We start from the raw sequence: 57671 nt of genomic DNA, 5'->3' as shown, positions 1-57671 counted from the left end.
GAAGCAATCACAAAGACACCACTTATTATTGTGGTGACATCTGCGATTGTCGATGGAGATGATGGTGCAACAAAAGATAATACATTTGCAGTCAGCAGTGCGATAATGTCGATGTGGTTAATGGCCGAACAGCTTGGTTTAGGGCTGGTATGGCGTACACGTGGTGTTGGTTTAGTGCATGATACACCGTTGCATGATTTTATTGGTGCATTAGATCAAGAGCAATTAGTAGGAACGTTATGCATCGGTTATCCTGCAGAAGAAATTACTTCCGCAAAAAAGCGTACTCCATTCGCTGAAAAAACAACTTGGCTATAAGGAGGTTTATACATGGCACAGGGGATGCTGTTAGTTTATACAGGCGAAGGCAAAGGAAAAACAACCGCTTCACTGGGTGTCGCATTACGCGCAATTGGCCGCGGCATGAAGGTGAAATACTTTCAATTTATTAAATCACCTGACCGTACATATGGTGAACAAATTGCCCTGCGAAAACTTGGGGTTGAAACAGTTCAATTAGGTGTCGGTTTTACTTGGACCAAAACACCGGAGGAGCATCGCGAAGCACTTGCGAAAGCCTGGCAGATTGTAAAAGAAGAGCTAAAAGACGAAACAACAGACCTATTAGTACTGGATGAACTGAATAATGCATTAGCCATCACACGTTTTCCTATCGACGATGTATTGCCATTACCAGAGGTGTTAGAGGCCATACAAAACCGTCCCCAAACGATGCACTTGGTCATTACAGGCCGCTCTGCACATCCATCTCTTCTCGCTTTAGCCGATTTAGTGTCAACCATTGATGCAACAAAACATTATTATGCTGATCAGGATGTCAAAGCGATGAAGGGTCTTGAGTTTTAAGCAGCCTGGACGGATGAATCCCATTTTACCTGAAATTATAGGGGGTAGGGTATCGGATTTGGTTTAACATGGTAAACACTATGCAAAAAGATCCTGTGTCTCGTCGTGAACAGAGTTTTGAGCAAGTAATGCCCGAAGTGGGTAAATGTTGTCGAAATTGAGGAGAAAATTCAATGATAAAAGAATCACCTTTGCAACTTGATTTTGAAAAGCTCTGGAAGGAAGGCATGTTGGATTGGCATGGCAAAATGCCGGAACGAATGGTTGATGATGATCTAGAAGAAGCATTTTGGGCGCAGTCCATGAAGAAAAAGACATACAAACAGACAGATGACTACGCGAAAGAAATTTACGAAAAAGTGAAACAGCATATCCCGCGAAATTCAAGCTGTATCGAAATTGGGCCGGGATGGGGCAACTATACATTCCCACTTAGCAAAGATGTCAGAAGTTTAACGTTAGTGGATGGTTCAGAAAGTGTGCTTGCATATTTACAACAATACTTTGAAAACGATGCACCTGTGCAGTTCGTTCATAGTAAATGGGAAGAAGCACAAATTGAGCCACATGATGTTGTAATTGGCGTGAACTGCTTTTATCGTTTGTATGAAATGAATGAAGCGCTGAAGAAAATGAATGCATTAGCCAAAAAGCGTGTCATTATCGGGTTAACCACAGGGCCCATTCAGCCGCATTACGTCATTTTGGATGAGCAGTTTGGCTATGAAATTAAATATCCGCGCCGAGATTATATTATGATCGTCAATATCCTGTATCAGTTAGGGATTTATGCAGATTGTGAAATGCTCAAACTAGAGCGGATATATCGTTATGATACATTAGAACAACTATATACAGCACAAAGTAAAAAAATCTTATCTCCACAGATTGAAATTGCCCATTTGAAAACATCGCTCGAACGCTTTATTACAATGGAGGATGGCAAGTACGTGTACCGTCATCCATTCTATGCTGCGATCATTAGCTGGGAGCCTCGGAAGTTACATGACTAAGTTTTGGGGGAGGTTATTTTATGACAACTTGGAATTTAACGCAAATGCAACGTCACTTACTCATTTGCAATGGGGCAACCTGTATGGGAGCAGGAGCTGAAGACGTCACTCAGCAAATCCGGGATGAGATCCGTAAAAACCGTTTAGATGAACATATTCATACATCGCGTACACGCTGTAACGGCCGCTGTAAAGATAAATGCGTCGTAATTGATTACCCAAAAGGGACATGGTATTCAGTTCAACATGAAGAAACCGCACGTGATATTGTTCATGAAGCAGTTGAAGAAGATGCGATCATTTATTCAATGGAGCATGGTGAGAGGAAACGCTCCGAAAACCGCATTAAAGGAATTGATAAATACAAGAAAGGTAAAGGACCGATGAAAAAAGCTGTATTATTTGTTGGACATGGCAGCAGGCTGGAGGCAGGGAATACAGAAGTTCTCGAATTTGTTGCGCAAATGAAAGAATACATCGATCCAGCCCTTTTAGTAGAAACCTGTTTTTTAGAATTTGCATCACCAAATATTGAAGATGGGATTCAGCTGTGTATTGAAAAAGGTGCAGATGAAATCCATGTAATTCCCATCATATTATTACATGCAGGACACTCAAAACTGCACATTCCTGCAGAAATCGAACATGCTAAAGAGCATTTCCCAGATGTCCAATTTACCTATGGCCAAACGATAGGTGTTCATGAGGAAGTTTTGGAAATTTTAAAAACAAGACTTGCTGAAACTGGTTTTGATGTGAATCAAAAGCATGAGGATACGGCTATTTTATTAATTGGACGAGGTGGCAGCGATCCATATGCTAATGGTGATTTTTATAAAATCAGCAGATTATTATGGGAAAAATTAAATGTATCAATAGTTGAAAGTGCCTTTATGGGGGTAACGACGCCAACTGTACAGGACGGGATGGAACGCTGTATTAAATTAGGTGCAAAAAAAATCATTATGCTGCCGTATTTTTTATTTACGGGAATTTTAATGGAAAGAATGAATACAATGGCGGAACAGTTTAAGGAGTCTTATCCGCATGTATCCATTGATATTGCAGAATATTTTGGCTATCATCCAAAGTTAAGAACGGTCCTGTTAGAACGTATGAATCAGGCATTAAACGGTACTTCGACTGGAATGCAAGATTTAGAAAATTTCCGTAAATATGCGGTAGAACATGGGTATGAACATCACCATCATCATTAAAGGACAACAGGTTTTGGTTTTATAGCCCGGTTTTACTTTATGGTCTTTTGGCAATCATGGATCACATACGAGATTGATGAATTAGTAAGTATTGGTGTTACTCATTATTTAATCACAGTATATATTCTGGCTAAACAAGTCACCCATCCATACTTAAACATACCATGCAGTCGACTATGGCTGCATGGTATGTTTTTTCTGTTCTGATAGGAGGTATAACTTTTGTATTTTTTTGCAAACGGGTTGACCCATCAACCCGATTTGTATATAATTAAAATGTTAGAAAATTTACAAAATTCAGACCGATAACCCGGGAAAATAACAACATTTGAAATAATAACTGAAGAAGCCACCTTGTAGAAAGCATGGGCACTACAATGAAAAAGATAACAAAGTACTAGACTGGTAAAGACAATACATTACTTATCATTCATCTTCCATCCTTCCTCAAACCCATATTCCATTTCATTAATAGATTTTACGTTATCTGCCAGTATACCAAATATCATTTCACATTCAAAAAACCAAAAATTAAGATCTTGAAAGCTCTTACTCCATTACGCTTATATATTTAAAACTATAAATATATAAAAAAAACCGAAGGGATGGTGAAGTTTTTTTGCAAGTCAAAAAACGATAAATTTTCGTAAACCATAATTACATTCGGAGGTGGAATATGCTTAGACGTCAATCGAGGTTAAAAAAACTAGTAAGCTTGTGCTTATTAGCGGGAATGTTACTTTCGATGCTTCCAACATCATCTGCTGCTGCAACTGAAAACGGTTCCTCAATAAACAATGTTTCGACTAATCAAACCTATAAAACTATTGGTAAAGTAATTAAGCTTACGAAAGAGGAAAATAACGTTTACTTGGACTTAGAAACAGGAGAAAAAATAAAAATTACCTTTCTCAAAAACAATGTTTTTCGATTGCATTTGGACCCAAAGGGTGTTTTTGAAGAATATCCAACCCCCAACAAACCTGAGCATGAGACGAAAATTATCGACAAAAATGTTAGCGATTACAAAAAGCAATATGGAGCAATTAACATTGAGGTCGATGAAAGAGATAACAATTTCTATAAAATATCTACTAATGCTTTAGAGTTAAGAGTAGATAAAGCTACTTCAAAGATGAGCCTGTACGATAAAAAAAGAGCAAAGATTCTTTGGAGTGAAAGTGAACCGCTAAAACATTCGAGCGGAAGTACTGTTCAAACCCTTGAAACAAAAGAAAGTGAATATTTTTATGGTGGAGGTCAACAGAATGGATTTTATGCCCATAAGAATAATTCCATAAATATTGCAGTCGGGGGAGGTTGGGATGCAGGAGCTGCATCAAGCCCAGTCCCTTTCTATATAAGCACTGAAGGCTACGGAGTCATGCGAAATACTTTTAAGCCGGGTGTTTATGATTTTACCAAAACGTCTACCTTTACTCACGATGAAGACAGATTTGACGCTTATTATTATGTAAATGATTCCATTCCAAACATCATTAACGAATATACAGAATTAACCGGGAAACCGGCCCTTATGCCAAAATCTGGTTTCTATTTAGGGCATGCTGATTGTTTTAATGGAACTCATAATGGTCATAAGGACCAACGAACACTCCTAACTAATGGATTAAATACAATAGATCAATACGCAGAGAACGATATGCCTCTAGGATGGATTTTACCAAATGATGGCTATGGATGCGGGTATGGCGGATTGGATAATTTGGAGCAATTTGTTGATAAAGCAAATGACCATAAAGTAGAGGTAGGTTTATGGACACAAAGTAATCTTTATCCAGATCCTAATTTACCTGAAGATAGCCCTTTACGCAGAGACCTTGACGGTGAAGTTAAAGCTGGTGTAAGAGCAATAAAGACGGATGTTGCATGGGTTTGGCAAGGATATTCCATGGCATTAAATGCCACACGCCAAGCAGCAGAAGGAATTCAAAAAGGTGATAATTCAAGTGGTGCACGTCCATTTGTAATTTCGCTAGATGGGTGGGCTGGTACTCAGCGTTATGCAACATTATGGTCAGGTGACCAATATGGCGGTAATTGGGAGTACATAAGAATGCATATCCCTACTTACATTGGCGCAGGCTTATCAGGAAATCCAAACGTTGGCTCAGATATGGATGGTATATTTGGCGGAGATCCAAAAGTACAGACACGTGATTTCCAATGGAAGGCATTTACGCCTATCCAAATCGATATGGACGGCTGGGCATCAGGAGGCAATGATTACAGTAAGTCTAAAAATCCATGGAATTATGGTGAACCTTATACATCGATTAATAGGATGTATTTAAAATTAAAGTCACAAATGATGCCTTATAACTACACGATTGCTGAGGAATCTACATCAAAATCCATGCCAATGGTTAGAGGAATGATGTTAGAATATCCAAATGATCCATATACGTACGGGACTCAAACACAATATCAATATATGTGGGGGCCCAATCTATTAGTAGCACCAATATATGATGGAAACTCCAATGTAGCTGAAGTAAGGAACGATATTTATCTTCCAGATAAAAATCAAATTTGGATTGACTATTTTACAGGTGAGCAATATCAGGGAGGTTCGGTTCTTCATAATTTTAGCGCTCCACTATGGAAAACCCCTGTATTTGTTAAGGATGGTGCAATTATTCCGATGGCACCAGAAAATAATTCTATTAATGAATTAAATGGTTCTGAAAATAGAATATTTGATGTTTATCCATCGGGAAAAACAGAGTTTACTCTATATGAAGATGATGGTAAAACTGTTGAGTATAAGGAAAAGAAAAATACAACAACGAAGGTCACTTCAAAGGTAATCAAGGAAAAAGCTGTGATAACTGTTGATACCGCAAAAGGAAAAGGCTATAAAGGTATGGTTAAAGACAGGGCCACAGAAGTGATTGTTAATACACGTGTAAATCCAAGGGATATAACGGTTAAGGTTGGAAATAAAGATGTTCCATTAAGAAAAGTTACGAATGAAGAGGAATATAAAAACTCAGAAAACGTGTATTTTTATAATGAACATCCAAACCTGAACAAATATTCTACAAAAGGGTCACCATTTGAAAAGACTGACATTATTACATCACCAAAGCTTTATATTAAGGTAGAGAAAACAGATATCACGAAAAATAAAGTAACTTTTACAGTAGATGGATTCGATAATACTCAAACGAAGGATGTAATAGATAAAGAAGTACCAACGATTCCATCAGGGCTAATAGCTGATGACGCCAACATTACAGATCGAGATATTAAATTAAATTGGGATAAGGTTGATGGTTCGAATTCAACATTTGATTTAATGATTGATGGTATTGTTCATACAAATGTGTTTAAGGCAAGTGATAGTCAACAAGCACCATTCTATCTCCATACAGGTTTAACATCTGATATAGAATATTCTTATCGAATAAGAGCAACGAATACAAAAGGATCATCAGGCTGGAGTGATGAGATCAAAATAAGAACGAAGGTTGACCGATACAGAAATGTCCCTAAGGATATGACGGCAAAAGCAGATAGTGAACAACCAGGGGAAGAAGCATCTCTAGCTGTCGATGGAAAGGATGGAACAATGTGGCATACCAAATGGGGAGAGGAGGGTAATAAACTACCACATACTTTTGAGATTGATATGAAATTAGCTTATGAATTAGATAAGCTTGAGTATATTCCAAGACCAAATGCAGGGAATGGTACGATATTAAAATACAATTTAGACGTAAGTTTAGATGGGAAAACTTATAAAAATGTCATCACTGATGGAACATTTGAGAGAAATGACGAAACGAAAGTCATTGATTTTCAGGAAAATATTACAGCAAGGTATATTAAGTTGACCATTACAAACTCTGTAGGTGGCTTTGGAAGTGCAATGGAATTCAGACCATTCAAAAAGGATAAAACTGAAGGAATGGTTGTTGGTGAGAATATACCGAACGGAGTCATTGATGAAGATGACCTGCTCTTCTTTGCCAGCTATATGGGTGTCGATCAAACTGAAGCTTGGGAACAGGTTTCAAAGGTGGATATTAATTTCAATGGTGTAATAGACGCATACGATTTAATGTACGTAGCATCACAATTGGGTCAAAACCCACTTCAAGCAACAGGCAAACCGGTTGTCGGATTATTGGATATTAGACCTAGTAAGCAGGAGTTAAATGCAGGGGATGAATTTTTAGTAGAAATAATCGGGGCAGGTTTAAAGGATATTAATGCATTCAACTTAGAATTAAAGCTAGACCCTAACAAATATGAATTAGTAAAAGAGTGTAAGCCTGACGGAACTTGCGGTGAAAATATTGTTTCAGCTTCCAATGAAACTGCTAATATGTTGAATTATTCTTTACTTGCGGGTATTGGAAAACCTGAACAAAGAATTATGGCTGCATTTTCCAATAAGGGAACACAAAATACATTAGAAGGTACGAAGACATTAGCTACGATTAAGTTAAAGGCTAGGAAAGATCTTCAATTTGATATGCCGATAACTAGGTCCTTACTGATTAATACAGCCTTTGACACTATTGATAAAATAGGAGAGGTTTTAAAGCCTGGCCAAGAACCTGGAGAGGTAGAACAGCCACAAGAGCCTAAGGAACTACAATTATCGGATAAAGATATGACGGTTACTGGTGAAGGGGAAAAGATGCAGGATGGTGCAGCAGCTTTTGCCAAGCTGATTGACGGTGAGATAAGTGAAAGTTCATTGGCGGAATTGAAATGGAGTCTCACTGGAAATGAAGGGATTTCACTACCGTTACCCGTTGATTTTAATTTTACTAAACCACAAGAATTGACTAAATTTATCGTTTATAATCGCCCGCAATATACGAACGGCAAAATTAAAATACTAAGTGCCAAAGTATATACTGAATCTGGGAAAGAGTATGATTTAGGTGCAAAAAGTGTTAAATTTGACGATAAATCAGTAGCTTTCGATCTAGCAGAGGCTGCTATACCGATTGGAACTAAAGTTACAAAATTATCGATTAACTTTGAGGAATCACACAGTGGGCCGCTTATGTTGTCTGTTGCAGAGGTAGAAGTTTTTGCAAAGAATCCTGCTTATATAGCTAAATAAAGAAATAGGAAAAAGATGCATTCGATGTTCTTATCTACTGCCCCAGTGGTGAGCCTTACACTCCCATTTGGCAGTAACTTAAGTTCAAAATACTTTCCCAGAATGTCATCGATAGTGCGGGCTTAGAAACTGTAGTAGCAAAGGGTTCACTTAGAGAAAAGAAATCTTTTAGAGAATGATTTCTTTTCTCTTTTTAAATGTTCCGTTGACCCATCAACCCGTGTGATATATATTGAAATTGTAAGAATAATCAGCATTTTATTTAAAAGAGGGGGAAATGAAGTGGGAAAAAAGATTTGCAGTGTGATTTCAATCCTGTTGGTGGCTGTTTTATTACTTTCAGCTTGTAGCAGTAAAACTTCTTCAGGCAAAACCACAATCAAGTACTGGTCTATGTGGAACAAAGGGGAACCGCAACAGGTTGTCATCCAAAAGATCATTGATGAATTTGAGGATGCAAATCCAAATGTCGAAGTGGATGTACAATGGATGGGCCGTGAAGTCATGTCGAAGGTAAGAAATGCGGCGTTAAGTGGAGATGCTCCAGACCTTACAGAGCAATCAGGGGCAGAGGTGGAAGGAGCATTAATTAATAACAAGTTAGTAGAACCTTTAAATGACTTACTCTCTAAGAAAATTCCAAATGAAGGAACCGCCTTTCAAGATGTATTTATAGATAACATTCTTCCATTCTATCAAAAGGATGGCAATACTTACTTTATTCCATATGAAATTATCAGCTCCGGCTTTCACTACAATGAAACCCTTTTCAATAAATATGGAGTTGAACCCCCGGGCACTTGGGAAGAGTTTGTTGAGCTAAATAAGAAGTTCCAGAGTGAAGGTTTAGCCCCACTTGCCCAGGATGGCAATATCGATTTTTACAATGCTTATTATTATTACTGGTTAGTAGAACGTTTGATGGGCCCGGGTGCTCTACTAAAGGCTGCTGGGGATAAGACAGGTGAAACGTGGTCCCAGCCAGAATATTTGGAAGCAGCGAAAAAGGTACAAGAGCTTGTTGACAACAAATTCTTTGCAGACGGTTATAAAGGAAGTCAGTACCCTGCAGCACAAACTGCTTGGGCAAGTGGCAAATCTGCGATGATTTTAGTAGGAAGCTGGCTGTCAAGTGAAACGGCTGAATATTCATCCAAGGATTTCAAATACAAAGCGTTTCCTTTTCCTAAAGTTGAAGGTGGAAAAGGCGGTACCGACCAAGCAGAACTTTATTTAATCGGATGGGTTGCACCTAAGGGGGCCGACAAAAAAGCCGTTCAAGACTTCTTAGCCTTTGCCATGCAGAAAAATTACCAAGAAGGCATTGTAAAAGATACAAAAAATATTAGTACAAGAAAAGATTTAGAAGCACCTGAATCACTTGCTAATTTTAGAGACATTGTTGTCAACGCCTCATCCTACCATAAGGAATACGATGGTTTGCAGGCTGAATATCCGGACTGGTGGAAAACTGTATTCTTACCCCTTGATGATAAATTAATTTTCGGTGAATTGGATGCTGAAGAATTTGTTCAGCAGCTGCAAGAGCAAACAAAGGATTACTGGAGTAAAAAATAAATTTTTAAGAAAGCAGGAGGAGTAAATATTCTCCTGCTTTCTTAAAATAGCTAGTTTTGAAGAGGAGGGGAAATATGAAACCAGGGATGAAAAAACTGACATTACCTTACCTGCTGCCAGCAATGAGCTTATATCTCATCTTTTTTATAGGTCCTGCCATCTACGGAGTCTGGATCAGCTTTCATGAGTGGAGCGGCTTTACTGAGAATATGAAATTTGTGGGATTGAAAAACTATGGGAATATAGTGGTTGACCCCATATATTGGCAGTCATTTTTAAATATGATCCTTATTTTATTTGTTGGGGGCTTATTTGTTTTTCTGATTGGATTTATTTTTACCTCACTGATGAGCCAAGGGGTAACAGCAAAAAAGGCCATCCGTGCTATCATCTTTTTTCCGCAAATCATTGCACCTATTGCATTAGCGGTCGTTTGGAATTATTTATACCGCTATGATATTGGTTTTTTCAATTCCATTTTAACTTCTATTGGACTTGAGCCGGTTAACTGGACCGGACCGAACAACATTATGATGTCAGCAGTAATCGCCATTATTTGGTATAGCACTGGTTTTTACGCCATCATTCTTTTAGCCGGAGTAGATAAAATTCCGAACACCATTTTTGAATCGGCTAGAGTGGAGGGTGCATCCACGCTTACTATTTTCATGAAAATTACGCTTCCATTAATATGGGATGTTATGTCCATTGCGATTATCCTATGGGGAATCAATGCCATTCGATTATTTGACTTCTTGTTTGCCTTTGGAGGTGCGGAGCCTCCATCAAGGATGTGGAATACTGCCATGTATCAATTCATTCTTGGATTCGGGCAGCGAACGCCTATTTATCAACTAGGGTATTCAAGTGCCATTGCTGTGACTATGATTTTTGTTGTCTTATTGTTTGTTATTACTGGAAGAAAGTTATTTAAACGTGAAGTTTATGAGTTATAGAGTTGTTACGGCTCAACGGAAAGGGGCAAAACAAATTGAATTTAAACGGACATAGTGTGTGGTCAGCACTTGGAAAAACATTTTTATATGTATGGACGTTATTTATTTTATTTATTGTAGGTTGGATTGTATTAGCTTCCCTTAAAACAAATCGTGAACTATTTGAAGGTTTTTGGAGCCTCCCTGACTCATTTCAATGGAGCAATTATTATACTGCTTGGGTACAGTCTGATCTTGCCTCATATTTTTTTAATAGTTTAATAGTAGTGACCATTAGTGTCCTTGGTATCGTTTTGGTGAGTGCGCCAGCCGCTTACGTTCTGTCAAGATATCACTTTATTGGCAGAGAGTTTCTAACAAATGCCTTTGTTATTGGTATTGGGATCCCTTATCAGGCTGTATTGATTCCGATTTATTTATTGTTAATTAAAATTGGGTTACTTAATTCATTTATTGGCCTAATCATTGTTTATATTGCCTTGTCTCTTCCATTTACAATATTTATCCTAACCGGATTTTTTCAAAGTTTGCCTTCAGATGTCGAGGAAGCAGCGATAATTGATGGGGCGAGTGAAAATACGATTTTTTGGAAGGTTATGCTTCCTATGGCCCGTCCTGGATTAGTCACCGTTACGATTTTAAATGCCGTGGGATTATGGAATGAGTTTTTACTCGCAAAAGCATATATGAATGTCAATGAGAAATATACATTGTCTGTTGGTTTATACCAGTTTTATCAATCGATGCAATATAATTCCGATTGGGTAAGTCTATTTGCGGGAGTCGTGATTATCATCTTTCCAATCCTTATTTTCTATTTATGGTTGTCAGATAAGATTATCGCAGGAATGACGGCTGGAAGCGGAAAATAGGATGTGGCGAATTATTTTTTAAAAATGTATGAAGGGGATTGCCATGAAAAAGTTAGATTCAACTAGTTTCGTAACACTTTATTACCAATTAAACGAGTTCATCATTGGAAAGATAGCCAATAATGTTTGGACACCCGGTGATAAAATCCCCTCTGAACACCAATTAAGCGAACAATTTACATACCAGAATTTTTGAAGTATATAGAGTTGCATAGATTAATAGTCTGAAACTAAAAACCCAAGGTTGATTACAGAGCATTTATTAAAGAATTATAGAAAAAGGCAACAAACTCGTCAGGAGATGTTGCCTTTTTCTTTTCTTGTATCTAATGATAAATATAGTTTATAAATATTTTGTATTAAATTATCGACGTAATCATACTTTAAGGCTGTTATATTAATAATCTCAGTTATCATATAATGGGGTACTTCTCTAGAAAGATATCCTATATTAACAATAAAATTGGTAAATGGTGGTGATATTAATGAAAGTAAAGAAAATAATTATCATGATCATATCGTTTACTATCGTTATTGTAATTGCCTATTTATTTAAAGGATTTTATGGAAATCCCATTGACAAAAAGAATGCTAAAAAAGAGGTTTTAACTTATTTCGAAGATAAATACAAAAAGGAGTTCATCGTTTATTCCGCAGACTATAATTTTTTAATTCCAGATTATAACATCAGGTTGGGGCCAAAGGGCGATAAAGATGCTATCATTGAAACCTCTAAATATGAACTAACCATGTACGATGCATATGGTGCCTATTTAGCATCAAAGGAATTAGAATCTAAAATGCATAACATTATTAAAAAAGATTATCCAGGGCTCAAATTTACAGTGGTGGCCGAGGAGGAGCATCATATAGAAGTTGCAGGTGTTCAGTTTGATTTTTTCACTACAGATCCTATGACAAGATTAGAAAAAAATTATTTCATGGCAACTGTAACATGGAAAGATACTGGACTCTCTAATGATGAAACGATTAGACTGATGGATGAAATGGCTCTAAAAATAAACGAAGGACTAAGAGGTACACCACAACAACTCTCCTTGGATATACTTGTGAAAAATAAAAATGGCGATAATGATATCAATTACAGATTTTATGTAAATGGGAAAGTTATTTTGAAAAACTGATAGTTTTCACTACAGATGGTGTTCGCAACATACAATATGAGAAATGTGAAATGATTATCAGGGATGGCTTCCATATTAGGGAAGAGGTTTATGGGGATGGAGGGGAATAGGTAGTCATACTACTAAAATATTTTTCTGTTATGAAAAATCAGCCATTGTGCTAGACACAGTGCCTGATTTTTTTAGTTTGGTTCTACTTAGTATGTTTCGAAAATCGCCCATAATTATTTAAAATTATATTCTAGACGGTGTTAAAGATTATCTATAAAGATCTTTAGTTATTATTGGATTTTTAATACTAATCTGGTAAACCTAAATAGGTATTCGGATTCTTATTTACCCATGAACACTAACAAATGGACATGCATACACTGGCAAAAAGGGGTTTATGGGATGAGTATTACTACATTTATTCTATCTGTAATTATTGTCCTGGTACTTGGGTTTGTAGCTGAAAAGTTAACACCTTTTAGTATGCCAGGAAGCTGGGCTGGATCTATATTAGCCGGTTTTGTTGGGACTTGGATTGGTCCAATGCTATTTGGGACATGGGGTCCCGTAGTCGTTGGCTACGCGTTAATTCCTTCACTTATTGGTGCAATTATTGTTGTCATAGTTGTAGGAATTCTAGCCAAAATCGTTGATTAACTTTGTGGTTATTACCTGAAGTTTCTTATTGGTTTAATATAAAAAGGTCATATTCTACTAGAATTATTCATTCAAACATAGTAGAATATGACTTTTTTAATTAATCATTAATTGTCCTTATCACATTTGAATTTTCCAGGAAATAAAAACAGATAATTCAGAAAAATAGTTTCTATTCATCCTTACTTATTTGTGCGACCTCTTGGTTAAATTCCTTTTTCTGTAAAATCTGCATTGGAATATACGTAATGATAAACACAATGATTGCGACGATTTCAAGATTAATATAATACATAATCCCGTTTCCGAAAAAAGATAAAATGGTTTTGGCTTCGGTTGGACTCGCTAAGTAAAAAAAATTCGTCCCAAGCAGCTTGTTTAGGATGAAAATAGGCACGGCAATTATATTCAAAGTTAAATAACTAGTTAACACGGCTTTCCTAGGAACTCTATAGCCTTCGAAGATAATAAAATATAAAACGGAAAGTGGGATAGCTGAATGATGAAGGAAATATTTAATAAATCGATAATGAGGGAATTGGTAAGCAATTTCAGGAGTGACCATGCTTAAAATGGCTGGAATGAGTCCAATGAAAAATAACAAATTGAATACTTTATTACTGTTTTTCAGGAATAAGAATAATGCTAAAAACGTGCTAAGTGAACAAAGCTGGAGAGGAAGATCATTAACTTCCCAAACGCCGTTTAAAATTACCCAAATTTGATGGGTAATCTCACAAGCAAGTAAAATACTAAACAGTGTCCATTTAATGATAGACTGATACGGTTTAAGTTTTTTTCTGTAATACACGAAAAAGAAACAAGCTGTTAAAAATATAATGAAAGTAAGGATATGGGTCATTGAAAACATTTCGAAGTCACGCATTTCTGTAACAGAAAACATAATGTCATCCACCACCCTGATGAAATGTGCTGTTCTGTACCATTGTATTCGTTAAAAAAATTTCTAACACGTATTTATCAGGAGTAAGTGCATTAGAGAGGTAATATGAGTATTAAAAGGAATGCCATAAACAGACCAATAAACATGTATATTGAGGGGAATGAGTAAATGAAGAAATATGGTAAACGAATATTAGCTTTTGTTTTCATTTTGCTCCTTATAATCACCCTTTATTTAGCTATTTTTCCCGTTCCAATAAACCCAGTTAAATGGAATGCTCCACAATCAGCGGGATACGTTGGTTCCCATACAGAGAATACTAGGTTAGCAGGAATGAAGTATATTAAAATTGGTAATTACCAGGAACCTGAGCACATTGTTTACCGTTCGAATTGGCTTTATGCCGCAATGAGAAATGGAGAGATAATACGTGTTCGCCCTGATGGTTCAGAGCTTGAAGTAATAGTTAATACACAAGGCCGTCCTCTTGGATTTGATTTTGATTCAGAAGGAGCATTGATTGTTGCAGATCCGATGTATGGTGAGCATGGTGGATTGCTGAGGGTAACTGATTTCGAAGATAAAGCCCATTTTGAATTATTAACAGATTCGGTGGATGGGATTCCTATTCTATTTGCAGATGCTGTAGTAGTTGCACAAAATGGTTTGATATATTTTACAGATGCCTCCGAGCGATTGAACGTAAATGAAATTGGTGATGTGGGTAAGGCTGGAGAATTAGACATATTAGGAAATAGCTGTACTGGGAGACTATTGAAATATAATCCAACTACCAACGAAACCAGTGTAGTTATGCAAGATTTATGCTTTGCAAACGGAATTACACTTAGTGAAGATGAACAGTACTTATTCCTTAATGAAACAGGAAAATATCGAGTGTGGAAGATTGATTTATCTGTGGAAAATATAAGGGCAAATCAATCGAATGACTATGCACAGGTAATAATCGATAATTTACCAGGTTTACCAGATAATTTGATGAGAGGACAAGACGGTCGTATTTGGATTGGATTAGTTCATCCTCGAAACGATTTCTTAGATTTTAGTTCAGACAAACCATGGATGCGTTCATTAGCCATGAGACTACCTAATTTTCTTTTGCCTAAAGGAGAAGGATATTCTCATGCTGTAGCATTTGATGAGTCTGGAAATATTTTAGCTGACTTACAAGATCCCAATGGATTTTATACTGACATTACTGGTGTAACCGAAACAGACGGTAAACTATACTTCCACCATTTAAATAAGACTAATTCAATAGGATGGATTAGTAAGAATAATCTAGGTTTTTGATTCTAATCTTATTTGATCTATTCATAAGTAGCTGCATGCCTATGTAAATAATAAACTTTTAAACCAGCAAGGCACAGGGACGTGCCTTGCTTTTTCATTCTCATAGTTTTATTGTTAAAAACAATGATAGTGAATTTAAGAAGGTGTTATCGAATGTATGACATAATAATTATTGGCTCAGGGGTAAGTAGCATTTTTTTAGCTTATACATTAGCTCAAAGAAACCATAAGGTATTGATTCTTGAAAAAGGAAAATCGTTAGAAGATAGAAATTGCCCATTAGATCAAGGGGAAACTTGCAATTGTCATGTATGCGGGAAATACTTTGGTTTTGCAGGTTTAGGTAAATCCGAAGGGAAATTTAATTATTCTAGTGACTTTGGCGGTGAATTAGAACAAAAGATTGGTAGAGAACATCTTCAACAATTAATGGATGAGGTTGATGATATATTATGTCGTTACGGGGGAGCCACTGTTTCAAAATATTCTACGGAAAATACAGAACTAGTGAGGAAAGCACAATCCTGCAATCTACAGATGTTAACTACCGAGGTCAGGCACCTAGGTACTTCACTTTCAACAAAGATTTTCCAACGTATTTATGAAGAGTTGTCTAGTAAAATCGATATTAAATTCGAGGTCGATGTGCAGGAAATAATAAAAGATGAAAATGCTTTTACTGTCCATACAAATCAGGCGAATTATCAATCTCATAATGTGGTATTTGCTACAGGTCGTTCCGGTAATGAGTGGTTAAAAATACAGTGTTCTAGACTTGGAGTTAAACAGGGCAAAACCCGATTGGATCTGGGTATTCGGGTAGAAATGAAAGAGCAACAGCTACGTTCCATCTTGCAGGACACCTTTGAAACTAAGCTTTCTTATGCGCATGAAGATATTATTTCCACTACATATTGCATGAATCCTCAAGGAAGAATTATTCGTAAATATCAAGAGGGGTTAGTCATGCCAGATGGTCAAAATTTTCGAGAACGGGAAAATGAAACCTCAAACTTGAATTTCACTTTGTTCACACCAGCTTATTTTTCTACTCTTAAAGAAGCAAATATGTATGCAAGTAATGTCATTGGAAAAATCAATCAAGGTACTGACCGAATAGTAGTACAACGTTTAGGGGATTTAAAAAGGAGAGAGCCTACAACCAAAGAAAAAATGATGAAGAATCGTGTTCAACCTACATTAGAAGCCGATTATGGCGAGCTCACTAAGGAAATCCCAAAATTATATATTCAAATATTACTAGAATTTTTGAATCACTTGGAGGAGTTTATCGGGGAAGCCATTGATGAAGATACACTTCTATATGGAATGGATGGAAAATTTTATTCACCTATCATAGAAACGGACGATTATTTTCAAACCAGTATACCAGGTTTATATGTAATTGGAGATTGTTCTGGGGTCACACATTCATTATCACAGGCTGCGGCCAGTGGTGTTTATTTAGGGGATTATTTATCAAATACGAAATAATAAAAAATCAGGTACCTAGTAGGGACATTTGTCCTTCCTCGGTACCTGATTTTATTTATTATATTTTTGTGATTTCCTCACTTGTTAGAAGGCTGCTTTTCGGAAAGGCTACTTTATCCTAAGATGGCTTTTATCATTGAGTACATTTTCATAGTTTCACAAACAAGAATCAAAACTAAACATAAGGAAAATGCATTCCTTTTTCCCTTGAATTTGCCAAATACATCCGACTTATTCTGTGTTTTTGTGAATAGGAACGAAAAATTAATGTTTTGGTAGTATAATATGTAAATAGAAATTTCTATTTACAAGTAGGAGGAATTAGAATATATGGGTTGGACTTTAACAGGGTTGTTTTTAATATCTGCAACATTGCTGACTATTTCACTTTTGAAGTCTTTTCAGGCGTCAAAAGAAAACCAAAAGGAAATCGATATGGTACATATTTCTATTATGAAAGAAATCAATTCCTTACAGGAATCAATTCGAAATATTGATCTTGATATGGAAGTAATGATGAAAGAAACGGGGATTCAACTTTCTTCTGATGAAAAACTTTTCATGCGTGAAATACTAGATTTATATAAACGCAATTATTCTATCGAAAGCATCGCAGCAAAAAAACAGGTATCAGAGAGTGAAATTGCACGCTTGCTTTCTCCATTCCAGAATATGAAGGATGAAAGGAGACTAGTTGCAAATGCGAATTAACTTATTGACCAGCTTTGCATCAGGACTTCTTATTGCTACAACTATTAATGCCGTTGCTTATTTCTCAGAAAAAAACGATGTAGAAGCATCTACTAAAACATCTGATGACAACAAAACAGAACAGGTACAGCTTTCTGATAAAGAAATGAAGAATAAACTTGAATCTTCAGGCTATGTCGTATTAACAAAAGCAGAATATGACAAAAAGGTCAAAGAAACAAAGGCCTCTAAAGAAAATGCAACTGCTTCAAAAGAAAAACAAGGTTCTTCAAAAGAAGAGTCGAAGCCAGTAACAAAAGTCATCGTTAATGTATCTTTGGGGATGACGAGTATCGATGTAGGTAAAATCCTAGTGGATGCTAAACTGGTCCCGGATGCATTTAAGTTCTCTAAAGATGTAGAGAAAAGAAAGTTAGAAAAAGAATTGCGTCCTGGAAAATTTGAAGTAAATAGTAGTATGTCGTACGATCAAATCATCTCTACGATCTTCGTTAAAAAATAAATTTGACTTCCATTAAAGAATCCCCCAATTATTTATTGGGGGATTCTTATTTATAGATTTTCATTCTGTTGTCTAATTTCTTCTCCAGCCAAAATAATATTTCCTGTTTCTAATGCACGATGTTCGTTGACTGAATCACCTGGCTCTAGGTTGTTTAAGTTGGCTTCGATGGTCATTTGCTCTTCACTTACAAGCGGCTTCTTTTTATTGTCCATGATTGGTACCTCCATTTTTGTTATTTAGGTAGAAAGTGGAAAATGTTGTTTACAGTGGTTAGTCTTTAACTAATATACAATCTTCATTCAGATTTTTTATCCCTCAGAGAAAAACGATAGCATCTCGTTTTTCCAACCTTATCATCGTCCTAGGTTCCACATTCCAGCTTCAATCAAGGAACTTTTACTTAGGAAAGCAATTAAAATGTACAAATTTTATTCGTTAGAATAAATAGGGTTCCTAGGGGAAATTAAAATATCCACTTTTAATCACGTTTATCCTTCACTTATACCTAGATATCCTTCACTTTTGATGATATTACCTTTCACTTTTGAAAATTTAACCTTCACTTTTTAAGAGATCTTCAAAAATATCCTTCACAAGACCAACGTTATCCACGTTCCAATCTATTTATCCGACATATCGCATGTTTTATCCTTCACTTTTTTCTTTTATCGTTCAATTTCCACTGGGTTTCCTTCACTCTATATCCTTTATCGATTACTAAATGCCAGAGTCAAAATTACAAAAAAAAAGAGTCAGGTACCATGGATAGACATCATTGTCTAATCACGGCACCAGACTCTTATTCTTTTTCCTTTGTTTACTCATCAATCCATAAAAATTTTTGAAATTCGGGCTGCTTTCTCGTAGTGATTGATCTCCATGTAATGAGTTTTGGACAATTAAAGAAGCTGGATGTTCCTACATTTCTTAGTGGTGACATAAACGAAGACAATGTTATTGATATCATGGATGCAGTGTCAATTCAGACTGCATGAGTAACAAATAACCGAGAAGCTGACATCAACTTTGACAGAACAGTTGATGTTAAAGATTTGACATTTGTGAAGAAGAATTATTTAAAACAAAACCCTTATGAAGATTCGGCACCAAAACCAAAAGAATAATACTTGGGTAATTACATAGAAAATATTAAAAATCAATTAGGATTACATTTAAGCAAGTGAAGCAGGAAATCCATTTCGCTGCTTCACTAAACAGCCTGTCTCTTTGATTGAGAGACAGGCTAGCAAGTGAAGCAGGAAATCCATTTCGCTGCTTCACTAAACAGCCTGTCTCTTTGATTGAGAGACAGGCTGTTTTTAATATAGATAGACCGACAATCATCATATGAGTGATGCCCTTTTTCGGTACAGGACATCAATTCAATTAAAATTTCATTTAAATTATACTTTTAAACTTAAATAATTACCCCAAATCATATATTGATTTTTCCTGCTTAATACCTAAAATAATCTATTTTTTACAAAGTATTATTAAAAATTAATAGAAATTAATCCCAAAAGTCCCGAGAAATTAACCCAATAGCTTACACCATGACAAAGCGACTATGATAGAAGTACATAACTTAAATTTTCAGAAAAGAATGAATTCAACATTTAACGGCTGAAAAAATGAGGTTTGTATTTTATTAAAGGAAGAGGGATTTTATGAAACTATCAAAAAAGGATTGGCTAGGGAGAGTTGTAAAAGGCTCAGCAGTAGCCGTTATTGCTTTAGGGGTGCTATTTCCTCCCTTTCAAAGTGGTCATGTATCCGCTAAGTCTGTAACGAATAAATCAGAGCAAATCTTGGCCTCTTTGACAAATGAGCAACTGAACGCATTGAATAAACTGCAAGCAGCAGAAAGCTTTGGTTTACACGGCTTTAAGGGAACAGACCTAAAAAGCGATGAAGAAATATCGGTTATCTTAGAGTTCAAGTCCATGCCTGAAAAAGCCGCGGTACTGGACGCTGTCGCAAAAGGAAAGAACCTGTCATCCAAAGAAGCAAAGGACAAGGTCGACCGAGAACACTCTACTTTTAAGGATGATTTAAAACGAATCTCTCAAGGAAAAAGCAGAAATGCTTCGTATAAAGTGACTCGTTCTTTTAAGACAGCATACAACGGGGTTGCTATGAATCTTCCTGCAAATGAAGTAGAATCACTGCTTCAATCTGATGCTGTAAAGGCAGTTTATAAAAATGCTACTTTTACAATCGAACCGTCTCCACAATCAGATACAGATGCAGAACAAGAATCTACTAAAAGAATTGAGAGTATACCTTTTCTAGGTGTAGACAAGCTGCATAAAGAAGGTATTACTGGAAAAGGCGTTAAGGTCGGCGTAATCGACACAGGTATCGATTACACTCATCCTGATTTGAAGGATGCTTTTAAAGGAGGATATGATCTGGTCGATAACGATGCCGATCCAATGGAAACTACCTATGACGATTGGAAGAAGTCTGGGAGACCTGAGGTAGATCAAAATCTATCACCCTATTATACTTCCCACGGTACCCATGTTTCCGGAACAATTTCTGGGCAAGCGAAAAACACGGGAGGTGTAGCGGTAAAAGGAATTGCTCCTGATGCGGAGTTATATGGATATCGTGTATTAGGACCTTATGGTACCGGTGAGTTGCAGGATATTCTTGCTGGTATAGACAAAGCAGTTACGGATGGAATGGATGTTATTAATCTATCATTAGGGATCAATATTAATGATCCACTGTACCCTACAAGTACCGCTGTGAACTACGCTGTTCTAAATGGAGTAACCGCCGTTGTTTCAGCTGGTAACAATGGATCTAATTCGTATACACTTGGGTCCCCAGGTTCTGCTGCATTGGCATTGACGGTTGGAGCGAGTAGTGCGCCGATACCAGTAGCGAAATACACAGGTGTTTTAACTGGTTCAGAGACTGATTATGCATTAAGCAATTTGTACAGTGACTTTGTTAGTGACTTGAGTGTTTTTAACAATCAAACGTTAGAGGTTGTGGATTTAGGAGTTGGTAGAGAAACGGATTACCTGAATAAGGATGTTACAGGTAAAGTAGTATTCGTGAATACAGGTGAAATTGGTACACAATCGAAAACGGTTTATGCAAAAAACCATGGAGCACGTGCCATCATTGCGTATAGTAACCAACCAAATAAAGGTCCGACTCCTTTCGTAAAAGAGGACCAGAATTTCATCCCTGCCTTTTCCATGAGTTATGAGCAAGGTTTGGAACTTAAAGCACAATTGGCAGTAGGTCATACTGCATTGACCTTTAAAAATTATAAAGAAGAACTAACTGAAGGAGATAAGTTGGCAACATTCAGCTCTAGAGGACCTTCTCGCAGTAATTATGATATTAAACCGGAATTTACTGCTCCTGGTGTAAGTGTGTTATCAAGTGTACCTGCATATTCGATTTATAAAAATGATCCATCCAATTATCAATACGCTTATACACGTATGTCCGGCACATCGATGGCAGCTCCACATGTTGCGGGGATTTCTGCACTGCTGCTTCAGGTAAATCCTGATCTTCAACCAAGTGATATTAAATCAATTTTGATGAATACAGCTAAACCGTTGACTGAAGATTATAGTGTATTTGAAGTCGGAGCAGGACGAGTCGATCCTTATCGTGCGGTCCATACTGGAATGAAGCTGCAAGTGCAAGATGAAACTCAGAATGAAAACAGCATTTCCATTAAAGAGGAAACGGGCGGCCTCAGCTTCGGAAATCATTATACCGGTGAAGAATTATTCATCGAAAAAACCGTAAACATGACAAATTTAGAAGATAAAAAGAAAAAATTCGAGGTAGCCGTTGAATTTCAAACTGATGTAAAAGGTTCTATGGATGCTAAAGCTAATGATGTTAAAGTAGATGTAGCTCAAGTCATTCCAGTTCAGTCTTTCAAAACAAAAAAAGTCCCTGTCTCAATCACAGTTCCAGCCAATGCCAAAGCTGGTATTTATGAAGGCTATTTGATGCTGACAAACCAAGAAGACGAATACGAACAATACCGTATTCCTTTTAGTATTCGAACAACTGAAGATGGATTTAATTTGACAAAGCTTTCTTACGATGCAATATCACCACCTTATTTACATGTTAAAAGAAACTATGGTGCTTCAGCTTCAGCTGAATTTATTGCTAATTTTAAAGCACCTATGAAGAGGCTAGAATTTGTTCTTGTAGACGGAAAATCCGGAGAGGATATCGGCTATTTAGGTTGGATGGATACAGTTGCCGCCTATGATGGCCTGACATATAATTTTGGGACTGTGTTTGATGGTACTTATTTTCCATTCACCGGAAATGAAGAGGAGTCGATTTCTTTTAAAAAGAGTTATGCAAAGCCTGGACTCTACAAGATTAAAGTAATTGGTACGAGTGAACGAGATCGAATGTTCACCAATGAAATTGACCTCTTTATTGATCATAACAGCCCGACGATGACGACTTCACTTGATGAAAATGAATCACCAGTGATTGAATATCAGCCTGGACAAACAACAGTTCCTCTTCAAGTCAAATTGACGGATGATGAAGCCGTCCAAATGAAAGAAGCTGGGATGAATGTAACCCAACCTTATAGCCTGAATTATTCGATTAACGGAAACTTTAACCCAGTTCTACCTATAGGTGAAGATGGAACGATCAGTCTGAATGTTCCTATGAATGAATCAAACCCGTTCTTACGTTATACAGTGAATGGACTGGATGCGGCGAAGAACACAACAGATAAGAGAAATTACTATTTTGTTAAGGCTGGGACACCATACGGATACATGAAAACGGACAACATGAAAGTGAAGATGGGAGATACCGTTTCAGCAGCACTCGTATTAAATAACATAGATAAATTAAAAACCGCTGAGTGGACACTGAGCAACATCGGCCAAAGCTTTGAAATAGTAGAAGTTAAGGCGGATGATAAACTCTCTGAATTCGGTGCTTCACAGGTGACTGTGGAAACGACAGGAAATACTTCAAAAGTGAAGTTGACGATGGAAGGAACAGTGAGTGGGGACATTCCGGCTATCCAACTTACATTGAAAGTGAAGGATAGTGTATTTGCTTCAAGTGCTGCAGTTAATCCGACGGTCTTATATACTAATGAGCTAGGCAACCGTATATCACTTTCGTCTGCGGGCATGGAATGGATGATACAGCCTACCTTCTCTGAAGTGTATGGCACATTAAGAGCAGAGGCTATTGCATATAATGCCGATTGGAGAAAGCTTGGTGCCTCTATCCAATTGATTGATGAAAATGGTACTAAATATGATGGTTCGTCTAGCGTTGCCATCTTTGGAGATTATCGTATCTCTAAACTTCCAATCACTGACAAGCCGTTTGTATGGGAACTATCAGTGCCAGGGCATTTTAAGATGACCCGTGAGCTTCCGGTAGGGGTCGAAAAGAAGGGTGTCCTTTGGGGCCAATTGCTACAATACTTTAACTTTAATGAAAGATCGGTTGCAGGAGATGTGAATCAGGATGATGTCATTGATATAAAAGACGCACAAGCCATTCAACAGGCTTGGAACTCAAATGACAGAGCAGCAGATATTAACTATGACGGTAAAGTCGACGCAAAAGATATGGAATACGTAGTGAAAAACTACTTAAAGCAAAACCTTGATTCAGACAATCCACCAGTACCAGTAGAGCAGGTCGATGGCAAGTCGCTGCAAGATATATTAATAGAATTACAAATTAATAGCTAAAATATCAAGGACTGGTGATATCATCACCAGTCCTTGATTGCTTTTTATTAATAGGTCATTGATTCACCGGGCTGTTTAACTTCCTTACGTTGTTCCTTGATAAGTACGACACCAATTAGTCCAACCATTGAGAATATTACCGGAATGATAAAACCATAGTGATATCCAACACTGCTATTAGCATCCATCTGAAAATGATCTAATACTTTCCCAAAAATACTCGGTAATAGGACAGCACTTAAAAATCCTCCAGTATTAGCAAATCCTGAAACAACGCCGACCTCTTTCATATCAAAGGATTGGCGAACCACTGCAAAGGTTAAGGCACTTGCTCCATTTCCATAACCAATGATGAAGAAAAGTATAATCAACATAAAGTATGGTGGTTTTCCGCTATATAAGACAAATGCACCCCAACTGATAAAAATAATGATATGAACCAAAAAATAAGGACGTTTTAATGTACCAAGCTTACTTGCAATCCAACTGGTTAGTGGGGCTCCAATGATCGCTCCAATCAGGCCAATCATAATAAGCTGGCTTGCATCTGAACGGCTCAATCCATAAACATGCATCCCGTAAGGAACTGCCCAAGATCCAATGAATCCAACATAAGTGCCGACAACACCAAAATGGCAAAGGAATGTTGCCCATGCCTGTCGATTTGAAAATAGTCGCTTCAGGATAGTTATGGTTTTTTCACGTTTTGGTTCCGATTGTAGAGGATTTTTTGTATCTTTAAACATTCTGGATGGAATTTTTACCAGAACAAAATAAAGAAGTAATCCGTAAAGAGTTAAAATCAAACCTGTTGTGAAAAAAGGTGATCTCCAGCCTGAAAAGTCTATCCAAGCTGAAAAAGGAACAGTAGCCATCAAAAATCCAAGGCTTCCTCCCATGGCTGCAAACCCAAGTAAACCTACAAATTCCTTCGCCTTAAACCATTGACTTAATATAAGTATCAAATTGACCCAAATGGTAGCATCGCCTATTCCTACTAATAATCTAGCAGAAAGCAAGACGATTTCGTTCGGTGCAAAACTGTAAATTAACGTACCCATTCCATTAAGGATTGTACCTACAATTAGAAAAAAATTAGGGCCAAATCGGTCGGACAATATCCCAATCGGGACTTGCAAACTAGCATAGGCAAAAAATTGAATACTAGTCAGTAATCCAATGGTTGTTGCAGTAACCTTAAATTCATCCATCAATTGATCCGAAACAAGTCCAGGTGCCGTTCTCTGAGTTACGATTAATAAATATGCCAACAATACGGTCGCGAAAACGATCCATCTATACCTGCTATTTTGTTTATCCAATTTTCTCTCTCCAATTGTATATTCTCTATCTACTGCATATATGGATTTTAGTCCTGTATTTATGAAATTTCAACTATTGTTGCTTTTACCTAATTGACTGTCATATTTTAATTTTGTTGAAAATAAAGAATCCACTAAACGCAAGAGGGGATTCTTTTTATTTAATTTCTTCACCTTCAAAAGTGATTACTTGGTTCTCCCTATACAGAATCACCAGGCTCCATGGTGTTTTGGAAAGGTCATTTGTTCATATTAAAGAAGGGTGCGTTTGGAGGATCATTGAAACATTTAGTAGGTTTCATCGACTACAAAAGGGGAGCAATATATCCACTTTTAACTTCATTTTCCCTTCACTGATACCTAAATACCCTTCACTTTTGGGTACTTTACCTTTCACTTTTGAAAAATTATCCTACACTTTTTTTGAAACCTTGAAAAATATCCATCACAAGACTGACTTTATCCACGTTCCACCTTATTTATCTGTCACTCAGTCTGTTTTATCCTTCATTAATTTCATTTATCCTTCACTTCCCACAGGATTTCCTTCACTCTACATGCTTTATCTAGGACTTAATTCCATTGCAGCCACCGCGTGTACGGACAGCCCCTGATGAATATGATGGCCCCAGGAAAAAGGTAGGAAGTTTCCAGATTCCCTGAAATAAATAAAATAAAAAACAAGGACAGATGATATGATCTCCAGTCCTTTAGTGCTTTTAAAGGGCTAACCTTTAAGCAGAAAATACAAAGTGGATGGTTAATTTTTTAGTTAAGTGGATGGTCATAAAAATTGATATGTATTTTATACTGGAATAGTTAAGTGGGAAAGTCGTTTTACAGAAAAAAATTTATTTCTTTTATACTTCCCGATCGAATCTATACCGGATATATATACATGTTAATTTCCTTAAATAAACTTTTTTAGAGGTGAATAATGAAGGTATTGTTTGCTTTAGTGCCTATTATTGGAATTATATCTATAATTTTAACACTATTAGTTGCAGGGAAAGGCGATGAGAATTATAGGGGTTCTACAAAACGTAACACACTAAATTTAACGTTAATTTATGCAGTCATTATTTTCCTGTCTTTAATTGGTCTTGGAGTATATATTAAGTTTTATGCTTAGTTAATATGGCTGTCATTGAACCTATTGTGAATGGACACGATAGGTTTTTTTATTAGAATTGATTAGGTGTGACGGTGTAAAATTAAGTATAAGTAAAATAATAGTGACTAAAAGGGAATGTAATAGATGGATTGGAAACCTGATCGAAATGCAAAAAAAGCTATATATAAACAACTAGCCGATTATATCGAAAAAGGAATAGCGGATGGTACTTTGCCGCCTGATAAACCATTGCCTTCTGAAAGGTACTTAGCGAAGGAGCTTAACATTAACAGAAGCACAGTGGTTGCTGCATATGACGAATTGGAATCGAATGGACTCATTCAAAGGAATAGAGGAAGCGGAACTACGGTAAGCAAGGATATATGGGGGATTACGAAGAAACGTATCCCAAGCTGGAGTAGATATATTGAGGCAGGATCGTTTTTGCCTAATTTACCTGTAACCCAAAGAATACGTAAAGAAATGGTAGAACATAAACTCATTAATTTAGCCAGTGGAGAATTATCTGAGGACCTTTTCCCAATGGAATCATTAAGAGAGATCACGTCGACTAGATCGTTCATCGGGAGCTTAGGCTATGATCATCCTCAAGGAAATGCAATATTAAGGGATACCATAACAAAGCATGTTAAGCAATATCGAAGAATTGAAACGAATCCTTCCTCGATATTAATAACATCTGGGGCACAGCAAGCCTTACACCTAGTCGTTCAATGTCTTTTAAAGCCTGGAGATGCAGTGGTTATAGAAGACCCATCTTATCATTATAATCTTCCCATTTTTAAATCAGCTGGAGTTAAAACCTATTTTCTATCGACTGATCAGGATGGAATAAACCCAGATGAATTATTGGCGTTACATAAAAAACATCGAATCAGGATGATCTTTTTAAATCCGGCATTTCAAAATCCAACTGGGGCTTTACTTGATAATAACCGGCGAAAATCCATCTTGGAAATTTCATCTGAATATGGGATTCCAGTGGTTGAAGACGACCCTTATAGTTTAACTTCTTTTACGGGAGAAGAGGTCTCAACGTTAAAATCTATGGATGTTAATGGAAACGTTTTATATATTAGTTCATTATCGAAAATCGTTGCTTCCGGGTTACGGATTGGATGGATCATTGGCCCAAAGCCGGTCATTGAACGGTTATCCGATGCGAAGCAACAAATAGATTTTGGGCATGCTAGCTTTACTCAATGGATTGCAAATGATTTTTTAGATTCAAAAGAATTCCATTTTCATATCATAAATTTAGTGAACCAGTTACAGAAACGAAGAGACCAAATAGTCACGAGCCTAAAATACCATTTAGAGGAACAAGTCGATTTTATGATACCTCAGGGTGGAATCCATATTTGGTGCAAGATAAATAAGGAAGTTAATGAAGTGCAGTTGCTAGAAGAATCCATCAAAAGAGGGGTTATATATGTTCCTGGATCCACAATGGGATCAAAAAAGGGATATGTCCGGTTTACTTTTTCGAGGGAGAATGAAGAATTCATAAATGAAGGAATTAAAAGGTTTGCTGAAGCGCTTAATAATCTATGATTCAAAGAAAAAAAGGTCAGGAACCTATACCAAGATTCCTGACCTTTTTGTGTTTAATCTTCTAATTTGTAGTTTTCAATATTGGAACTGCTGCCAGTCTTTTGCAACACCTTCAATCCCGTGCCCATGTCAGATGCTAAAACATAGTTACGATCGACGAATACACCCCAGATGTTTGATTTGCTTGGGATATAAACACCAGTTTCAACTGGTTTTGAAGGGTTTGTGATATCGACAGTTCGAACTCCTCCAGAGTAGTGGGATAGATAAAGCGTATTGCCTTGGACTTTAGGGTCATGGACTGTTGCTCCACTAGGGATTTTTTCTGTGAAATCAGTTTTGAATGTGCTTAGAAGCTTAGGATTGGTTTTGTCTTTAATATCGTAAATCATCGTATAGCCATAAGCGGATTCAAAGCCTTCACGAACAGGCCCGAATACTTCTCTTGTTTCAATTAGGACATTACCGCCTTTTGCAAGCGTTGAAGAGTGGGCTGCTCCTTGTACAGTATCAGCAAAATCAGTTCTGCCAAGGTATTTCGGATTCTTAGCATCACTGATATCCAGGATGATGGTTCCAAGATCCCAATAGGAGAGGTAGGCAGTTGTACCGTTTCCATCCGTCTTGACACTGTGAGCGAACGCAGAACGCTTGATGCCTTTTTCATCCGTCCAGTTGTAACCATCATAATTTTCATTCGTTACATCTTTGATATAATTACGTGGATTGAATTCATAGATTGTTTGTGGGTTTGCAGGGTTTGTAACGTCAACAAAGGAAACATCCATTTTCTTACCATGAGAATAGTAGTCTGCATAGCAATCAGCCGTCAAGACATATACATTGTTCCCTTGAACCGTTAAATAAAGTTCATGGGTTCCACGAGCACCAGAAGTGGATTCCCAGAATCCTAACTGCTTCGGTTTATAAGGGTTTGTAACGTCATATAAAACAAATCCTCCTTTAGTATTGGGATTTGTTCGATCTAGCTTTTGAACACTGACTACCGCAAGATCGCCTTTAAAATTTTCCGTATTTACTGATTTAACGATGACTTTTTCCTGCCATGTACCTTCAATTTGAGCAAAAGCGGACACTTCAACTGGGTTAGAAGGGTCCTTCATATCGAATACCCGTACACCACCGGCACCACCATTTTTACTATGTGTCCCTAAATAAGCAAATCCTTTATGAGCGTAAACATCACCAGTCGAGTTTTGGATTCCTTGACGTAATTCTTTAAGCGGAACTGCGGCCACTTCTTTAAGGTTCCCTACATTTTTACTGGCTTCAAGAAGGGGTACTGACAATTCAACTCCCGCTAGATTTTCGCCTTTTTCTGCTCCGCCACCTATCTCATCATGTGCGAAAGCTAAAGAGGGGATAGCCGAGATAGTAAGTGCTCCTGCTAAGACAGTATGTACCAAAAGTTTCTTTTTCATTGATCATCCTCCTAAAATTTATAGGACTTTAAAAGTCTTATAGAGGAATTTTACAGAAAATTATGTCAATTACATATCCGTCAAAATTCTCCTATTTGCTAATATTTACTAGTTATTTTAATGAGCCCTTTTGACTCTAGTTTCGACAAAAACTAATAGAATGTACTTATTTCCAATAATTTTCTAAACATGAAATAATTCCTATTATTCTTATCCAATTCTTAATAAATCAGGCACTACCAGATTACTGGAATAATAGAGCCTATCATACAATTCCCTATGCCAGTAATAGATAACAACAAAAACAAACATATCTAAATGAAGGAAATAGAATTTCTATCAGTTTAGGATTTTGGAGGAAACTTATTAATCGGTTTTCGTTAAGTTACTGTTTCTAAAGACAGTAAAAATAGGATAGATTTTTTTGAAGAAAAGCTGGTTCTTGTGAACACTTTTACACCAACAGAGGAATTTAGTGGGGAAGTCTTTGAAGCAGATGGGTTTAGTGTGATAAATCTATAAAACCATCATAAGAATATACAATGGATTTCATATATAGGGGAGGGTTTCCGTGGAATCTATGTTAGCTCTTCAAAGTGGGTGGAATACTCCTTTGTTAGTATTCATTGCTTGCTTAGGAGTTTTATATTTCATATTGATTAAGGATCATTCGTTTCCCCGTAGGCACGCACTCCTTTTTTATCTCGGGTTAATTTTGACATCGATAGTCTTTGGTAGTCCAATCTATATCCTCGGCCATTTATCCTTCAGTTTGCATATGCTTCAAATGAGCATTTTATATTTTGTTATTCCGCCGATGCTACTACTCGGAATCCCAACACTATTGATCCAAAAGGTGCAGATATCTCGAACCCGCTCGTATTTTCATTCTCCCACTACAGCTCTTGTCCTGTTTTCTGGTCTGTTCTTGATTTATCATTTGCCACTTACTTTAACTTTCTTTTCTATAAATCCACTCTTTCATGAATTATTCCGTATTGTTTTATTGCTCTCTCCTTTAATATGTGGTGGCCACTTGCAGGAATTGTGCTCAGTCAAAAGATAGATAAGGAGGTTGAGAGAAGATATGCATTAAAGAGTAGCATACTACTAATGCCAGCCTGTTTAATTTTAATTTTCATGGCTATCATGGGTCAGGTGAAGAATCCTTTTTTTACTGAGTTGATTCATCAATTATGTATTCCTGCTGGATTATCTCCAAATGAATTACTTCCATTCAATCCGTTTCTTGACCAATTATCCTCAGGCATCCTTATGCTTCTTATTCATAAGCTAGCAATGATGCTGACAATGAGATTAAGATCCCATTTAAGGATTCAGAGTGTGAAAGAGATGGATGTTTACCATTTTAAAGACGTAAAATAGAAGATAAACAGTATTTTATTATTTTGGGAGTATTATTAAAAAATGACACATGGTATGAGACTTCGTTTCCCAATTCTGAACCAGTAAGTTTAATCTCAAAGATGAACAATAGCTCAAGCTAATAATAGAGGGATCATTATTAAGATTTTTGTTGAGGTTGTTCATAAATTATATCAGCGAATTTTTGGGTATATCAGCGGAATATAAATTATAACAGCGAAATGATGTTTATATCATCGAAAAATAAAATATATCAGCGAATAAATGGATTTAATAGCGAATTAAATCGGTGTCATGATTCCTTTACCAAATTAATAGAAAAGGCACCTCAGCTAAAACAGAAGGGTGCTTTTTTTGTTCTCTTATTCTATTTATTATCACGGAATCCATCCTACAATTTCCAATATCGTTAGGATGATTTCAAACAGAATCAAAATTACAATGATCCATTCAACAAAAAGCCCCCGGATGGAATGGCTGATGGTCGAGAAGCCCTCCATGATGTTATACAGTATATCTGTTTTGCTTTTCAAAATTATATATCGATCATTCAACTCAAAAAACTCGCTCATTTTGTCATAAAATTCTCCGGCTGTACTACTCGTCCAGGTAACGTCAGGTTTGTCGAGAATCATAATGTATGCAAGCGTGTTATATTCGTGGCGTACGATTTTTGCAGTCGTTCTTGCCAGCTCCTTGTTCCCGATTCTAAGATTTCCTTTTTCGAGACGATCGATCATGGTTTCGAGTTTGTCGTGGATTTTTCCGAGCTGTTCTTCGGTTTTCTCGAGGGCAACCGATTTAGCGAGGACCATGGAGATTAATTCTGGATAGATGCTTTCAAATTCAGGCACAACCACATGTTCGTCTGTTAACTGGATAGTTTCGGATTCGTTAATGTGAAGGCTGTAATCATCGGTATATTTGTGGGTGTTCTTCAAATCAATATCCGGTTCAAAGGAATGAATGAATTTTAAAAAGCGCCTAATCTCATAGGAATGAGAATAGTTTATGAAGACTATGCTACCAAACGAAAAAACCAAGACCATTTGTGACTCGACAACATCCTGCTTTAAGATGGTTTTTAGAATATCACCTTTCAGGATCAAAGGCTGTTCCCAGGTGAATTTCTTGGGTATGCCAGCATGGATGGCAATTTTATTTAAATCAATTTCATTCGTGATGGCAAATGCTTTAAAGGTAATGGCCTTCATTTTCATCACTCATTTCAGAGAATTAGATCCTATAACATATTAGGCTTGTTTACTCATAGTGCTTATTTATGAATATGCTGTCTCACTTCATCCTAATACAGGTAAAAGGATCCATGGCTCTGACAATAGTACATTTGATAAATTTTGTCATTTGGACCAATAATGCTAAACTTAAACACGTCAATACTAATTAAAAAATATTGGAGGAATACATATGTACACAACTATTCAAGAATTCATTAACGATTGGAATCAAGAAGCTGCATCAACCCAAAAAGTTTTGGATGCTTTGACAGACGAATCTCTTGCTCAAAAGGTATCGCCTGAGGATCGTACTTTAGCACAAATTGCATGGCATATTGTAACAAGTACACCTGAAATGCTGATTGAATTTGGTATTACTGTTAAAGCAGTTGAAGACTCGACTACCATTCCATCAGCTAGAGAAATTGCTGAAACTTTTCGAAGAGTCAGCGCAGAAACGAGTGAAGCTGTGCAGCAACAGTGGACGGACTCATCCCTACAAGAAATGAAAAATGTGTTTGGAATGGATATGCCGAAAAAGGTAACACTTAACCTGCTTATCAAGCATATCATTCATCATCGTGGGCAAATGACAGTCTTGATGCGCCAAGCAGGGCTGAAGGTTCCGGGAGTATATGGTCCTTCAAGGGAAGAATGGAGTCAAATGGGCATGGAGGCTCCAATTTTATAGAAGGAAGTGACCAATCGAATGATCGATAGGTTTTTTTGAAATTTATGTGTAAAAAATTGCAATTTAAACCCATAAATGGTAATAGTTATAATAACCAATTGTAACAACACACGAAAAAACCGTACCTTCCCATGGGTGCGGTTCTTTCGTTTAATTGCTGTACTTATTGGCCTTTCTTGATTTCTGAGTAAAAAGTTATCTGAGACCATAGACGAATTAAGATACTTGAAATTAGGAGACTAAAGCCCCACAATAAAACTAATGTTTTTTTAAATCTTTTACATAGTAGTGAAGTGAAGTGGGAGGAGTACAAATGGAAATTGGAGTGAGCACATTTGTAGAAACAACACCGGACGTCAATACCGGTGAAGTGATAAGTCATGCACAGCGTTTACGGGAAGTGGTAGAGGAAATTATACTTGCTGATGAGGTAGGATTGGATGTATTTGGTGTGGGTGAGCATCATCGCCAGGACTTTGCAGCTTCTTCTCCAGCCATGGTATTGGCCGCTGCTGCCCCCCAGACGAAGCGAATTCGGTTGACTAGTGCAGTCACAGTCCTATCGTCTGCCGATCCGGTAAGGGTATTTCAGGATTTTGCTACACTTGATGGGATCTCAAATGGTAGAGCAGAGATTATGGCAGGTCGCGGATCATTTATCGAATCCTTTCCACTATTCGGAAATGATTTAAAGGATTATGACGAGTTGTTCGATGAAAAACTGGACCTGTTGTTAAAGATACGTGAATCAGAGAAAGTGACCTGGCAAGGGAAGCATCGGCCAGCGATAAACAATCGAGGTGTATATCCACGTCCGGTTCAGGATCCATTACCTGTGTGGATTGGTAGTGGTGGGAATACGCAATCGGTCATTCGGGCTGGAGTGTTGGGTCTGCCGCTAGTTCTTGCCATTATTGGAGGGAGCCCCATTCAATTTGCGCCGCTTGTACAACTTTATAAAAAAGTTGCTGCCCAGGCAGGGCATGATGTATCGAAGCTTCCGGTAGCATCGCATTCACATGGCTTCGTTGCGGAGGATACTGAGACAGCAGCTGATAAGTTTTTCCCTCCTACCCAGCAGGTCATGAACGTTCTAGGACGGGAGCGTGGTTGGGGACATTACGACCGTACCAGCTTCGATGCTGCACGTAGCTTTGATGGAGCCTTGTATGTAGGTGATTCAGAAACTGTGGCCAAGAAGATTATCCACCTTCGCAAAAACGTGGGTATTACCCGCTTTATGCTGCATGTACCAGTCGGCTCGATGCCTCATGAAGATGTGATGAAAGCAATTGAACTGTTGGGTACACAAGTTGCACCCATCGTACGTGAGGAAATCGCACGATGGGAAGAAACGATCTAAAAGAAATGGCACTATCCAAATAGGGGATAGTGCCATTCTTTTATGACGGTTAAATAAGGACCTTTTTTTCTCTTTCGATTTCCAAAGCTGAAACAATATAGGCAAAGCCATTCATTAAGAAATAAATGACATTTGATTGAACACGTTCTGTTTCACCTAGGTACGTATTGAAAATAATAAACACAGAATATAAAACAACAAAAAATAAGGCAATTTTATTAAAAATGGTCATTCCATCAGCTCCTTCAAATAGAATTCCTCTTGTTATCATATTTTCGATAAGCAAGGTTTATGCAAGCTATAAAAGGCAAAGTAGGGACCTCTCTAATCATATTCCTTGAAAATGTTGTTGGATAAGTGAGTTCATTTAGTAAGAAAAAATGAATCAGGCCACTCAGAAAAGAGCTTTGTCGTCTTGCAATTTATAGCATCAAAATCTCCCGGATATCCTCTTCAGTCAAAGTACTCGAAATCTTCTCACCAGGATCAATGATTTCTTCCACGAGATGCCTCTTTTTCTCTTGCAAATCATTCATCTTCTCTTCAATCGTTCCTCGAGAGACGAGCTTGATGACTTGTACCGTATTGGTCTGACCGAAGCGATGGGCACGGTCTGTTGCTTGCTCTTCCACTGCTGGATTCCACCATATGTCATATAGCACGACTGTATCTGCACCCGTAAGGTTCAATCCAGTACCTCCAGCCTTTAAGGAGATGAGGAATAAATCACGCTCGCCCTCGTTAAATCGAGTGCAAAGTTCAACACGTTCCTCTGAAGGGGTTTGACCATCGAGGTAGAAATGAGTTAAGCCTTGCTCGTTTAATTCCTTTCCGATCAGAGCCAGCATTTTAGTAAACTGGGAGAAAATCAGTACTCTTTTACCTGAAAGCCTTGATTCCTCGATAATCTGAATAAGATGTTCAAATTTTGCTGAGCTTCCTTTATAACCTTCGACAAATAGTCCCGGGTGACAACAAATTTGTCTTAATCTCGTGATACCTGCAAGTATTTTTATCCGATTCTTCTGAAGTGTATCTTTATCTAGATGCTTCAAAGTGTCATGGCGAAGTTTTGCCAAGTAGGCGGCATAAAGCTTCTTTTGATCTGGTAGCAATTCTACTGTTTCCACTGACTCGATTTTTTCAGGTAGCTCTCTGAGCACGTCCTCTTTTAATCTACGAAGCAGGAATGGCCTGATTCTACGGGCAACTTTCTCCCTTGTGAGAAGACTGAATTCCTTTAAACCTAAGAAAAGGTCAGGGAAAACGACGTAAAAAATGGACCATAGTTCCTCTATGGAATTTTCTATTGGTGTACCAGTTAGGGCGAAGCGATGGTCTGCTTGAATCCTTTTCACGGCCCGAGCCGTTTGGGTCAAAGGGTTTTTAAAAGCTTGCGCTTCATCATAAAACACGGTGTGAAAGACTTGTTGTTCAAACCAATGGATGTCCCTGCGTAACAGGGGATATGAGGTAATCAACACATCTATATTGTGAACTTCCTTTTGAAGCTTGAGCCTTTCCTCCTTAGAACCATCCACCACAATAGCCTGTATATCTGGAGCGAATTTCATGAGTTCATTCAGCCAGTTATAGGTTAAAGAGGCTGGACACACAATTAAAACGGGCTGTTTCCTTTTTCGAATAGTAGGAATCTCCGAGACTATGAAGGTAATGCTCTGAATGGTTTTTCCAAGTCCCATGTCATCTGCTAAAATGCCACCGAATCCAAATCCTGCCAAGGCTTTCAACCATTTGTAGCCTCGAACTTGATAGTCTCGTAATATCCCCGCTAGATTGCCTGGCACATCGTATGCCAACTGATCTGGATTTGAAAAACTTTCTAAAAATCCGCGAAACGATTCTTCGAAATGGAAGGTATGCTCGCTATCAACGGTATCGAGAAGCTGAATTCCCTTGACAAAGGGGACATTCAAGCCATTTTCCAAGTCCTCATGTTGGACCGGAACACCATGAAGGAAGCGTTGAATTTCCTCAAATTCTTTCGTCTCTAACGACAGTAACGATCCGTCCTGTAAACGAAAATATTTTCGTTTTTCTTCTAATGCTACAAGGAGTTCCCTGATCTGCTTGTCGGGAATTCCGTCCATCTCAAACTTGAATTCAAGCCAATTGGTTCTTTCTTTATTCACCTTCACCCGAATTTTTGGAGGTGCATTTTCCCTGAAAATCCGATTTCTCACGGCAGAAGTAGCATAAATTTGAACAAGCTTTTGCAGTTTCGGAAGGGTATGATACAGGAATTCGTATTCCAATTCTTCATTATGCAAAAAATAGCCGCCATCTGTCTTAGCAAACAAGCTGTCTTCCATTAACTGCAGAATTTCAACTTCTTTTTCCTCATCTCTTAGGATGAGGCTTCTTGAAGGTTGGTCCCGATCTTCCAATGGATGGATTACCAAATTCTCATATTGAAACTCTAATCCAGCAAGCAACCGATTTTTGACTCGATCTAAATAAAGCTTTGCCTTTAAAGGAGTCTTATTGAACCTCCTAGTGATAGATTCTGCAATCTGGACATGACCCAGTTTTTTTAAACCAGGGATCACTTTTTTTAAGAATAATTCAACTTGCTCTACAGGTATTGGAATTTGGTCGGTCCGTGAGGCCTTCAGCATCCGCTTTAATTCAAAGAGCCGTTCACAGTCCTCACGTTCAACTGAGTATAATTTTCCTTTATATAAAACCACACCATAATTGGGGAATACGATTGCTGAATCTAGTCCTTTAACCCTTAAATGGTACTCTGTATCATTTGTTTCTCTAATTTCAATCATAAGGGGGAGCAATTGATCTGAAAAATGAAATGGATTATTGGTATTTTCAGCATACTTTAGCTTTACCATTGGTGATGTTGTAAGAAGAGATGCAAGACGGTCCCATGAAGATGGCGGGATAAGGAGGAGGTGAGGGAAGGATTCGGTAGAATTAACCTCCTCATACATCCTTTCATCTTTGAATATCTTTATTAGGTGTTGAATCAATTCATCTGTATCTGTATGAAAGCAGTGTTGGCTCGGATCGTATGTAAAAGTTGAAGAAAGGGTGTAGGGTATTCCTTTTTTGACATGTTCAAGAAACATACGAATATTTGTTATTTTGTCTGACCCCACCACTAGTTCCACACCGAAAAGCGTATCTGCATATTCAACAGTTATGGGCTGTACGATAATCTCTACATTAAGGATTTGCCTGTTTTCAAAGTGAAGCTGATGTCCGCTAGATCGTTTCGGCTTTTCATTGAAAAGAGCTAACAGACCTGCTGTTATCTCTGGCTGGGTTGAAAGTCTGCTTTGCTGTTGCTTTTCGTAAATGGACAGAAGAACAGCTGCAATATGCTGGCAATCCTTTTCATAGGAAGCCAGTTTAGGACAGGTGCATGCTGAAACAAACCCTTCATCGACTGACTTTACAATTGAAACTTGGAAATCCTCTGCTCCAGAGACCGTTGCTCTGCAACCATCTGAATTGAATTCCTGAAATACTACTTTATTAGCACGATAAAAAGAGTCTCCTCTTTTGAAGGAGACGGTTCCACACTTATCTTGAATGATTTTATGGTTTAATTTGATATTCAAATGTCTTCTCCTTCCAAGGAATCTCTTATGAATAGTTCTCATTATAAAGATTTGTGCCTTATTAGGAAAGCTCTAAGGTTTTGTAGGAGGAAAATGGAAAAATTTGTAGAATGATATATTAGCTTAGAAAAGATTGCGTCAAATAATCGAGCTTGAAAAAGAAAGGAGATGTAGGGTTATCAAAAAGTTGTTTTTCAGATTAATAGTTCTTATTGCATCTCTATTGTTAGTAACATCATGTAGAAGTGTTATAGGTGGTTGTCCTGATGCAGAGATTGAATGGGTGGATATGTTGATGATCAATGATATCAAGTATCAACATCATTTTCCAGATGCAATGGATGAAGCGGTGAGTCCCACTATTGTTAAGGGGAAGGAGCTTGGAAGCGTAACCTATAAGATGGCTGATAATGCCTGTAGCAATCATCGGATGAAAAATGGAGATGCTGCGTACTTAGAAAAAGGAACCAAAGTTTATGAAATAATAGGATATCCGACTTCTTTAATAGTGTCTGCAAATGAAAAGGTCTATGTAGTAGATCAAAATAAAAAGGCAAAAACTGTAGGCGACCTTTATCCAATGGCTGATTTAGTGAAAAATATCCATATCGAAAGCACGGAAGATGGAAGTCGATTGTACACTTTTTCTTCTTCATCAAAGGATACATTCTTAGAAGAATGGCAGGATTTGAAACTAGAAGATCAAGATAGGCTAAATAAACGTGGTGCATTCGAAGGAGAACGAGTTTTTCTAGAGATTGAACTGAACAATGGTATTTCTTTTAGAGAGCTTTATTGGTCAGATACAAATACATTTAACCTTGGAGCGAAGGGGAATAGCGTAATAAAAGAGATTATTCATACTGAGCTATCTAAGATTAGTAATCAATAGATTTAAAGGAGGTTAAGTATGAAACGGGCGCCGCTTGAACGTCCAACGGATTATTATGATGAAAATCTAAAATCCTTGGATGATGAGTTATGTTCACTATTAAAAAAACGCAAGGATTTGTCCAACAATAATCCTGGATTCCCGCCCTCAGAATACATATCGAATTGGGCAAAGAAGTATGGTTTCTATGAGGACTTTTTACATTCATTTTTCAGCTCCTTAAGAATGGAAGAGCATTTTAGACCTCGAGTTGAACCAGAGGGATACAGGAGGCAAATACCCTTCTTTCAGTCCTTTGAACAGGATGAATATTTATATTCGGTTACTGTAATCCAACAGTACCAAAATGCGAGTGTAGTCAATTTCCATGTGGATTGGGATGGAACCAAGGATTCTCCGGAAAATCGAAGAAAGCATCGCTCTTTTGAATTATTTTTAGGAGATGATTACGATTGTCGTAACGGTAATGGGAGAGGTTCAAATGGGCACTTCAGCCATACTTTTATTGTTTCGCCACCACTACCCGATGACCTTTCAGAAATTGAATTCGTTTTTAAAGAATATACCACTCCATTAAATGAGCATCCTACTGGCTTAGAAATGGTATTTAGTGCACGTTCGAAGTAATCTCATCATTATGAAAAAGTGCGGTTCTTTTATAAAAGAATCGTTTTTTTTATTAATTTGAATAGGGAAAAAATAGTCGAAATAACAAAAAAGGCACTATCAAGATGTGCCCCTCACTCTGCTATAGTTTTATAATCGTTAATATAAAACTTTCGGATATATAATTGACAGACCAATATAGAAGAAAGAAAATCTACTACTAGTAGTGTAAAGCTTATGAATATTTGATACTTTACGGACTCAAATGGATTGGCACCGGCTAAAATCATCCCTGTCATTGTCCCGGGCATCTGTACCAAACCAATCGTTTTTAGAGTTTGGATTTGTCTGATCATGGAGATTTTGTTTGCATTTTTAACGTGCTCATGTAAACTCTTGTGTGGCATTTCTGCTAAGTCTTTTTTTAAGCTTGTTATGACTATCGAAGCACTAACCATCGCTCCTCCAGTAAACATTCCTCCGATTGGAATCATGTACCTAGCTTCCATGGGTATGACCTTACAGACAATCCAAAATAGAAGCAATACACCTACCGTTATGGTCGTACTACAAAATGTAATAAGGAATAGTACCTTTTTATGATCTGTTTTTTCACCGTATACCACATTCCCACTCGCTATTATTATCATGAGCAAAATATAGCAGATGATTAATAGGATGCTTTTTAGCGAGAATATGTATGTGACCAACAAACCTAATAGCAATAATTGAAAAAACCCTCGAATAGAGGAGAATATCAAATCCTTTTCTAGACCAAGTTTCATTTGGTGTGAAATAAGCGCCAAAAACATGACAAAAAACAAAATAGAAACCAGAGCTCCATTTTCAATATGCTGCATGTGTTCACTCCTTTTTTCTTTCATTTATTATATTAATAGAATGGTAGTTTTTTGACTAATTTTGTTTTTAAGAACAGAAAAAACATCAAGGGGATTTACCTCTACTACTACAATAGATTATTCCTATTCTCCTAACAAATTTGTTATATCTCTTTCATTTCATTAATAGAATGAAGCAAAACAAATAAAGTGGTGAGAATGATCATGGAAGAGACAAACTATTTACAGATTAGTGGAATGCATTGTGCTGCATGTGCGGTAAGAATAGAAAAGTCCGTTTCAAGAATAGAAGGAGTGAGCACCGTTTCTGTTAGTCTAGCTACAGAAAAAGGGCGTGTTACCTTTAATAAAGAGAAAACACAATTATCAGATATCATCCAAAAAATACAAAAGATAGGGTTTGGAGCGAAAGAAATCCCAGATACCTCTCAGTTAAGTGAGGATCGGCATAATGAAATGAAGGATTTGCAATGGAAATTTTTCATTTCCTCTTTACTTACTTTTCCTTTGGCATGGGCGATGGTTGCTCATTTTAAATGGTTCTCTTTTATATATGTACCAGAACTATTCTTAAACCCATGGTTCCAATTGGCGCTCACCATACCGATTCAATTTTTGATAGGATTACCATTTTATGAGGGGGCTTGGAATGCCCTAAAAAATAAAAGCGCAAACATGGATGTGCTAGTAGTTTTAAGTACTTCTGCTGCGTTTTTTTATAGTCACTACCTTACCTTTGAATCACTTCATTCTCAAAACCAAACCCATCCAATCGGTTTGTTCTATGAAACTAGTGCTTTCATCGTTACATTTATTCTATTAGGTAAATTACTGGAAGCAAAAACAAAACTAAAAACAACAGAGGCAATTCAGAAACTCTATCAATTACAAACTAAGACTGCGATATTGTATCAAAATGGAAAAGAAATAGAAATATCTGTTGGTGAAGTTTCGCCAGGGGATATTATTGTCGTTAAACCGTGGGGAAAAGTACCTCTAGATGGACAAGTCATCCATGGCTACTCCATGATTGATGAATCGATGTTAACCGGGGAGAGCGTACCCGTTGAAAAACAAACGGGGCATTTTGTTTATGCAGGGACCGTCAATCAAGATGGTAAATTAACGTTTAAAGTAACAAAAAAGGATTCGGAAACGACCTTATCTCAAATCATTCGTATTGTAGAGGAAGCCCAGGCATCAAAGGCACCTATGCAATATATTGCCGATAAAGTAACAGAGGTTTTTGTACCCATTGTCATTTTCATTGCTTTGGTCACTTTTACAGCTTGGTATTTTCTTTTTCAACCAGGTGATTTTTATGAAGCGTTGGAGAAACTGATAACCGTATTGATTATTGCTTGTCCATGTGCATTAGGTCTAGCTACTCCTACGTCTGTCATGGTAGGTAGTGGACGAGCTGCCCAAAAAGGGATTCTTTTTAAGGAAGGAAAATACCTAGAATTACTTGGGAAAAATACCATGGTGGCCATAGATAAAACAGGGACCCTTACAAAAGGTGAACCGATCGTAACAGATCTATATGTAGAGAAGAATTATAGTGAAAATGCATTTTTAGAGCTGGTCGGTGCAGTCGAAAGTGCTTCCGATCATCCTGTTGGAAAAGCCATTAATAAAATGGTTAATGAAAAACTCTTATATCTCCCAAATGCTGCCCAAGTTAGTTCAATGCCTGGATATGGAGTAAAAGGCTTTATCCATGGGAAAAAAGTGGTGATTGCGAATCCAAGATATTTTCTGAAAAATAATGAATCCATCCCCGCACATGCAGCCAAAAAAGTTTCTGAGTTTGAACAGCAAGGTAAAACCGTCATGCTAGCATTTATTGATTCACGCTTTTCGGGGATTATTGCTGTAGCAGATGAAATAAAAACCACTTCAAAGGATGCTGTATGTCGATTGAAACAGATGGGGATAGATGTGATCATGCTTACAGGTGATAATCAAACTATTGCCATGACAGTAGCTGAAAGTATAGGAATTAAAAGATATCGGGCAGAGATTTTGCCACAGGAAAAGGCAGAAATTATCCAAGAATTACAAAAGGAAGGTCATAAAGTCATTATGGTTGGCGATGGGATCAATGATGCACCAGCATTGACAGTCGCAGATGTCGGAATTGCTATCGGTACCGGTTCTGATGTGGCCATAGAGTCTGGAGACATAACCATCATGACTGGGGATATCAATCGAGTAGTGGATGCCATGATGATTAGTAAAAAAACCATTACAAATATTAAGCAAAATTTCCTTTGGGCATTTCTATATAACATTATTATGGTCCCATTAGCAATGCTAGGAATGCTGGCCCCGTGGATAGCTGGACTTGCTATGGCATTCAGCTCCGTGTCAGTTGTACTGAACTCTTTGCGACTAAAGAGGGTGAAGATTCATTGATCGGAGTCTGGTTTGAAAATGGATAAGTTAAATTAATTTATGAAAGATAGGAAAAGTAACGTTTGGTTATTTTTCCTATCTTTTTTCTAACGTCTATAATATATCAATTCTATAACGAACATCCCCAGCCTCTGACTCTTCTATTAAATAATGCTAGTATGGAATACATTTTAATTATTTTATCTCCTTTTAGTAAAGGCACTATTCTAATATAATGTTGCTATAAAAAATGGAAAATAGTAGTATATATTTATGCGGAACGTTTGTTCTTGTTTTATAACAAAAGGAGATGATTATATGTTTAAGAAGTTAGAGTGTGTTTGTATTCATACAAATGATATTGAGAAATCCACTGCTTTTTATACATCAATGGGTTTGGCGGAAAATTGGAAGATAGAAAGAAACTTGGAAAGTGGAAATACATGGATATTAATAGGTTTAAAATTCCCTCAAAAAGATAGTTCTGAACTTGTGCTAAGTAATCATCCTGAAAACAATTTCACAGAAGTTGAAATTGTTGTTGAAGATGTCCGTCAAGCACACGCCCAATTAAGCAAAAACGAAGAAATCCAATGGATTAGGACTCCCTTTGCAACAGAATCTGGGCATATTGCTGTAATGGAAGCCCCTGATGGGAATGTGTTTGTATTAGTTGGAAAGTAAATGAAAACTTGTCCAACATTGATTTTTTTTCGTCCTTGATAAGATTCAACGCTGAATTTTTTCCATTTTTCTTATTATCCGTGTCAAGCACCACTAGAGAACCGATTTCTTTTTCTGGTGCCTGACATGTATTTACGAATGATTGAATCGAGTATTCAAGTTTCTTAATCAAAACCGTCAATATTCGTTCTATTGGAAAACTGTTTTATTTCCTCTTTTATTTCACTCCACTTAAAGTCTTCATACTATAATAATCAAGCATCTGATTAACATGATCAATATCATAGATTTTTTTCTCTAGGCAAAATTGAATAATTAAATCCGTAGTATCACTGTCTGACAAGGAATAACCGGCTGAAATCAGGAGTTTGTCGGTTTCTTTTTTTGATAACTCAAGTGCCAGTGCAAGGGCAAGAATGGTAGTTTTTCTTGGATGGTAGTCTGGTTTTGATCGGATTTTTGAAAAGAGCTTTCTGTCAATTCCCGCTTTCTTATATACCTCAGGGTCATTCACCCCAATTTCATCAATGTAGTTAAACAATACTGTTTGAAAAGTTGGCTGTCGGTGACTATTGATAAAGTCATCAATTTCACTTTCTTGCAAATCTTCAATAATGTCCTCATATTTCTCGACTGAACTATATAAAATCAAATCTTCAGTAATTAAGTATTTATCAATATACTCCTGCAATTCCATAAGCAGCTTTTGATCAAGCATGCATTGTCAACCTCCCTTAAATGTCGCTTTAGAGGCGACCAACTTACGAAATTTCTTAGCTATTATTATATCATCCTAATTAAAGAGAGGCTGAAATGTATGAGTAAGAATTCTACAGAAATTATATTCCTTTTGGACAGAAGCGGTTCTATGGCTGGTCTTGAAAGTGATACGATTGGTGGTTTTAATGCTTTCATTAAAAGGCAATGCCAGCTTGAAGGAGAAACCAATCTTACAACGGTTCTTTTTGATGATCATTATGAAGTGCTTTGGAATGGAATTGATGCAAACCAGGCAAGGCTTACAGAAGAGGAATACTACGTTAGAGGGTGTACAGCGCTATTGGATGCTGTAGGAAAGTCCATATTGCAAGTTGGGCATAGATTATCTATGACGAATATTGAAAATAGGCCTGGCAAGGTGATTTTTGTAATCACAACAGACGGAATGGAAAATGCTAGTCGTGAATTCACTTATAGAAAAGTAAAAGAACTCATTAAACATCAACAAGAGAAATACAATTGGGAATTTATTTTCATGGGAGCAAACATTGATGCAGCAGAAGAAGCAGACAGTATAGGAATAGCTAAAGAAAACGCATATAGTTTTGAAGCATCAGATACAGGAGTTGAGCGTATGTATAACGTGATTTGTGATGCAGTGACCGAAAAAAGAGCAGAGTAATACTTTGTAAACTCTACCATTACATGGACTTCTTCATTGAAGAAGTTATAATGAAAACTAAAAGGTAAAGTAGGAGATAAAAATGGATAATTCCATCCAATCCTATTTCGAAAATATAAGTTCAATAGATAAGAAGATTCATTATGAAATCTATAATAATATTATGTAAACTACAACAAAAACGGTAGATTAGGCTTACGACGTTTGGGACCAATTGGAATCTCAATTAATGGACCTTGATAATCAGCGAGATCTAGCTCAGCGCAGTTTCTGTGTAATTTGGCAATCAGCTATCCAGAGAAAAGGATTCTAGTTGATTTTACAGCTGTTTAAGATGTGACATATGATTTATTTGAAGAAAAAGAAGAAGTTAAATATAAAATGAAGTATGCGGGAGATTGGAAGGGTGTATAATAGTAGTTTCAGATACCTCCTGGTATTTATCTAGTTGGAAGCATAGACAGTAGGCAATAAAAATCCAAGTAATAGGGATATAAAGGAGACAATAGTGTTTATCTATAAGTTGATTGAAACGGAATACAATTTTGAAAGTGATATTGGTAGTTATAGTAGCGATAGTAAATATTTATATCATGAAAAATTATTTTCAGATGTAGAATTTTCACAACTATGCAAATTAGCTCTGAATGAATTGACAGTCGAAAAGAGAACACATTCAAAGGAACATGTGGCTGAAAAATTGATTACTCAATTTGGGTTTAAACTATTTGTTTCAGCAGCAAGTTATGAATTTGAATTAGTATAAATAAGAATTTCGAGTTGTCCAATACGCTGCTTTAATCAAATTATTGGATTTAATATGGAACTTAAATACGTATTACTAAATCTTCTTCACTAATAAGTGAAGGAGGTTTTTTTGTAGGATAGGATAGTTTTTATTTCCAATAATTAAATATATTACAGGAATATACCATTCCTATACGGGCATAATTTTATTGTCATAAATAAGGAGGGTATAAATGAAGGAGAATCAAGGTAATTCAGAGCTATCGGATCTTACTTTAACCAATCAACAAGGTCATCCAGTCACAGATAATCAGAATGTTAGAACGGTCGGAAATAGAGGGCCTATGACATTAGAAAATTATGATTTCCTTGAAAAGATTAGTCATTTTGATCGGGAACGCATTCCTGAGCGGGTTGTTCATGCACGTGGAGCTGGTGCACATGGGTATTTTGAATCGTATGGAACTGTGAACGGAGAACCAATCTCAAAATATACACGAGCAAAAGTCTTTACAGAAACCGGAAAGCATACTCCTGTTTTTGTTCGTTTTTCAACAGTGGTTCACGGGACACATTCGCCAGAAACTTTGCGTGATCCAAGAGGGTTTGCGGTGAAATTTTATACCGAGGCAGGAAACTGGGACCTAGTTGGAAATAATTTAAAAATCTTTTTTATTCGTGATCCTTTGAAATTCCCTGATATGGTACATTCATTTAAGCCTGACCCTGTAACAAACTTATCTGATATGGAGCGTATGTTCGATTTTTTGTGCCAAACACCAGAGTCAATGCACATGATTACCTTTTTATTTTCACCTTGGGGAATTCCAGCGAACTATCGCCAAATGCAAGGGTCAGGTGTACATACTTACAAATGGGTAAACGAAGAAGGTAAGGCCATTCTAGTTAAATATCACTGGGAGCCTATACAAGGAATCAAAAACCTTACGCAACAAGAAGCAGATAAAATTCAAGGAACGAATTTCAATCATGCCACCCAAGATTTATACGAAGCGATCGAAAAGGGCAATTATCCAGAATGGGAGCTCTATGTGCAAATCATGGAGGATGGTGAGCATCCAGAATTAGACTTTGATCCATTAGATCCAACCAAGCTATGGTATAAAGAAGATTTTAAGTGGCATAAAGTTGGAAAAATGGTATTGAATAAAAATCCTGAAAATTACTTTGCAGAAGTAGAGCAAGTAGCCTTTGGAACTGGTGTCCTTGTGGATGGGTTGGATTTTTCGGATGATAAATTACTTCTAGGTAGAACCTATTCATATTCAGATACACAGCGTTATCGAGTTGGTACCAATTATCTTCAATTACCTATAAACAAGCCTAAAACTCATGTTGCTACTAACCAAGAAGGTGGTCAAATGGATTATAGGACTGACTATGGTAGACAACAAAATCCACATGTGAACTATGAACCTTCGCTTATTGGAGGACTAAAGGAAGCAAAAAATCCAGGAAAAGAACATGAACCGTACGTCGAAGGAAATGTGAAAAGGGAAAAAATCTCCCGTGAAAATAATTTTGGTCAAGCGGGTGAGACCTTCAGAAGATTCAACGATTGGAAACGGGATGAATTGATAACAAACCTGACTGGTGCCCTATCCGGTTGTCGAAAAGAAATTCAAGACCGCATCATCGACATGCTTATACAATGCGATAGTGAGTATGGAAATCGGGCTATGGAAGGTCTAAAAGCGGCAAACAATAATCGAGATGCAAAAATGGATGAAGCAGTTAAAGAAGCTCAGGAAATGGGACATCCTTCTGATCCATATTAATGTAATGAGGCAAACCTAGATTTTTTCATGGTTTGCCTCTTTTTATTTATGTAGAAATTAACAAAACTTGTTCTAATGAAAACGTTCTATTTAAAAGAAATAGTGTAGTAATGCTAGTCTATGACTGAATCCAGCTTTATAATGAATGATACTGGTTTTTTAACTATATAGTAGATGAAAATGATTCAAGAATTATTGATGTACATATTTAATGCATATTAAAATATTGTAAAAACCAGTTTAATTCAAAATTATACTTGCAATAATGTAAGGGAAACTAAATAACAAAATTTTACGATTGGAAGATTATCTAAAATGACAATATCATTGCAAAAAATAACTCCATGCCTATGGTTCGATCATCAAGCTGAAGAAGCAGCGAACTTCTATACTTCCATATTTAATAATTCAAAAGTGTTAAACATTACTCGTCTTAGTGAAGGTGGGCGCGGACCAGTTGGTAATGTAATGACGGTGGCTTTTGAATTAGAGGGTCAATCATTCACAGCGTTAAACGGTGGACCTCACTTTACTTTTTCACCCGCCATATCGTTTGCGGTATCTTGCGAGACGCAGGAAGAAGTCGATGTACTCTGGGAAAGACTTTCTGAAAATGGAGTGATAGAACAATGCGGTTGGCTTAGAGACCAATTTGGAGTGTCATGGCAAATCATCCCAACAGTCTTAATGGAGATGTTGAATGATTCAGATTCAACAAAATCCCTAAGAGTCATGCAAGCAGTTCTTCAAATGAAAAAACTTGATATTGGTCAATTAAAGGAAGCTTTCAATAATAAATAAGACTATGACTACACATAGAGTATCGTGAGAAGACCCCTCGGCCAATGACTGAAGGGTCTTCTCTTTTTTTTCAGGTTAAATGATTTTATGTTCCTGAAGAAACAGTTTTGCAAATTTCAAGTGAACAATAAAATCATTATTTGAAGGATAAATGGATTTTTGGGTTGATAACGATGGACAAAAATGGATAAAATCGCAAATTCGTTAAAAAGTGCACGATAAATTTTAAAAAGTGCCTGGTAAAATATCCGAAAGTGCAGGGTATTTAATGGGGAGTGAATGATAATAAAATCAAGGTGATTGATAAAAAAATGGGATCCAAGTGGTCCGGTAAATCTAAATCCATTTAATTAATGAATGGGGCTTTTTGTTTTTTTACTTTAACACTTTTGTGCTCATAAAAGAATAATTTTACAGTATTTTGGAATATTAAGGTTGTATTTCGTTCGAAAGGAGAAATCAGTCATGAATCATTCATTAACAGAATTGGAAGTAGAAAACCTGCGTCATATTATAGGTGGACATGGCACAATTGTGAAAAAATTAGAGACCTATGCAGAGCAATGTACAGATCCAGAATTAAAATCCATGCTACAAAGAGATGCCCAATCAGCAAGGCAATCTCAACAACAGCTATTAACATTTTTGGGTTAAGGAGGAATCATAATGTTACAGGATAAAGATATGGTCAATGATTACTTAGCAGGACTCAATGCAAGCCTAACTGGCTATGCAGGCTACATTAACGAATCGAACAACACTGAGCTTAGACAAACCTTAATCCAATTAAGAAACCAAGATGAAGCTCGACAAAGGTCGCTTTACAACTATGCCGTACAAAAAGGCTACTATAAGCCTGCGGCTCCTGCATCCCCAGAAGTTGTTCAACAACTTAAGTCTCAGTTAACTTCAAATCAGTAAAATGATATTGCTTTAAAAAGGCCACCATTCGATTAATGAATGTTGGTTTTTTTGTTTCCACTCATTAAAGAAGATTGAAATTTAGCATATGTCCGAAATTCTCTATAGAGTCAGTGTGATGAAAAATCCTTTGATAATATAAGAATTAATGAGATTGAAGTGTCGGCACTATGTAGATTGGTGCCTTTTGAGCTGCAATCAACTGTCTAGTTTTACAGAGCATTTATGTAAAAGAATTTTAATAGAGTCAATGAACGGATTTCTACGATTTCTACTAACTCTATGTAATTATTCATTTTTTGAAGGACAAACACCCTTTCCTTTTTATGAAAACTTCATATTCTACTAATGAAGTTCATATTTTTGAAAGGGGGAAAAAAGGTGTTTGGATTTTCAATGATTCAAATGATTAGGCAGCATGCGAATAAACTTGATCGTCCGCTTCGAGAGCAACTAATGAATGTATATAAACCGTTCCGTTGGACCCCATGCTTTATGCATAAAAGCTTAGAGAGATTTGTAAAGCTAACGAAACGGTTTAATGTGGTGGTGGAATTTAAAAATAGTAAGTGCCATTCTCTGGGGATGAATAGTGTGTATAATATTGCTGGAAAACACGTAATGTGTAAATTGAAGAATGAATATCGGAGTGTCTCGTGTTGTAGTGCGGAATTAACTCCAAATGCCATCGAAAATTTACTAGTGTCATGCCCTCACATTAAGAGGATTCACTTAGATAGAGAAGTTAAAGCATTATTAAATGTTGCGACACCAACAGCAAAAGCAGTTAATCTTGAAAAAAACGGTACCACTTTAACTGGAATAGGGATTACCATTGCAGTAATAGATACAGGTATCCATCCACATCAAGACTTGGAAGGTAGAATAAAAGGGTTTAAAGATTTTATTAACAATAGAGAGCAAGCGTATGATGACAATGGACACGGGACTCATTGTGCAGGAGATGCTGTTGGAAACGGATCCTTATCAGATAGAAAGTATGTTGCACCAGCACCTAACGCCAATGTGATCGGTGTAAAGGTTTTAGATAAAATGGGGTCAGGTTCGCTATCAACTGTTATGGATGGAGTTCAATGGTGCATTGATTATAATAGCGGCAAACTTTATGAAGAAAAAATTCATGTAATATCGATGTCTTTAGGATCTGGGGCACAATTATATTATGATGAAAATCAGCAACCATGTGAAAATTGCGATCCGATGGTAAGTATTGTTGAAGCCGCATGGGATAGTGGAATCGTAGTGTGTGTGGCTGCAGGTAACGAAGGCGATGATAGTGGAACCATTGCTAGTCCAGGAATTAGCGATAAAGTTATAACTGTTGGAGCGATGGATGATAAAAATACCATAGAACCTAGAACAGACGATGTAATTGCAAATTTTTCAAGCAGAGGAAAGACCATTTACGGAGTAGACAAGCCAGATATCGTTGCTCCTGGGGTTAATATCATCTCATTACGCTCACCGAATTCCTATTTGGACAAGTTTCAAAAAAGTAATAGAGTAGATACTAATTATTTTGTTTTGTCGGGAACCTCGATGGCTACACCAATTTGTGCTGGAGTTGTTGCATTAATCCTTGAAGCCAATCCACGTATGCTGCCAGATGTTGTTAAAGAAGGACTAATGAGTGGAGCTGATCCATGGGGAGTGAATCCGGGAACAGAATTGAACCGGAACACGTATGGGGCTGGCTATATAAATGCAGAGCGTTCCATTTAACGTATGGACAAGCAAAAAATGATACTACGCGAAGTTTGATAGTAATTGTCAAATCGTAGAAGGGCGGATTCATGGACTGAATTTGCCTTTTTGTATTTTTAAATGTAGTGTCCTATCAAATTCCCATTAATTAAGGAAATTTTTAGTCAAGTAGGGACGAATATGAAGTGCCTTGGAGTAAAAGAGTGTAGATGATTCATGAATATAGTTCACGCATATTTTGAATTTCGATAAAGTTTTTACAATTCAAGTTCGAAAAAACAGGAAATTTGTTGATAAATATGGCAGGATATTCCTTCATTTTGATAGTACAATTTAATCTATAGATTCCACATTAATGCAAAATAAACATAGATCAATTCCTGTATGAAAGAGGGGGGAAATGGCTAATTTAGATTTATTCAATTAGAGAAAACGTTCTACCAATATCAAATAGTGAGATTCCTAGAAATGAGCTAAACTTTCATTTGTATTACCTTTTCTTCAGCATATGTTAAGACTACGGGAGATTTTTGGGACCATCTTACAAAAAGCCTCTCAATCTCAAAAAATTGTTTAATATACTATCAAATAGGGTAGTGATTCAACAATAGTAAAATAATCGAATAAAATCCCTATAATTTATGAAACCAATTACACTTCCAAAACGTCTATATTAGTAGCAATTATTATTTATTTAGGAGGCTTCACAAATGAAAAAAGCCTTGTTACCATTTCTTATTACTCTATTAATTATTCCAGTCACTTTAGTTGCAACCGCTACAGGCAAGGACAGCATTGTTGAAGAGAAAACTGCATTTATAAATATTATTTCAAATGAAGATGGTACCTACGCAGAAGTTGATGAAATCGAATGGTATGAAGGCGAACAAGCTAATCTTGAAGCGGAAAAAGATGGAGATTGTTATGAAGAAGACGGAAAATGTGTCGTGCCAGATGGATATTACATCCGGAATACCAATGATGAAATACAGGATCTTTCATTTGATTCCAATACTTCTGTGCTCATGCAAACCTTCCAAATTGAAAAAACTAATGAAGTTAACTGGGACCAGGAAATTTCATTTGATGAATTCTTAAAGGAATGGAACAATTCAAGGGAACGTTATCAAAATATCCCGTTTCATTTAGTGATAGAAGATGGGAAGATTATATCCATTACGGAACAATATATTCCGTAAACATGCAAATCCTAACCAGGTAAGGTTAGGATTTTTTCGTTACCAACGTAATGCGATAACCAGTGTACAACAATCACCATCATTATCTCCATTATGCAATTTAATATTTATTCCATCAGGACTAAATGTAACTTTGTGCTTGATTGTTATACCGGTTGATAAAATCAACTGATCTACTTTCTTTTGGTCTGATTTTTGTGCTGATTCCATGAGGTCACGTGCGAACTTATCCGAACTAATAATCTTCTTGACGATTAAATCCGTTTGTCTAATCAATTTTTGAAATATTTGTGCGGATTTATGCAACTCCTGTGTATCAATTGGTGGATACATTTCTGGAGTTCTGATTTCATGCCCATGTTGATAATACGAATTATAATGAACTGGTACAAAGTTAGGGGGTACCAGATTTGATGACGGATAATAGTAGGCCGGGGATACATATGGATTATATGGATAAGGATGATAATACAAAAAGAAATCCTCCTCTCTTTATGGTGAATTCCACCATATATTCTATGACGAGTACCTATTGGTGTTACCGAACGATTAAAGGAAAAAGACAACCTTGTAGATTCCAAAAACAATATTGAAAATGAAGATACGAGATGTGTTGATTTTTCAGATAAACCTTTTTATTTTATTGCTAAGTTAAAGCTGATTGATGTACTGGCAATATATTGATTGGAGCGGGAATCAACAGGGTAAATTAAAAAGAAAGGTAGAATGGAAATCAAAAATGTACTTATATTGCATTCCTACACTTCCTCTTATACAATGATTGAAATAAGAATGTTTATTTGACAGTTAATATTGGGGAGGAGCTTTACCCATGAGGATAGGAATAACTGATGAAAGAAAAGCTCTGTTTTTTATGTTAGGCCAAGAATTAGATGCTAAAGCATGTAAGATCTTGATTTTAATGATAGGAATGTCTGATAGTGAAACAGGAATGATTAATACATCTCTATCAGACCTACATAAGAAGACCAAAATGGCTGTGACTACAATTAGAAGAGCTTTAGATAATTTAAAAGATGCAGGTGTGCTAGAAGTCTCCCATAATCCGGGTGTTGAGAGTGAATACAGGCTCAAATTAGCAGGAGCAATACAGGATCGCGCCAATAAGATGGTAGAGGAGTACAGTCAGCCAATAATGAGCAAGCAATTCCTTGAAATAGCAAAAGAGTTTAGAGATTAAAGCAAGTCAAAATAAGCAATAAAAAAGAGTCTTAGCCACGATGCTAGACTCTTTTTTATTGGTATTTATTCCCAGTATACAAGTATGAGCAAAATAATTATAGTAATAAAGGCGAGACGGAGCAAAATTAACAGGGTGATTAAAAATATATATCTACCCATTAATTAGTTTCTGATTTTTTTATATTTACAGGGGGTAAGTTATGTTAGCTTTTTTAGCATTCCTAGGATTTATCGTTTTTCTTGTTATGACTGCTGTAGCATTGTTTAAGAAAAATGGTAAAGGAAAGAGAAATATCTTGATTTCCATTGCTTGTTTTGTGGTGTTTTTAGTGAGTGTCGTTTCAAATTCGGAGGATACAAATGCCAACGAGGAGAAATCTGAACCAAAACAAGAACAAAAAGAGAAAAAGAAAGAGTTAGATAATTTAGAAAAAGTTAGACAAGCTATAACGACAGGAATGGCTTTTGACGAATATCAGAAAGCAAAGAAAAATTTAAGTGTTGAAGTTCCAAAAAGCATTTCCATTGGAAATGGAAATGTAGGCACAGTACTTCAAGCAAAAGATGGATTGTTTGTTGCCTTGACTGATGGGTTGACAGTCCTTGGTGTGAAAGAGTTCACTTCTATGGCTGAAGTGGATGCATATGAAAAAGAAGCTTTAGCAAAAGCAGAAGCAGAGCAAAAAGCAAAGGAAGAACAGGAACGTAAGGCAGCAGCTGAGAAAGCAGCAAAAGAAGCTGCAGCTAAGAAGGCTAATGCAAAAACCATTCCATATGCTCAATTAGAAAAAAATCCTGATAGATATAAAGATGAGTATGTAAAGTATACTGGTCAAATCGTTCAAATTATGGAAGGTGACAACCTTACTCAAATTCGACTTGCAGTTACAAAGGATTCTTATGGATATTCAATTTCCGATATTATTTTCGTTGAATATACTGGATTGACTGATTTCGTAGAAGATGACATAGTAACTATTTATGGAACAGTTTATGGTAAGTATTCTTACACATCACAAGCAAATTATGAAATTTCATTACCTGGAATCATTGCAGATTCTGTTGAATAGAAAAACAAGTAAAGGATATGGATCTTTTCTTTATAGAAAAATCCATATCCTTTCTTTTTTAAGTAAAGTTTTTCTAATTCCTACCTTATTTTCAGTTATGTATATTTACAAAAAATATTCCTTAAAGAAAACATTGATCGATGAAGAAAGGGGAAGATAAAAGTAATAATTTTGAAAAGGTGAAGAATGTATATGGATACTAGCTTTTATCTGATTAAACCAAGAATAGCAAAAACAGACATCTTCGATAAAGTTTATATAACTGATTTATATGTCTATTTCATAAAAGTGGGTGGACAATTTCATAATCGATTTGCTTATGAAAAACAACTTCCAGAGATCTTAGAATTAATATTTTTGTATTGGTTTAAGAAAATGGAAAAGAAACAAACAAAAATAGAAAATGATTATGACCAAATGATAAAGAATAATGAAGTATCCCAACTACTCAATAAACGACCTAATTTCTCTCTTGAAAACTCTGAAATTAGTGAAATCATTTTAAGTAAAAAGAGAACATTTCATACAGGATTTAATGATAACGGAACCATTATATTCTCTTTAATGAATGGAAAAACAATAATGTTTATTATCCCGAGAAATACCTTGAGAATGGAAATTAAGAAATGTATGAATATAGAAAATCAAGCTTTTACTTTAAGGGAAGAGTAGAGTAATTAATCAATAATAAACATAAATTAACTTATTGTTTTGACTTTTATACATATTAGCGGGACTTGATAAAAAATTATAGAGTCAAACCTAACGAACCCATATAACGATTCCTCCGATTAGTACCACAATAGAACCTATTATAATAGCAACTTTAGTTAAACGATTTGATTTATGAAAAATTCTAAATAACATGAATTTACACCTCATTTTATTATTTATTTTCTTATTTATATTACGATTGATAGGATTTTAATAATAAAAATCGGTCCATTATTTTCAGGTTACCCTTCCATTTAGTTGACTGAAGCAACTAATAAATTTATTCTATGGTTAGTTTAAATTTTCAAAATATTAAGGAGACTGGAAATGGAATCAAATCAATATGTTGAAAAAATCCGTAAATTCAATCGATATTATGCAAATGTTCTAGGGAAAATCGATCAGGAAATCTACAATCAACCTTTTCCATTAACAGAAGCTCGGGTTATAACAGAAATCAACATTAGAAATGGGTGTACTGCAACTGAAATCAGGGAAAATCTAGGCATTGACCGCGGATATATGAGCAGGATATTACAAAAATTCGAGGACGAAAAAATCATTTATAAAAAACAATCCTCTGAAGATAAACGTCTTTTTTTGCTGTTTCTTACTGACCATGGTAAAGAAATATTAATAAGATTGGTTGACAATGCTAATAGGGAAGTTGGAAAAATGATTCAATCCATGTCCAATAGTGAATTGAGAAAACTGACAGGTAGTATGGAAACCATTGAATCTATTTTCACGAGAGATAAAGCATCCCAAATCACTATTCGATCGCAGGTGACATAGGTTTGGTGGCATATCTTCATGGAAGTTTATATAAAAAAACTTATCAGTTTGGAAGCATGTTCGAATATTACGTGGTTAAAGGTTTAGCAGAATTTATGATTAATACAGAAGGAGGAGGACTTTGGGTTGCGGAGGTGAATGGTGAGGTTGTAGGTTCGATTGCCATAACAAAATCTAATGATACATTAGCTCAGCTGAGGTGGTTTGTCTTAGATGAACGGTACCAAGGAATGGGTATTGGAAAAAGACTCATGGAAACGGCTATCAATTTCTGCAAAGAACAGAACTATAAAAGTGTTTTCTTATGGACTGTGAGCATTTTAGAAACCGCGCGCTACCTTTATCAAAAATATCATTTTACTTTAACAGAAGAAAAAATAAATGATGACCAATGGGCTGGAAGAACAATAGTTGAAGAACGTTGGGACCTAGACCTGACAAAGGAAGCAAAGAAAATTAAGGGTAATAAATTTTGTTTATAGGAAGGTGTTGAGCTTGAATCTCGAAATAAACATTAGACAAGCTACCATTCAAGACGTACCTAAAATAGTATCCATCTTTGATTCATATCGTGCCTATTTTAAACAAAAAAGAAATCCTATAGAAGTAGAAAAATTTCTATTTGAGAAATTCGAACACTTGGAATCAGTGATTTTTATAGTAGAGAACAGAAGTAATATTATTGGATTTGCCCAGCTATATCCGATATTTTCTTCCTTATCCTTGCAGCGTGTTTGGTTACTTAATGACTTCTTTATCTCTGAAGAATTTCGTAATAGAGGGATAGGGAAGCAACTTTTTGGTATAGTGAAGGAATTTTCCTTATTGACAAAGTCAAAAGGCATAGAGCTTTCCGTAGAGCATGTAAACAAAAGCGCGTGGTCTTTTTGGGAAAATCAAGGATTTAAGCTAGATGAAGATTTCCGATATTACTTTTTAAAAATCAATAACTAGGGAAATAAAAAAGGATATGGATTTTAATCCATATCCCTTATTCTGAAGTGGGTTAGAAGGTTTCACCATTATCAAAATTAATTTGCCAATGAATGCCAAATTTATCCGTAACTTGTCCATAAAGCTTGCTCCAGAAAGTTTCTTGAAGCTCCATGCCTATTTTTCCGCCTTCTTTTAATTGATTAAAAACAGAAGTGAGGAATTCTATGTCCTTGCTGATTAATGCAAGTGTAACGTTATTTCCTTCAATAAAAGGCATTCCAGGAAAAGTATCTGAAAACATTACATTGCTTCCATCAATGTTTAATCTAGTGTGCATAACTAAATTTTTTGCTTCCTCTGGAAGTGGGTATTCAGGGTTAGGAGGATTTTCTCCGAATGTCATAATATGTGGTTTTTCTGTACCAAAAACCTCCGCGTAAAATTCCACAGCTTCGCGGCAATTCCCATTAAAATTCAAATAAACATCAACTGACATTTTTTTCACTCCTATGTATTTATTGTAAAACCAATTACTAACATATTGTACCATTTATCTTAATACATACCAAAGCATTATTTTGCAAATTATTCTGAATTATTTACTCATCATCCAGTATCGATTTACCAGAATACGAAATTAGAAGAGTTACATGAAGTTGAAAATGTCGCTATTGCTGCCAAAAAACAGGGGATAATTAGAGATATTCACAGTGTTTACTTCTATATTGGAAATTCGGAGATTTTGTGACCGATGTCCATGAAGGAAAATATTTATTGTCATTACAAGTTGATCATATCAATCTGGTAACCCTGATTCGTAAATTATTTATAGGCCAAATTACTCGACCTTTTACTTATTTCTTGTTAAAATTATATGTTGTATAAATTAGGCTGTTTTCGTAAAGTTTGTTGCTTTTTTAATGTAATTCAATTTTAATTATCTGAGTTGCTTGTAGCGGAGGGCACTTGACTCCTGCGGGAAGAAGAGGGAAGTGGGAGACCCCACAGGCGGTAACGCCGAGGAGGCTCCCACCCTCCCCGCGGAAAGCAAGTGCCTGGAGCAGAAAGCAACAGGCAAACTTATAGTCTAAAACCAATCTATGCGATAAGAGCCATAAATT

Annotated in this window: 52 protein-coding genes (1 of these 52 running past the window's edge); 40 read left to right on the top strand and 12 right to left on the bottom strand. The window is 36.5% G+C overall.

All coding sequences use genetic code 11. The annotated features are described in order from the left end of the window. The 11 genes from G3O09_RS03585 to G3O09_RS03535 form a co-directional block, all read left to right on the top strand. On the top strand, positions 1-318 hold the 3' portion of the coding sequence (locus G3O09_RS03585; RefSeq protein ID WP_163100114.1) for a nitroreductase family protein. 237 nt of this gene lie to the left of the window's left edge; only the last 318 of its 555 coding nucleotides appear in the window; the start codon falls outside the window, past its left edge; its stop codon occupies positions 316-318. Between the two features lie 12 nt (positions 319-330). Beyond that, positions 331-867: a cob(I)yrinic acid a,c-diamide adenosyltransferase gene (locus G3O09_RS03580; protein WP_163100113.1), complete on the top strand. Its 537-nt coding sequence runs from the start codon at positions 331-333 to the stop codon at positions 865-867. 173 nt (positions 868-1040) lie between these two features. Beyond that, a complete protein-coding gene (locus G3O09_RS03575; protein WP_163100112.1) occupies positions 1041-1880 on the top strand; it encodes a class I SAM-dependent methyltransferase in 840 nt (279 codons plus the stop codon). Positions 1881-1900: 20 nt separating this feature from the next. Beyond that, positions 1901-3097 carry a CbiX/SirB N-terminal domain-containing protein gene (locus G3O09_RS03570; RefSeq protein ID WP_163100111.1) on the top strand — a complete coding sequence of 399 codons (1197 nt, stop codon included), beginning with the start codon at positions 1901-1903 and terminating at the stop codon, positions 3095-3097. A 676-nt stretch (positions 3098-3773) separates the two neighbouring features. Beyond that, positions 3774-8204, top strand: coding sequence for a discoidin domain-containing protein (locus G3O09_RS03565; RefSeq protein WP_163100110.1), 4431 nt, complete (start codon positions 3774-3776; stop codon positions 8202-8204). A gap of 282 nt (positions 8205-8486) precedes the next feature. Beyond that, a complete protein-coding gene (locus G3O09_RS03560) occupies positions 8487-9782 on the top strand; it encodes an ABC transporter substrate-binding protein (RefSeq protein ID WP_163100109.1) in 1296 nt (431 codons plus the stop codon). Positions 9783-9856: 74 nt separating this feature from the next. Beyond that, positions 9857-10738 (top strand): carbohydrate ABC transporter permease, encoded by an 882-nt coding sequence (locus G3O09_RS03555; RefSeq protein WP_163100108.1) that lies wholly within the window; start codon positions 9857-9859, stop codon positions 10736-10738. 35 nt (positions 10739-10773) lie between these two features. Further along, complete coding sequence (locus tag G3O09_RS03550) at positions 10774-11610, top strand: carbohydrate ABC transporter permease (RefSeq protein ID WP_205439600.1); 837 nt, start codon at positions 10774-10776, stop codon at positions 11608-11610. Positions 11611-11653: 43 nt separating this feature from the next. Continuing rightward, a complete protein-coding gene (locus G3O09_RS03545) occupies positions 11654-11806 on the top strand; it encodes a GntR family transcriptional regulator (protein WP_163100107.1) in 153 nt (50 codons plus the stop codon). Between the two features lie 289 nt (positions 11807-12095). Beyond that, a complete protein-coding gene (locus G3O09_RS03540) occupies positions 12096-12755 on the top strand; it encodes a YfjL-like protein (RefSeq protein WP_163100106.1) in 660 nt (219 codons plus the stop codon). A gap of 393 nt (positions 12756-13148) precedes the next feature. Further along, positions 13149-13403, top strand: coding sequence for a GlsB/YeaQ/YmgE family stress response membrane protein (locus G3O09_RS03535; RefSeq protein WP_163100105.1), 255 nt, complete (start codon positions 13149-13151; stop codon positions 13401-13403). 172 nt (positions 13404-13575) lie between these two features. On the opposite strand, the gene G3O09_RS03530 is transcribed toward G3O09_RS03535, so the two are convergent. After that, on the bottom strand, positions 13576-14307 hold the full coding sequence (locus G3O09_RS03530) for a YwaF family protein (RefSeq protein WP_163100104.1): 732 nt from the start codon (positions 14305-14307) through the stop codon (positions 13576-13578). Positions 14308-14475: 168 nt separating this feature from the next. Here G3O09_RS03530 and G3O09_RS03525 point away from each other — a divergent pair, with 168 nt between their 5' ends. The 4 genes from G3O09_RS03525 to G3O09_RS03510 all read left to right on the top strand — a co-directional run bounded on the left by G3O09_RS03525 (position 14476) and on the right by G3O09_RS03510 (position 18328). Further along, a complete protein-coding gene (locus tag G3O09_RS03525; protein WP_163100103.1) occupies positions 14476-15621 on the top strand; it encodes an SMP-30/gluconolactonase/LRE family protein in 1146 nt (381 codons plus the stop codon). A gap of 153 nt (positions 15622-15774) precedes the next feature. Continuing rightward, on the top strand, positions 15775-17115 hold the full coding sequence (locus tag G3O09_RS03520) for an NAD(P)/FAD-dependent oxidoreductase (protein ID WP_163100102.1): 1341 nt from the start codon (positions 15775-15777) through the stop codon (positions 17113-17115). A 330-nt stretch (positions 17116-17445) separates the two neighbouring features. Beyond that, positions 17446-17826 carry a hypothetical protein gene (locus G3O09_RS03515; protein WP_163100101.1) on the top strand — a complete coding sequence of 127 codons (381 nt, stop codon included), beginning with the start codon at positions 17446-17448 and terminating at the stop codon, positions 17824-17826. Continuing rightward, the gene (locus tag G3O09_RS03510; RefSeq protein WP_205439599.1) at positions 17816-18328 is read left to right on the top strand and encodes an MltG/YceG/YrrL family protein; all 513 of its coding nucleotides are present in this window, start codon (positions 17816-17818) and stop codon (positions 18326-18328) included. Before G3O09_RS03515 ends, G3O09_RS03510 begins: the two co-directional genes overlap by 11 nt. Positions 18329-18378: 50 nt before the next feature. Here the strand turns inward: G3O09_RS03510 and G3O09_RS22105 are convergent, their stop codons facing one another. Both G3O09_RS22105 and G3O09_RS03505 read right to left on the bottom strand, forming a co-directional pair. Further along, entirely contained in the window at positions 18379-18543 is a 165-nt protein-coding gene (locus G3O09_RS22105) for a hypothetical protein (RefSeq protein ID WP_205439598.1), read from the bottom strand. A 937-nt stretch (positions 18544-19480) separates the two neighbouring features. Further along, on the bottom strand, positions 19481-19678 hold the full coding sequence (locus tag G3O09_RS03505) for a hypothetical protein (protein WP_163100100.1): 198 nt from the start codon (positions 19676-19678) through the stop codon (positions 19481-19483). Positions 19679-19998: 320 nt separating this feature from the next. Between G3O09_RS03505 and G3O09_RS03500 the strand changes: the two genes are divergently transcribed. Further along, positions 19999-24069, top strand: coding sequence for a S8 family serine peptidase (locus G3O09_RS03500; protein ID WP_163100099.1), 4071 nt, complete (start codon positions 19999-20001; stop codon positions 24067-24069). A 47-nt stretch (positions 24070-24116) separates the two neighbouring features. Here G3O09_RS03500 and G3O09_RS03495 read toward each other — a convergent pair whose 3' ends face one another. Beyond that, on the bottom strand, positions 24117-25391 hold the full coding sequence (locus G3O09_RS03495) for an MFS transporter (RefSeq protein WP_163100098.1): 1275 nt from the start codon (positions 25389-25391) through the stop codon (positions 24117-24119). 1258 nt (positions 25392-26649) lie between these two features. Here G3O09_RS03495 and pdxR point away from each other — a divergent pair. Beyond that, positions 26650-28080, top strand: coding sequence for a MocR-like pyridoxine biosynthesis transcription factor PdxR (pdxR, locus tag G3O09_RS03490; protein ID WP_163100097.1), 1431 nt, complete (start codon positions 26650-26652; stop codon positions 28078-28080). A gap of 53 nt (positions 28081-28133) precedes the next feature. Here pdxR and G3O09_RS03485 read toward each other — a convergent pair whose 3' ends face one another. Then, a complete protein-coding gene (locus tag G3O09_RS03485) occupies positions 28134-29522 on the bottom strand; it encodes an LVIVD repeat-containing protein (RefSeq protein WP_163100096.1) in 1389 nt (462 codons plus the stop codon). 580 nt (positions 29523-30102) lie between these two features. On the opposite strand from G3O09_RS03485, the gene G3O09_RS22950 reads away from it, so the two are divergent. The 3 genes from G3O09_RS22950 to G3O09_RS22945 are packed head-to-tail and all read left to right on the top strand — an operon-like array spanning position 30103 to position 30995. After that, complete coding sequence (locus G3O09_RS22950; RefSeq protein WP_420850323.1) at positions 30103-30588, top strand: cytochrome c oxidase assembly protein; 486 nt, start codon at positions 30103-30105, stop codon at positions 30586-30588. Further along, positions 30570-30908: a hypothetical protein gene (locus tag G3O09_RS03475; protein WP_163100094.1), complete on the top strand. Its 339-nt coding sequence runs from the start codon at positions 30570-30572 to the stop codon at positions 30906-30908. The genes G3O09_RS22950 and G3O09_RS03475 overlap by 19 nt, the downstream gene beginning before the upstream one ends. 42 nt (positions 30909-30950) lie before the next feature. Beyond that, a complete protein-coding gene (locus G3O09_RS22945; protein WP_163100266.1) occupies positions 30951-30995 on the top strand; it encodes an erythromycin resistance leader peptide in 45 nt (14 codons plus the stop codon). A gap of 290 nt (positions 30996-31285) precedes the next feature. Here G3O09_RS22945 and G3O09_RS03465 read toward each other — a convergent pair whose 3' ends face one another. Beyond that, positions 31286-32122 carry an RMD1 family protein gene (locus G3O09_RS03465; protein WP_163100093.1) on the bottom strand — a complete coding sequence of 279 codons (837 nt, stop codon included), beginning with the start codon at positions 32120-32122 and terminating at the stop codon, positions 31286-31288. A gap of 214 nt (positions 32123-32336) precedes the next feature. Here G3O09_RS03465 and G3O09_RS03460 point away from each other — a divergent pair, with 214 nt between their 5' ends. Next, entirely contained in the window at positions 32337-32837 is a 501-nt protein-coding gene (locus G3O09_RS03460) for a DinB family protein (RefSeq protein WP_163100092.1), read from the top strand. A gap of 313 nt (positions 32838-33150) precedes the next feature. Next, complete coding sequence (locus G3O09_RS03455; protein WP_163100091.1) at positions 33151-34200, top strand: LLM class flavin-dependent oxidoreductase; 1050 nt, start codon at positions 33151-33153, stop codon at positions 34198-34200. 49 nt (positions 34201-34249) lie between these two features. Here the strand turns inward: G3O09_RS03455 and G3O09_RS03450 are convergent, their stop codons facing one another. Beyond that, complete coding sequence (locus G3O09_RS03450) at positions 34250-34432, bottom strand: hypothetical protein (protein ID WP_163100090.1); 183 nt, start codon at positions 34430-34432, stop codon at positions 34250-34252. Between the two features lie 190 nt (positions 34433-34622). After that, positions 34623-37799 carry a DEAD/DEAH box helicase gene (locus tag G3O09_RS03445; protein ID WP_163100089.1) on the bottom strand — a complete coding sequence of 1059 codons (3177 nt, stop codon included), beginning with the start codon at positions 37797-37799 and terminating at the stop codon, positions 34623-34625. Positions 37800-38094: 295 nt separating this feature from the next. On the opposite strand from G3O09_RS03445, the gene G3O09_RS03440 reads away from it, so the two are divergent. Continuing rightward, positions 38095-38691 carry a hypothetical protein gene (locus tag G3O09_RS03440; protein ID WP_240338320.1) on the top strand — a complete coding sequence of 199 codons (597 nt, stop codon included), beginning with the start codon at positions 38095-38097 and terminating at the stop codon, positions 38689-38691. A gap of 18 nt (positions 38692-38709) precedes the next feature. Beyond that, entirely contained in the window at positions 38710-39318 is a 609-nt protein-coding gene (locus G3O09_RS03435) for a hypothetical protein (RefSeq protein WP_163100087.1), read from the top strand. A gap of 113 nt (positions 39319-39431) precedes the next feature. On the opposite strand, the gene G3O09_RS03430 is transcribed toward G3O09_RS03435, so the two are convergent. Continuing rightward, a complete protein-coding gene (locus G3O09_RS03430; RefSeq protein WP_163100086.1) occupies positions 39432-40157 on the bottom strand; it encodes an ABC transporter permease in 726 nt (241 codons plus the stop codon). A gap of 204 nt (positions 40158-40361) precedes the next feature. Between G3O09_RS03430 and G3O09_RS03425 the strand changes: the two genes are divergently transcribed. Both G3O09_RS03425 and G3O09_RS03420 read left to right on the top strand, forming a co-directional pair. Continuing rightward, complete coding sequence (locus G3O09_RS03425) at positions 40362-42575, top strand: heavy metal translocating P-type ATPase (protein WP_163100085.1); 2214 nt, start codon at positions 40362-40364, stop codon at positions 42573-42575. A gap of 297 nt (positions 42576-42872) precedes the next feature. After that, positions 42873-43238, top strand: a complete 366-nt coding sequence (locus G3O09_RS03420; RefSeq protein WP_163100084.1) for a VOC family protein — start codon at positions 42873-42875, stop codon at positions 43236-43238. A gap of 217 nt (positions 43239-43455) precedes the next feature. On the opposite strand, the gene G3O09_RS03415 is transcribed toward G3O09_RS03420, so the two are convergent. Continuing rightward, positions 43456-43956: a hypothetical protein gene (locus tag G3O09_RS03415; protein WP_163100083.1), complete on the bottom strand. Its 501-nt coding sequence runs from the start codon at positions 43954-43956 to the stop codon at positions 43456-43458. A gap of 99 nt (positions 43957-44055) precedes the next feature. Here G3O09_RS03415 and G3O09_RS03410 point away from each other — a divergent pair, with 99 nt between their 5' ends. The 8 genes from G3O09_RS03410 to G3O09_RS03375 all read left to right on the top strand — a co-directional run bounded on the left by G3O09_RS03410 (position 44056) and on the right by G3O09_RS03375 (position 51832). Beyond that, a complete protein-coding gene (locus G3O09_RS03410; protein WP_163100082.1) occupies positions 44056-44640 on the top strand; it encodes a vWA domain-containing protein in 585 nt (194 codons plus the stop codon). Positions 44641-45148: 508 nt separating this feature from the next. Continuing rightward, positions 45149-45406 (top strand): hypothetical protein, encoded by a 258-nt coding sequence (locus G3O09_RS03405; RefSeq protein ID WP_163100081.1) that lies wholly within the window; start codon positions 45149-45151, stop codon positions 45404-45406. A gap of 214 nt (positions 45407-45620) precedes the next feature. Continuing rightward, positions 45621-47186: a catalase gene (locus tag G3O09_RS03400; RefSeq protein ID WP_163100080.1), complete on the top strand. Its 1566-nt coding sequence runs from the start codon at positions 45621-45623 to the stop codon at positions 47184-47186. Positions 47187-47501: 315 nt separating this feature from the next. Continuing rightward, positions 47502-47987, top strand: a complete 486-nt coding sequence (locus G3O09_RS03395) for a VOC family protein (protein WP_205439597.1) — start codon at positions 47502-47504, stop codon at positions 47985-47987. A 465-nt stretch (positions 47988-48452) separates the two neighbouring features. Next, the gene (locus G3O09_RS03390) at positions 48453-48641 is read left to right on the top strand and encodes a DUF305 domain-containing protein (RefSeq protein WP_163100079.1); all 189 of its coding nucleotides are present in this window, start codon (positions 48453-48455) and stop codon (positions 48639-48641) included. Positions 48642-48653: 12 nt separating this feature from the next. Continuing rightward, a complete protein-coding gene (locus tag G3O09_RS03385) occupies positions 48654-48908 on the top strand; it encodes a spore coat protein (RefSeq protein ID WP_163100078.1) in 255 nt (84 codons plus the stop codon). A gap of 381 nt (positions 48909-49289) precedes the next feature. Then, positions 49290-50651: a S8 family peptidase gene (locus tag G3O09_RS03380; protein WP_163100077.1), complete on the top strand. Its 1362-nt coding sequence runs from the start codon at positions 49290-49292 to the stop codon at positions 50649-50651. Between the two features lie 692 nt (positions 50652-51343). Further along, a complete protein-coding gene (locus tag G3O09_RS03375; RefSeq protein WP_163100076.1) occupies positions 51344-51832 on the top strand; it encodes a hypothetical protein in 489 nt (162 codons plus the stop codon). A gap of 39 nt (positions 51833-51871) precedes the next feature. Here G3O09_RS03375 and G3O09_RS03370 read toward each other — a convergent pair whose 3' ends face one another. After that, positions 51872-52306: a YuzC family spore coat inner layer protein gene (locus G3O09_RS03370; protein ID WP_163100075.1), complete on the bottom strand. Its 435-nt coding sequence runs from the start codon at positions 52304-52306 to the stop codon at positions 51872-51874. A gap of 358 nt (positions 52307-52664) precedes the next feature. On the opposite strand from G3O09_RS03370, the gene G3O09_RS03365 reads away from it, so the two are divergent. The 6 genes from G3O09_RS03365 (at position 52665) to G3O09_RS03345 (ending at position 56568) form a co-directional block, all read left to right on the top strand. After that, positions 52665-53033 (top strand): helix-turn-helix domain-containing protein, encoded by a 369-nt coding sequence (locus tag G3O09_RS03365; protein WP_163100074.1) that lies wholly within the window; start codon positions 52665-52667, stop codon positions 53031-53033. A gap of 202 nt (positions 53034-53235) precedes the next feature. Continuing rightward, positions 53236-54105 carry a hypothetical protein gene (locus G3O09_RS03360; protein ID WP_163100073.1) on the top strand — a complete coding sequence of 290 codons (870 nt, stop codon included), beginning with the start codon at positions 53236-53238 and terminating at the stop codon, positions 54103-54105. 192 nt (positions 54106-54297) lie between these two features. Continuing rightward, positions 54298-54777 carry a hypothetical protein gene (locus tag G3O09_RS03355; RefSeq protein WP_163100072.1) on the top strand — a complete coding sequence of 160 codons (480 nt, stop codon included), beginning with the start codon at positions 54298-54300 and terminating at the stop codon, positions 54775-54777. 369 nt (positions 54778-55146) lie between these two features. Further along, a complete protein-coding gene (locus G3O09_RS22335) occupies positions 55147-55614 on the top strand; it encodes a MarR family winged helix-turn-helix transcriptional regulator (RefSeq protein WP_240338319.1) in 468 nt (155 codons plus the stop codon). 5 nt (positions 55615-55619) lie between these two features. Further along, positions 55620-56096, top strand: a complete 477-nt coding sequence (locus G3O09_RS22330; RefSeq protein WP_240338328.1) for a GNAT family N-acetyltransferase — start codon at positions 55620-55622, stop codon at positions 56094-56096. Positions 56097-56109: 13 nt separating this feature from the next. Further along, complete coding sequence (locus G3O09_RS03345; RefSeq protein ID WP_163100071.1) at positions 56110-56568, top strand: GNAT family N-acetyltransferase; 459 nt, start codon at positions 56110-56112, stop codon at positions 56566-56568. A 52-nt stretch (positions 56569-56620) separates the two neighbouring features. On the opposite strand, the gene G3O09_RS03340 is transcribed toward G3O09_RS03345, so the two are convergent. Beyond that, complete coding sequence (locus G3O09_RS03340) at positions 56621-57046, bottom strand: VOC family protein (RefSeq protein ID WP_163100070.1); 426 nt, start codon at positions 57044-57046, stop codon at positions 56621-56623. Positions 57047-57671 lie beyond the last annotated feature (625 nt).

Origin of the sequence: Peribacillus alkalitolerans, from assembly GCF_010882125.1 — a bacterium.
Lineage (GTDB): Bacteria > Bacillota > Bacilli > Bacillales > DSM-1321 > Bacillus_BN > Bacillus_BN alkalitolerans.
The sequence above is the reverse complement of the archived record's forward strand: the minus strand, read 5'-3'. Positions and strand labels throughout refer to the sequence as shown.

Coding starts and splice junctions, on each gene's coding strand:
- G3O09_RS03580 (WP_163100113.1), top strand. CDS start 331: ATGGCACAGGGGATGCTGTTAGTTTATACAGGCGAAGGCAAAGGAAAA.
- G3O09_RS03575 (WP_163100112.1), top strand. CDS start 1,041: ATGATAAAAGAATCACCTTTGCAACTTGATTTTGAAAAGCTCTGGAAG.
- G3O09_RS03570 (WP_163100111.1), top strand. CDS start 1,901: ATGACAACTTGGAATTTAACGCAAATGCAACGTCACTTACTCATTTGC.
- G3O09_RS03565 (WP_163100110.1), top strand. CDS start 3,774: ATGCTTAGACGTCAATCGAGGTTAAAAAAACTAGTAAGCTTGTGCTTA.
- G3O09_RS03555 (WP_163100108.1), top strand. CDS start 9,857: ATGAAACCAGGGATGAAAAAACTGACATTACCTTACCTGCTGCCAGCA.
- G3O09_RS03545 (WP_163100107.1), top strand. CDS start 11,654: ATGAAAAAGTTAGATTCAACTAGTTTCGTAACACTTTATTACCAATTA.
- G3O09_RS03540 (WP_163100106.1), top strand. CDS start 12,096: ATGAAAGTAAAGAAAATAATTATCATGATCATATCGTTTACTATCGTT.
- G3O09_RS03535 (WP_163100105.1), top strand. CDS start 13,149: ATGAGTATTACTACATTTATTCTATCTGTAATTATTGTCCTGGTACTT.
- G3O09_RS03530 (WP_163100104.1), bottom strand. CDS start 14,307: ATGTTTTCTGTTACAGAAATGCGTGACTTCGAAATGTTTTCAATGACC.
- G3O09_RS03525 (WP_163100103.1), top strand. CDS start 14,476: ATGAAGAAATATGGTAAACGAATATTAGCTTTTGTTTTCATTTTGCTC.
- G3O09_RS03520 (WP_163100102.1), top strand. CDS start 15,775: ATGTATGACATAATAATTATTGGCTCAGGGGTAAGTAGCATTTTTTTA.
- G3O09_RS03515 (WP_163100101.1), top strand. CDS start 17,446: ATGGGTTGGACTTTAACAGGGTTGTTTTTAATATCTGCAACATTGCTG.
- G3O09_RS03510 (WP_205439599.1), top strand. CDS start 17,816: ATGCGAATTAACTTATTGACCAGCTTTGCATCAGGACTTCTTATTGCT.
- G3O09_RS22105 (WP_205439598.1), bottom strand. CDS start 18,543: ATGGACAATAAAAAGAAGCCGCTTGTAAGTGAAGAGCAAATGACCATC.
- G3O09_RS03505 (WP_163100100.1), bottom strand. CDS start 19,678: ATGATGATTGTCGGTCTATCTATATTAAAAACAGCCTGTCTCTCAATC.
- G3O09_RS03500 (WP_163100099.1), top strand. CDS start 19,999: ATGAAACTATCAAAAAAGGATTGGCTAGGGAGAGTTGTAAAAGGCTCA.
- pdxR (WP_163100097.1), top strand. CDS start 26,650: ATGGATTGGAAACCTGATCGAAATGCAAAAAAAGCTATATATAAACAA.
- G3O09_RS03485 (WP_163100096.1), bottom strand. CDS start 29,522: ATGAAAAAGAAACTTTTGGTACATACTGTCTTAGCAGGAGCACTTACT.
- G3O09_RS22950 (WP_420850323.1), top strand. CDS start 30,103: ATGTTAGCTCTTCAAAGTGGGTGGAATACTCCTTTGTTAGTATTCATT.
- G3O09_RS03465 (WP_163100093.1), bottom strand. CDS start 32,122: ATGAAGGCCATTACCTTTAAAGCATTTGCCATCACGAATGAAATTGAT.
- G3O09_RS03460 (WP_163100092.1), top strand. CDS start 32,337: ATGTACACAACTATTCAAGAATTCATTAACGATTGGAATCAAGAAGCT.
- G3O09_RS03455 (WP_163100091.1), top strand. CDS start 33,151: ATGGAAATTGGAGTGAGCACATTTGTAGAAACAACACCGGACGTCAAT.
- G3O09_RS03450 (WP_163100090.1), bottom strand. CDS start 34,432: ATGACCATTTTTAATAAAATTGCCTTATTTTTTGTTGTTTTATATTCT.
- G3O09_RS03440 (WP_240338320.1), top strand. CDS start 38,095: ATGATCAATGATATCAAGTATCAACATCATTTTCCAGATGCAATGGAT.
- G3O09_RS03435 (WP_163100087.1), top strand. CDS start 38,710: ATGAAACGGGCGCCGCTTGAACGTCCAACGGATTATTATGATGAAAAT.
- G3O09_RS03430 (WP_163100086.1), bottom strand. CDS start 40,157: ATGCAGCATATTGAAAATGGAGCTCTGGTTTCTATTTTGTTTTTTGTC.
- G3O09_RS03425 (WP_163100085.1), top strand. CDS start 40,362: ATGGAAGAGACAAACTATTTACAGATTAGTGGAATGCATTGTGCTGCA.
- G3O09_RS03420 (WP_163100084.1), top strand. CDS start 42,873: ATGTTTAAGAAGTTAGAGTGTGTTTGTATTCATACAAATGATATTGAG.
- G3O09_RS03415 (WP_163100083.1), bottom strand. CDS start 43,956: ATGCTTGATCAAAAGCTGCTTATGGAATTGCAGGAGTATATTGATAAA.
- G3O09_RS03410 (WP_163100082.1), top strand. CDS start 44,056: ATGAGTAAGAATTCTACAGAAATTATATTCCTTTTGGACAGAAGCGGT.
- G3O09_RS03400 (WP_163100080.1), top strand. CDS start 45,621: ATGAAGGAGAATCAAGGTAATTCAGAGCTATCGGATCTTACTTTAACC.
- G3O09_RS03395 (WP_205439597.1), top strand. CDS start 47,502: ATGACAATATCATTGCAAAAAATAACTCCATGCCTATGGTTCGATCAT.
- G3O09_RS03390 (WP_163100079.1), top strand. CDS start 48,453: ATGAATCATTCATTAACAGAATTGGAAGTAGAAAACCTGCGTCATATT.
- G3O09_RS03385 (WP_163100078.1), top strand. CDS start 48,654: ATGTTACAGGATAAAGATATGGTCAATGATTACTTAGCAGGACTCAAT.
- G3O09_RS03375 (WP_163100076.1), top strand. CDS start 51,344: ATGAAAAAAGCCTTGTTACCATTTCTTATTACTCTATTAATTATTCCA.
- G3O09_RS03365 (WP_163100074.1), top strand. CDS start 52,665: ATGAGGATAGGAATAACTGATGAAAGAAAAGCTCTGTTTTTTATGTTA.
- G3O09_RS03360 (WP_163100073.1), top strand. CDS start 53,236: ATGTTAGCTTTTTTAGCATTCCTAGGATTTATCGTTTTTCTTGTTATG.
- G3O09_RS03355 (WP_163100072.1), top strand. CDS start 54,298: ATGGATACTAGCTTTTATCTGATTAAACCAAGAATAGCAAAAACAGAC.
- G3O09_RS22335 (WP_240338319.1), top strand. CDS start 55,147: ATGGAATCAAATCAATATGTTGAAAAAATCCGTAAATTCAATCGATAT.
- G3O09_RS03340 (WP_163100070.1), bottom strand. CDS start 57,046: ATGTCAGTTGATGTTTATTTGAATTTTAATGGGAATTGCCGCGAAGCT.